We start from the raw sequence: 57524 nt of genomic DNA, 5'->3' as shown, positions 1-57524 counted from the left end.
CGGGGCCGCCATTTCCACACCCACCATCAAGGTGGCGGTTGTTGGCGCCCACCTCAGTGGCATGCCCCTGAACACGCAGCTCGGTGAGCGCAATGCGGTGCTGCTTGAGCAAACCACAACCTCGGCCCACTACCGGCTGTTCGCTCTGCCAAACACCACACCGCCGAAGCCCGGGCTGAAGCGCGCGGCCCCGGGCGAGGGGGAGGCAATCATTGTGGAAGTCTGGGAGATGCCCGCCTCCGCCTTCGGTTCCTTTGTGGATCTGATTCCCGCGCCCCTTGGTATTGGCAACGTTGAACTGGCAGATGGCCGATGGGTCAACGGTTTTATCTGCGAAGGCTATGGTTTTGAGGGTGCAGAGGATGTCACGGAATTCGGTGGCTGGCGCGCCTATATCGCCTCCAGATCCTGAGCATGGCGGGTAAATCTGGCGCCTGACGGGGGACAATCGGAGCCAATGGCAAACCAAAGAAGAAAAGAGTCCGTGGCAGACAGGGTGTATGAAGCCCTGAAAGAGGACATCTTCGAGTTCCGGCTACTTCCGGGCGACCGATTCAGCGAGGGAGATATCGGAACCCGCCTGAATGTGAGCCGGACGCCCGTCAGGGAGGCGCTTTACCGCTTGCAGCGTGAGGGCCATGTGGAGGTGCTGTTCCGCAGTGGCTGGCAGGTAAAACCGTTTGATTTCCGGCAGGTGGAAGAGCTCTATGACCTGCGCATCACCCTCGAGCGGGCGGCCGTGCACAAGATCTGTGGCCTGGCCGAGGAACCGGAAGCATTGCGCACACTCACCGCCCTCTGGAATCCGGATCATCCATCGGAGCGCGCGGTGGGCAGCACGGTCCGGATGCTGGACGAAAGCTTTCACTGCGATCTGGTCGCCGCCGCAGGGAATCGGGAAATGACGCGGATTCATCGGGAGATCACCGACCGGCTCCGGATTGTGAGGCGCCTGGACTTCAGCCGGGAGGAACGGGTGGATGCGACCTACGTTGAGCATGCGGCCATTCTGGAGGCCTTGAGGAGCGGCATGGCCAGCGAGGCCGCCGATCGGCTGACCCGCCATATCCGTGCCAGCCAGAAGGCGGTTCGGGCGATTACGATGGAGCGAATCCGCGAAGCCGCTGAAGCCCACCGCGGCGGGCAATAAATTGCCTCGGAGCCCCCGAAAATACTGAACTCTGGTTCATTTTGCTCGCCTCCGAAATGCTTACAAATCTGTAAGACATATCGCACAACCCCCGGAGCGATTCTCCGATAGGTAGGAATTCTAACCACAGTAGAATGGTCAGTGTCAGGGATGACAAGCCAGCAAGGAATGTTGGCCCAAGGACGAGAGCTTCAAGGATCGAAGCCGCAAGGATGAAAACTCCATGGATATGGAGTTGCCCAAAGGATCAGGGCTTACAGGGATGACCGCAGGGAAGACGCGCTCAGGATGAGTCGCACGCCTGAGGGAACAGGCAGGGGTCAGCCACGGAATCGGGGATCACAAGGAATGTGGTCCCGTCCGTGCACTCCCCATCCCCACAGACATTTCTGCTCTCTTCTTACATTTCGCTTCTGCTGCTTTGCGCCCTGGCACACAACCATAAATGCAAATCTCAGGAGCTTGAATTCATGAAGCGCACACCGCTTTTCGCAACCCTCATTCTGCTGTTCAGCCTGGTTACCGGTTTTGCTTACGCCCAGGAAGCCGCTATCAATATCAACACCGCCGACGTGGCCACCCTCGCCAGCCTGAACGGCATTGGCCAGAGCAAGGCTGAAGCCATCGTTGCCTATCGCGAAGCCAATGGCCCGTTTGCAGTGACTGCAGATCTGGCAAACGTGAAAGGCATTGGCGAGCGCACTATCGAGAAGAACGCCGCGCGCCTGACCGTCAAGTAATACCCCGGGCAGTGGCGCGCTGCCGCTGCCCATCTTCCCTTCCTGCATCGCTCCATTTTCGATTTCAGGCTGCCCATAAAGTCGTCTGGCAACACCGCGCTCGCCACCCTATTATTGCTAGATAACAATTCAAAAATGACGAGCGTCGGCCCATGGTTGATCCCATTAAGGTTTATCCATCCAAACCTTCAAAAGTGTATTTCTACGGCACCTGTCTGGTGGACATGTTCTACCCGGATGCGGGCATTGCTGGTGTGGAGCTGCTGGAGCGTGAAGGCATTGAGGTGCTGTTCCCACAGGACCAGACTTGCTGCGGCCAGCCGGCCTACACCTCCGGTTACCATGATCAGGCCCGATCGGTAGCCCGTGCCCAGCTCGACCTGTTTCCCGGCGACTGGCCCATTGTGGTGCCGTCCGGCTCCTGTGGCGGGATGATGCGCAAGCACTACCCGGATCTGTTCAAGGACACCCCGGATGAAGTCAAAGCCGCCGAGGTGGCTGGCCGGGTCTGGGAACTGACGGATTTTCTGCTGAACGTTTGCCATATCAAACTGGAAGACCTGGGTGAGCCCACCACGGTTGCCATGCACACCTCCTGCTCCGCCCGCCGTGAAATGGGCGTGGCCGAGGTAGGGCCAAAGCTCCTGGGCCAGTTGAAGAACGTGAATCTCGTGGAGCAGGTTCGGCCGGAGGAGTGCTGTGGTTTTGGCGGTACCTTTGCGGTTCGCCACCCGGAGATTTCCGGCGCCATGGTAAGCGAGAAAGTAGATGCACTGGTGGAGACCGGCACCAGACAGTTTGTCACCACCGATTGTGGCTGCCTGATGAACATTGCCGGGTACGCCGAGAAGAACCAGAAGCCTGTTGAAGGCCAGCACATTCTCAGTTTCCTGTGGTCGCGCACCCGGGGCAAAGGGGGGCAGCAGTCATGAGCGAGACAGCCGAGCACACTGGCCATCACATCGACGTAAAAGAGTTCCACCCGCGGGCTCAGGCGGCCATTCATAACCCCAAGATCCGCAAGAACTTCCGCAGCGCCATGGACGGATTGATGTCCAAGCGCAAGACGGCATTCGAGGGCTGGGATCTGGAAACCCTCCGGGAGCTGGGCGCCAATGTTCGCCTGCGTGCCCTGGCCAATCTCCCCGACTTGCTGGAGCAGCTTGAGAAAAAACTGACGGAAAACGGCATCAAGGTGCACTGGGCGGTGGACGGCGACGAAGCCTGCCGGATCGTGCGGGATATCTGCAAGGCCCGGGATGCGAAGACGGTGATCAAGGGCAAGTCCATGGTCTCCGAGGAAATGGAGCTGAACCATTACCTGAAAGCAGAGGGAATTGAAGCCCTGGAATCGGATCTTGGCGAGTACATCGTGCAGTTGGCGGATGAGACGCCCTCGCACATCATCATGCCCGCGATTCACAAGAATACCGGTGAGATCTCCAAGCTTATGCACGAGAAAACCGGCACGGATCTCTCCAACGATGTGGAATACCTCACCGCCAGCGCCCGCCAGCAGCTGCGGGAAAAGTTCATGAACGCGGATGTTGGCGTTTCCGGTGTGAACTTCGCGGTGGCAGAGACCGGCACGCTCTGTCTGGTGGAAAACGAGGGTAACGGCCGGATGACCACGACGGTGCCAAAGTGCCACATCGCCGTAACCGGCATCGAGAAGGTGGTGCCGAGCATGGAGGACGTCTCCGCCCTGCTCGCCCTGCTGACAAGGTCTGCCACCGGCCAGCACATCACCACTTACTTCAATATGATTTCCGGCCCGCGCAAGGCCGAAGAGCTGGACGGCCCCGAGGAAGTTCATCTGGTGCTGGTGGATAACGGCCGCTCGTCGATCTACCAGGACGATGAGTTGCTGGATACCCTGCGCTGCATCCGTTGCGGCGCCTGCATGAACCATTGCCCTGTGTACACGCGAGTGGGCGGCCATGCTTATGGCACCACCTACCCGGGCCCCATCGGCAAAATCCTGATGCCGCATCTGATTGGCCTGGACGAAGGCCGGCACCTGCCCAGCGCCTCCAGCCTGTGCGGCGCCTGTGGCGAAGTCTGCCCGGTCAAGATTCCCATACCGGATCTGCTGGTGCGCCTGCGACAGGAATCGGTGGATGGTGACAACCTGCACCCGGCCAAGGTCCGTGGCCATGGTGCCAAGCGAAGCTCAAAAGAGGCACTGATCTGGAAAGGCTGGGCCTGGATGCACGCAAGCCCGGGCATTTACCGCTTTGGCACCAGCGCCGCGACAAAATTCAGGGCATTGCAGCCCTCGAAAGCGGGCGCCTGGACCGACTACCGCACGGCCCCCAAACTGGCGGCCAAAACTCTGCACCAACGGATGAAGGAGCGTGGCCAATGAGTTCCCGGGAAACGATTCTTCAGCGTTTGCGCAATCGGACGGGTGGCGAACTGACGGTACCGGAATGCGACTTCTCGGTTCTGGTTCGGGACGACTGGTCCACGGCAGAACGCATCGAGCGGTTCGAGAAGATGATCGAATCTGTGCATGGGGAAGTTCACCACTGCACCGAAGACATGTGGATGGACAGACTGGCCGAGGTGCTGAGCACCCGTGGCGCCAGAAACCTGCTGATCCCGAAGCAGCACGAAATCGGCCAGGCCCTGCGCAATGCCGGTCGTGAGAACCTGCCGGAACTGCTGATCTACGACGAGCCGATCGAAAGCTGGCAGGCCCATCTGTTCAACGAGGTGGACGCCAGCATCACCTCCACCCGCGGCGGTATTGCCGAGACCGGCTCGCTGATCCTGTGGCCGAACACTGATGAGCCACGGCTGATGAGCCTGGTACCGCCGGTTCATATTGCCATCCTCAAGGCCTCGGAGCTTTACACCACCTTCCACGAAGCGATGAAGGCCCAGAACTGGGCCGCTGGCATGCCGACCAATGCCCTGCTAATCTCTGGCCCTTCCAAAACCGCCGACATCGAGCAAACCCTTGCCTACGGTGTTCACGGTCCCAAAGAGCTGATTGTGTTGATTATTGAATGATCCAAGGCGCCCTGTTGATCGCCCTGGCTGCCCTGCTATGGGCGACCACGGGCATTGTTGCGAAATTTCTGTTTACCGGTACCGAGCTGCAGGCCATTACGTTGGGCTTCCTGCGACTGGCGGTGGCCTTGCCTTTTTTCTGGCTGCTGATGCGGCGGGAGCAGACACGCCTTGAGCGCGCCAATCCGGGCGCCAGCGTGCCCGGTAGTTCGCTGCGAAGCCTTACGCGCAAGACCCTGATTCCGTTGGCGGCGCTTGGTCTGTTCCAGGCGTTTTACCAGGGCAGCTACCTTCTGGCCGTAGACCTCACCGGTGCGGGCATTGCCACCCTGATCGCGCTGTGTTTGCCTCCGGTGCTGGTGGCCATTCTGGCTGCGCCCCTGCTGGGAGAGAAGCCCAGCCTTTTAACCGTTCTGTCGTTGTTCGCGGCCATTGCAGGCACCGCCATGCTGGTTCTCAGCGATATGGACACCACCGGTACACTCCGGCTCGCCGGCATTCTGGTAGCGTTACTGGCCGCCTGCGTGTACACCGGGTTCACGCTCACCAGCCGTTACAGCTCTGCCGGTACACCGGTGTTCACCACGGCGTTTATCTGTTTCTTTACGGCAGCGCTGATTCTGTTGCCGGTGGTGGCGCTGACTGGCGGGTTCGGGGGGCTGGAAACCCTCAACTTCGGCCACTGGCTGATGGTGATCTATGTGGGCGTGGTGCCAACCTGCATCGGCTATGTGTGCTTTTTCACTGGCATGAAAACGACACCGGCCACGCTTTCCAGCATCATCGTGACTCTGGAACCGCTATTTGTGGCGCTGCTGGCCTGGGTATTTCTGGAGGAGATTCTGGGGCCGATTGGCATTGCGGGGGCGCTGATTCTGACCGCAGCGGTGGTGGTGGCCTCCCGCTACGGTCGTAAACCCGCAGCCGGCCAGGGGGCCGGTGCGGAGTAAGGAAGATCAGTCTTCCTTACGCTGTTTCTCGAGCATGTCCGGCTGCAGGATTTCGATCCAGTAGCCGTCCGGGTCTTTGATGAAGGCCAGGCCTTTCATCTTGCCGTCGTCCGGCTTTTTCACGAATTCCACACCGAGCTTTTCAAACCGGTCGCAGGCGGCATAGACGTCTGGCACGGCAACACCAATGTGGCCAAAGCCCTGGGGCTCGTCGTTGCCATTGTGGTAGCCAAAGTCGTTGTCGTCTTCGGTGCCCCAGTTGTGGGTCAGCTCAAGCATGGCTTCGCGGCCGAAGGTGTAGGTGGTCCGGTGGGCGTCGTCTTGGGGCACGAGGCCAGCCTGACGATCATCCAGGTAACCCAGGAAATACAGGGTGAACTTCATTTCGGGGAAGTCCAGTTTGCGAACCAGGCGCATGCCCATCACTCGGGTGTAAAAGTCCATGGAGCGCTCGGGTTCCTTGATGCGCATCATGGTCTGGTTGAATACGTAGCCTTCGGTTTCGGGAACGGGGTCTTCGTGCAGACCGGGGGCTTGTTCGAAATGCTTGGGCATTTTGGTTTTCCCTTCTTTTTCGCAGGATTTAACTATTATACCTGTGTGCGTTTCATGAAGATTTCAAGGGCATGAAAAAAGACCCCGGGGCCAGAGACGAACCGCCGGGGTCTTGAGGGCCGGTTTTTGGCCGGCGTTTCTTCAGAGACGCTCTGAAGCTTGGTGGCTGGCCGAGGCATGAGGGGTTTATTTCTTCCGGGAAGCCGAACTCGCTTCGCTCAGACAGTCGTTTCCCTGCAGAAATAAACCCCTCACACCCCGGCCGACCGAACTTTTGGGTCAGCCCGCCGTTTCTCGGGCTAGACCAACTGGTGTTCTTCGCCTTTGTAGTAAGCCTCAACTCTTGGGTTCATTACTCGCCGCCAGAGTGGGGGGAACATCGCCAGGACGATCATGGCAGAGTAGCCGGCCGGTAGTTGGGGGGCTACGTCGTGGTGGCGGAGGATCTGGTATCTGCGCTTGGCCCAGGCGTGGTGGTCGCTGTGGCGTTGGAGGTGGAACAGGAAGACGTTGGTGAGGAAATAGTTGCTGTTCCAGCTGTGTTCGGGGCCGGTGCGTTCGTAGCGGCCGTTTTCGAGTTTTCTGCGGTGCAAACCGTAGTGTTCTAGGTAGTTGACGATTTCCAGCAGGGTGAAGGCGATAAAGCTCTGCCCCAAAAAGAAGGCGGCGCCGAGCCAGCCGAAGGCGATGGTGAAGGCGGCCAGTACTAGGGCGCTGAGGCTGTACCACCAGATGAGTTCGTTGTGCCAGCTAACAGTCTTGTGGCCTTTGCGTTGGAGGCGTTCGGCTTCGAGCTTCCAGGCATTGAGGAAGTTGCGCACGTAGGCCTGGGGCAGAAAGTTGTAGAGGGACTGGTTGTAGCGTGAGGAGGACGCGTCTTCGGGTGTGGAGACGTGCACATGGTGGCCGCGCAGGTGTTCGACTTTGAAGCCGGCGTAGCAGACCAGTGACAGCAGGAAGCCGCCAGCCCGGGTTTCGAGTTTGTCGTCTTTGTGGATGAGTTCGTGGGCGACGTTGATGCCGAGGCCACCGACGATGCCGATGGAGACGATCCAGCCAATGCTTCCTATCAGGCTGAATGTACCGGAAGCCAGTTCCAGCATGCTCCAGACCAATAAGGCTGCGAAACCGGCGACCCAGCCCAGTGTGATCGCCTTGTAGAAGCGCTCGCCGACCATTCTTGGCTCGTCGGTTTCTTCATCCGGGTTCAGTGAATCCTTGCCGAGCAGCATGTCCAAAACCGGGATGATCCCGAAGACGACGACGGGGACGCCCCAGGAAAACAGGTTTACCAGATCAGTGGCGTGGCCGGCGGCCAGCAGCAGAGGGGGCAGCACCAGCGGCACCATGGCGATCAGGTAGCTGTACTTCTTGAGGGTCAGCAATATTCGCCGGCGGGTGGCCTCACGATTTACCGATAACTGCGTCGTGCTCATTGGGTTATCTCCATCAAATGCTTGTTGGTGAAACTCTGATCACCTGTTGTTTTATGCATTATTGTCCTACAATGCATCAGTCGTCAACTGATAGGCGGGAGTTTTTTGACAATTGCCAGGAACCCTCAGCGGATCAAGGCGTTGTGACTGTCAGATTCAGAGGCTGTGATAAACTCATGCGCACGCATCCCCACGCCGGCCGGCTTACCGCAGCAGCCGACCGGTTTTTAAGACCTGTTCAGAGAGCCTTTATGGATTTTCAGGTGCCCAACACTCTGGCCGAGCAGATTGCCAATTACCTGGCCGAGCGGATCATGACCGGGCAGATTCGCCCCGGTGAGCGGATTCAGGAGGCGACCCTGGCCGGTGAATTAAAGGTCAGTCGTGCCTCGGTGAAGGAAGCCCTGTACACCCTGGAACGCTGGCATCTGGTGGAGATCACGCCCCGCAAGGGTGCTTCTGCAACCCGGCTGGACGCGGCCCATGCCTCCGAGCTTTACGATGTATACATGCATTTGCTGATGATGATGGCGGTGCGTTTATGCGAGCGCTGGCAGGAGAACGATAAGCCTCTGGTGCTTGGGGCAGTGAGCAAGGCTGTTGAAAAGATCAACGAGGGCTCTGCCGACATCTCCGGGGTGGTTGAGGCGAGTTTTGATGTGATGGATGCCTGTTGTGAGGTGGTGGGGAATCCTTATCTCACGGAGGCTTTGTCGAATTTCAAGCCGGCGGTCAGTCGGGCCTATTATCTGAGCGCGGATCGGTATCGGCGGGATCTGGCGCAAACCAGTGAGTTTTTTGCCAATCTGCCACAGTCGGTGTTGGCGCGGGATTCGGATGAGGCGCAGGCTCTGATTCGGGAGTTTGCGGAGCACCAGAAGTCTCTTATTCAGCAGGCTTTGGCTTCTTAGTCCAGGTTTTGCCTGCCGGCTTGAGACGCATGCAAAGCGAGCAGGCAGGCCTCCCAAAACACGCTGTGAATACATCCGTGTACGCTTGGCTCCGCCATCCATGGCTCCGCACAGTTTTGGGAGGCCTGCCTGCCCGCTTCGCCCCATCCTCTGTGGTTACATATACATGTGACAGGGCTCACAGATCTTTGTCCCTCCCCCGCTTATCGTAACAGTCTGTAACAAACCAAAGTTCTGCTGCATAGGTTGTGCTGTCCCCCTGCGGCCCGGAAGCCCTGTTTGAGCTTCCTGAAAAACATCAAAAAAATGGATCCGGGGCGCCATGACTTTCATTTCCTTCTCAACGTTCTCCAAATCAAATTGCACCTTGCGATTGTTCCGAGCCACCACATCGTTGGTATTAGGTTTTGGTGTCGCCCTACCCGTAACAGCGGATTTCAGGCCGCTGGGCGATGCCGCCATGGCGAGCGTAACCGGTCAGGCGGGTGTCACAATTGAGATGGCAACGAAGATCAGCATTGGTCAGCTGACTTATCAGGATGAAGGACGATTGAATGTGGACAACATACGACTGTCCGGTCAGAACGATACGATGTTGGACAACATGAAGCTGACCATTGATATTGCCGGTCAGAATGAGGTGCTGGATTTCGGGTTTTCGGAGATTGCCCGTCGTGCAGATGCCGGGACGCTGAACCCGAATGATCCCGACGTAGCGGATGCACTTTCTGCCTACAAACAAGCCAATGGCGCGTTTGGCAAGCAGTTCAATGACGGCGATTTGGTGATGCACCTTGGGGCCATCGATTACGGTGATCCCTCCAGCCTTGCCGATCTCCGGGACGCGGTAGATTTCGAGTTGGCGATAGACAGCATTGCGTTGAGCAAGTCTGACGGCAGCGCACCGACCACGACGATGTTTTCGGATATTCTGCTGCAGGGAAACCTTGGGCCGACTGACCTGGTGATTCGCAACTCAGGCAGCAACCGCACGCTTTCAAACGGTAATGTAGTGTCCGAGTCGGAACTGCAGCTCGACAGCCATTTTGAGATCACCAACGGCAGGCTGAATTGGGATGTGGCCGATGTAATTCTGATCTTCAATCTCGCTGCCATCGGTATCGAGGATCTACAGATTCACAACCGCCGGGGCGACGACACTTTGGGGCATTTCGGGATGGCCAACGTCAGTGCCAAGCTGTCCAAAGGAACAAGCGCCGCAACCGGGGTGGAAGGATTATCCATCCATGATGTGGAGTTCAGAGCCGATATTGATATGCCTGTGTTCCGGGTTGGCGACAACAGCATCGGCGGCGTTTATTTCACCGACTTTGCCATCACCAATACCACCATGATGGTGTATGGCCACTAGCCCGACACTGGACACCCACCACACCCTACCCTGTAAACTGCCCGTCTCACTCTGACGGGCAGCCCATGACTCACTCCACGGACATCGACTATTCGAAACGCGCCTCCGGAAAAAAGCTGGCGATGTTCAGCCTGTTGTTTGTGGCTCTTACCGCTGCCGGACTGTATGCCGTTTACGACCTGTTTGCCGAACGCACCCTTACTTTTGATGCCAGGCTGATCGCTCCGGGGACCCTGTTATCGGTGGCTGGTCTGTTGCTGGTTTATTTCATCTCTGATGGCCTTCGGCTCTACTTTACCCTGCGGGCGCTGGGGCATCGGCTGCCCCTGCCAGCGATGTTCCGGCTGGTATTTATCAATCTGTTTTTCTCCAACATCACGCCAATGGCCACCGGGGGCGGTTTCGCCCAGATCTGGTTCCTTAGCCAACATGGCGTTCCGGTTGGCAGGGCCACTGCAGCCACAACGATTCGCACGGTACTGGCGGTATTGTTTATTTTCTCGCTCACGCCGGTATTCCTGCTAACACTCAAGTCCCTGGACGGCAATTCGATTGTCGGTGATATCGGCACCGCGCTGGCGTTTCTGATTGTTCTATACCTCGGTTTCTTCCTGGTGCTTTTGTTCCGGACCCGATGGCTGATCGGCCCGTTGACCCGACTGTTGAAAGCCGCGCGTCGGCTTCACCTGATCAGCGAACGCCGCCACCGACGCTGGCAGTTTAAGGCGCGCAGGGAGATGCTGCGGCTTTCCCGGAGTTTTGGTGATTACCTACGCGGCGCGCCAGTGTTCGTGTGGCTGTCGATTCTCTTCACTGCGGTATTTCTGCTCAGCCTGTTTAGCTTCCCAGCCCTGCTGATGCACAGCCTGGACTACAGTGTGGATTATGTGGTGTCGGTGGGGCTGCTGGTCGTCACCACGTTCGTTATGTATTTCTCGCCCACGCCGGGGGCTTCCGGTATTTCCGAAGGTGTTTTCGGAAGTTTCTTCCGGGATATCCTTTCGGGTAACCACTTGATACTGGTCATCGTCTGCTGGCGCCTGCTCACCATCTACCTGGGCATGATCATCGGGCTGGTGGTGCTGCAGAAGGAACTTGTCGCCAATCGCAGGAGAGCCGGATGATTTTCCGCAACCCCCTCAAGCTTCTGTTCTACCTCTGCCTGCTGGTGGTGTTTCTGCTGGTGGGCTACAAGACCTATCTGAACCTGTTCACAGAGGATTTCGAGGGGATCCATACCGAGCAGGTGGAGCGGATCTATCGTGAGCTTGACCCCGGTGAATCATTCAGCTTTGCGGTGGTGGGTAACATCAACAACTCGGTGGGGGTTTTCGAGGACCGCATCATTCCGGAGCTGAACCGTTCCGGGCTCGATTTTCTGGTCTCGGCGGGTAATGCAGTCAGCGGCGGTGGAGAAGACAAGTACCGTGCCCTCTACGGCACTCTGGGTCATCTGGAGATTCCCTACCTGCTGACCTTCGGCGCCCACGAGTTTGAGGATTTTGGCAGTTTCCGTTTCTACGATCACTTCGGCCCGCACTTCTTCAGCATAGAGGCAGGCGCCGCCCGGTTGATTTTCCTCGACAGCACCGGGAAAACCCCCTGGCGCTGGCAGATCCGCTGGCTGAAGGATCTGCTGGCCCAGGACAACTCAAAGGCCCGAATTCTGTTCATAGGGCATCCTCCCCTGCACCCGGACGAGAACGCTCCGTTCGATCAGAAGGATGATTACCTGGCGCCGCCCGAGTTTCGGGACGCACTGCTCCAGACAATCGAGGAGCATGATGTTGACCGGGTGTTTTCCTCCAACCTGTCGCTCTATTCCGAAAAGACGGTCGGAGACACCACGTTTGTTACCACGGGCGGTGCCGGTGGCCTGGTCATGAACAACGACACCAGTTTCTATCACTATGTGCGGGTGAATGTGGGCGCCGGTGGCGAGGTAAGCCACAGCCTGCAGCGCCTCGAAGTAGGCCAGCACCCGATTCTGAAGCGGCTGGAGAGTCTCTGGTTCTTTATTTACTCCCTGTTCTACACCGGCTACCTCAATTTCATTCTGATTGTCGCCGTGTTTGCGGCCATTGCTATAAAACTCTACGGAGCCATTTTCATCGGCAAGGATTATTACCCGGACTACGATCTGGACCCGGCCCCCTGGCTCGAGAAGCCGATGCGGGTGGCGATGTTTACCAACAACTACCTGCCCTTTATTGGCGGCGTGCCGATTTCCATCGAACGCCTGCGTCGGGGTCTGGAAGCCCTTGGCGATAAACTGCTGATAGTGGCGCCCCGTTACAAGGGACAGCCTGAGGCCGAACCCCACGTACTTCGGGTGCCCTCACTTCTGGCCATGGGAGAAAAGCGGGAATTCAGGTTGGCCAATATTTTCCTGAGCCGGATCCGCAAGCGAGTGCGGGCTTTCAAGCCGGATATTATCCATCTGCATCATCCGTTCTGGCTGGGGTCGCTGGGTCTGTTCGTGGCGCGTACCCTGAGTATACCGGCCATCTATACCTACCATACCCGGCTGGAGCACTATGCCCACTTTGTGCCACTTCCGGGCATGCTGTTCCGGAACCTGATCTCCCACGCCCTGATCAAGCGGTTTGCCAACAAGTGCGACGGCGTGATCGTGCCAACCTACTCGACCGAGGAATACCTGCGGATGATTGGGGTGAAAACGCCGACGTTCGTGCAGCCAACCGGCATCGAATACCACAAATTCCAGGACGTTCAGCAGGAAGACATCAAGAAGCTCCGTGACAGGCTGGAACTGAAAGACGAAAAAGTGTTCGTCAGCGTTTCCCGGCTCTCCAATGAGAAGAATATCGACTTCATGATCGAGGCCATTGATGCTCTCAGGCGGGAAACCGATGTGCCCTTCCGGTTCCTGATGATCGGCGATGGCCACCAGAAAGACCGGCTGCAGAGGAAGATTGAAGACCTCGGGCTCAAACAACACTTCACCCTCGTCGGCGCCGTTCCGCCGGACGAAATGGCCATCTGGTATCGGCTTGGCGATGCCTTCCTGTTTGCCTCGATATCCGAAACCCAGGGCATGGTCATTCTTGAGGCCATGGCCGCCGGCTTGCCGGTAGTCGCGGTTCGATCCAGCGGTATCGAGGACGTGGTTCGGCACGGGTTCAACGGATTCAAAACGCCGGAGAAACAGGACCAGTGGCGGGCGCAGGTGAAAAAACTGCTGGAGGACGACGAACTGCGCGAGAAGCTCTCCTCCCAGGCCCTGGAGTTTGCCGGCGATTATTCGGTAGAGCAGTTTGCCAGTGACGTTCGCACCATCTACGCCACCACCCTGGCCATGTACGACAAGAAGCGAAAAGGATCGGTGCTTCGACCCGAGTAAGTAGGGTTACGGTTTTCCTGGCGGAGCTGATCGGGCTAGACTCAATTCACGTATTATAAAGACAGTTTTCACCCTCGGACCGACCTGATGAATGGAGAGTAACGTGAGCGGTATCCCTGTCGGAATCAGCACCTGCCTGCTGGGAAAGGAAGTTCGCCATGACGGCGGCCATAAACATTCCCGTTACTGCACCCAGGTGCTTTCAAAGCATTTTGATTTCCGCTCCATCTGCCCTGAACTGGAAGCGGGCCTGGGCGTTCCACGCCCTGCCATCCACCTGCGCGAGTACAGTGACGGCCTGCGCCTGATCGAAACCAAGGGGGCTGCGGACCATACCGATGCCATGCAGGGCTTTATCGACCAGGTCATGCCCACCCTGGCTGACCTGCGCGGCTACATCCTGATGGCCAAGTCCCCGAGCTGCGGCATGGAGCGGATCAAGGTCCACAATGAGGATGGCAATGTCATCCGCCGCGATGGCCGGGGCATGTTCGCCGAGGCGCTGCTGAAGGCTTATCCGCTGATGCCGGTGGAGGAAGAAGGACGTCTCAATGACGACATGATCCGGGAAAACTTCATTGAGCGTGTATTTGCCTACGACGACTGGATGCAGAACGTGGCCGGCGACAAGCTTTCCGCTCAGGCGCTGATCGAGTTTCATACCCGCCACAAGTTTCAGCTTCTTGCCCACTCGGAGCGAATCTACCGCCAGCTCGGCCCCATGCTGGGGGACCTGAAATCCGAACCGCTGGCAGACATTGCAGAGCGCTATATCCACTTGTTCATGGAGGCCATGAGCAAGAAGGTGAGCCGGGGTTCACACATGAACGCCATGCAGCACCTGATGGGCTACCTGAGGGATTCCATGGGTGATGAAGACCGCAAGGTACTGATGGAGCAGATGGAGGCATACCGCCGTGGGGAAGTGCCGCTGGTGGTGCCGATGACCCTGCTGCGCATGGCTCAGCGCAGGGAGCCGGTGGACTACTTGCATGCCCAGCAGTATCTGACGCCATACCCGGATGAGCTGGGCCTCAGAAACAACGTTTGATGCTGCAGATGGGGTCAGATGAACACGTCATCTGACCCGGATTTCACGTCCTCAGAAACCATAGATAAGCGAAAGCGACGTTTCCGTGTCGGTGTCTTCGGAGCCTGCGGGCGGATCCGACAGGTGCTTGACCCGGAACGCAGCCTTCATGGAGAGGTTTCCCACCACATTCGCCTGCAGTGACGTTTCCGACTCGGTGACCGTGTTGTTCTCATCCAGTCCGATTTCAGTACTCAGCTTCTGACGGAACAGTGAGTTCTCCGACAGCGCATAATCAAACTGGCCTGCCAGGCGGGCGATCGCCTCTTCTTCGGCATCCTCGCCCTGGGCATTCACCGTTTCCAGTTTGTTGTAGCGATAACCGCCACCGACAGAGAGATCCAGGAAGGAACGCTCGCCGGATGTCCACACACGGTGTCCATAACCCGTCGTCACTGAAGATTCGAAGTCGTAGCCAGAGAAACGGTCGTCCTCGTAGGAGCCCCGAAGGAACCAGTACTGGTTCTCTGCAAACTTGTAGTCAGTTTCCAGGGCGGCCAGATACTTCTCGGCTGTGGTTTCGTCGTCGGTCTCGGAATAATTGGTCCGAAACTCACCCGTGTTGCGCCAGGTTTCGACTTCATGGATCAGCCCCAGGCGCCCCTTGATGTTGGTCTCTTCGGTATTGCCCGAGGTGATCAACACACCCAGCTCGGTTTCGCCCTTCCAGTTGTCTGCCTCCTGCGCACTGGCAAAGGGCGCGATAACAACTGCGGTAATAGCTACGGTCTGTCGTAAATCCATGAAGTCTCCTTTCCGGGTTGGTCAGGCCCTCTCGGTGCTGCTCGCCCTTTCGCCCTCCAGGCTTTTGCGGGCCTGACGTTCTCTTTCAGCCTTTTTCCGGGCCTTGCGCTCGGCGATGATGCGCGCCGCTTCGCCGCCAACGTGGGCCTCACCTCGCTCCTCCGCCAGACGCATCTGGCGTTCACGCTCGGCAAACCGGGCCTTCTGCTCTTCGGTCAGCGAATCGATGCACTGGTGGCAGCTCACACCCTGCTCATACTCGGGACGCTGCTTGTCTTCCTCGGTGATCGGCCGGCGGCAGGCATGGCACTGGTCGTATTCTCCGCGCTCCAGCCGATGGTTGACCGTAACCCGGTCATCAAATACAAAGCACTCTCCGTGCCACAGGCTCTGCTCCTCGGACACTTCCTCGAGGTATTTCAGGATGCCACCCTTGAGGTGATAAACCTCCTCGAAACCCTGCTCCTTCAGATACGCGGTGGATTTCTCGCATCGAATACCGCCAGTGCAGAACATGGCCACCTTCTTGTGTTTCGAAGGATCCAGGTTCTGCTTCACGTATTCCGGGAACTCCCGGAAGGTATCGGTGGCCGGATTGACGGCATTTTTGAAGGTGCCGATTTCCACTTCGTACTGGTTGCGGGTATCAACCAACACAACCTCAGGATCGGAAATCAGATCATTCCATTCCTTTGGATCAACATACGTGCCGACAATCCGCTTCGGATCGATACCCTCCACACCCATGGTGACAATCTCTTTCTTGAGCTTCACTTTGGTGCGTTTGAACGGCTGGATGTCCACAAAGGACTCTTTGTAATCAATGCCGTCGAACCGCTCGTCGCTGGCGATCCAGGCTTTCACGGCATCAATGCCCTCTCGGCTGCCGGCAATGGTGCCGTTGATACCTTCCCGCGCCAGCAGCAGAGTGCCATGCACATCTTTCTCAAGCATCAGGTCCAGCAGGGGCTGGCGGAGGGATTTGAAATCATTCAGAACTGCGAACTTGTACAGTGCGCAGACAACAACGTTGTTGCTCATCATTTTCTCCTGCGGGCCGGATCGTAAATCCGGAGCATGGTTTGGTAACTGTTTGAAAGTCTCGGAGGCCGGAGCCTGAGAGGGCGCAAATTTTAACCAACTCAGGCTCACGATCAAGTGCGGGGTTACCCTTGGAGCAAAGCGTCAGTCCGCCTCATTGGCCAGTTCACGCTCAACCACGGCAGAAAGTTGACCCCAGCCGGGACGAGTCAGGCGGATGTTATCCACCAGAACCGTTGGTGTGCTGGTGACTCTTAGTTGCATGGCCACCTGGCGGCTCTGCTCGACAGCTTCACGGTGCAACTCGGTAGTCATGCACCGGCGGAAGCGCCGTTCTTCCAGGCCCAGATCACCGGCGTAGCGAGAAAAGGTGGCAACCGGATCGTTTGAGCCGCTCCATTCGGTCTGGGAATCGTATAGGCGATCGTGCATGGCCCAGTAAGCGTCCTGATCCCCGGCACACCGGGCAGCCTGGGCCGCTGGCATGGCATTTTGATGCTGCTGCAATGGCAGATCAAAGTAGACGAAGCGAACCTTGCCCGCCTCCACATACTCTTCCTTCAACTGCTTGCTGGCAGAGGAAAAGTTTCCGCAGGCGGGGCACTGGTAGTCGGCAAATTCACGCACCACTACGGGGGCATCCTCGGGGCCAACAGAGACGCCGTACTGGTCCAGCTGGGCCGGGAAATCATCGGCATTGGGGGCGGCGACGGGCAGTTCGTCAGAGGTCGGCTCGGGTGCGGCGGTCAGGAAAAAGACACCGAGGAGCACGGCGGCCAGAACTAGCAGACCAATACCGGAATACAGCGGCTTATTGGATTTTGCTTTTCGGGGAGGCGGTGCGCCGGTTTCCTTGCGACGTTTTGCTTCACCCATGGAAGGACTCCTTATTCTGTTTATGGTTTCCGGAATTAATTAGCTCGCGACCGTTTTCAGATCGGGCGAGGCACGCTAAGATCCTTTATATCCTACAAAAGTTCCAACAAAAATTAAGGAATCCTCATGCCGTTGCCCGCGTCCCTGAAAGACTCGCTCTCACTGCCCCTGGTGGCCGCCCCCATGTTTCTGATCTCTGGCCCGGAACTGGCGCTTGCCTGCTGCAAGCAGGGCATTGTTGGCAGTTTTCCGGCATTGAACCAACGCTCCAGCGAAGGCTTTGAAGACTGGCTCATCCAGATGAATGAGGAGCTGGATGCTTTTCGAAGCACGAATCCGGATGTAACAACTGCCCCCTATGCCGTAAACCTGATCGTGCACCGGACCAACCCCCGTTGGCAGGCGGACCTTGAGCTATGCGTAAAACATAAGGTGCCCATCATCATTACCTCCCTGGGTGCCGCCAGCCAGGTGGTGGAGGCGGTCCACAGCTATGGTGGCGCGGTGTTCCACGACGTGACCAACCAGAAGCATGCCCGCAAGGCTGCAGAAGCGGGCGTCGACGGCATCATCGCCGTGGCAGCGGGTGCCGGTGGCCATGCGGGCACCATCAACCCGTTCGTGCTGGTGCATGAAATCCGGGAAGTCTTTGATGGCACGATTCTGCTGGCTGGGGGGCTATCACATGGTGAGGACCTGCTGGCGGCCCAGGCCCTGGGGGCGGACCTGGCCTATCTGGGCACCCGCTTTATCAACACCTTCGAATCTCAGGCCGACGAGGCCTACCGGAACATGATCATCGAGGCGGTATCTGGCGACATCATTCATACACCGGCAGTATCCGGTGTACCCGCCAGCTTCATGCGCCAGAGTCTGGAGGCGGCTGGCTTCCCCATGGACAAGCTGAACCAGGCCGGCGAGATCAACTACGGGGAAAAGCTGAAGCCCATTGATGATGAAGCCAAGGCCTGGAAAACCGTCTGGTCTGCCGGCCAGGGTGTCAGCCAGATCCACGATGTGCTCACCGTCCCGGACCTGGTGAGCCGCCTGGCCGACGAATACAGAAGCGCCCGGGAACGCCTGCTTTCTTCAGGCACCTAAACCTGGAACTGCGAGGCTTTGTCCTTCAGCGAGGTCAGTGTCCGGGCAATCTGGCCGCTGGCCTCGTCGGAGCGCTCGATGGCTTCGACCGTCTGACGGGAAGAGCCGGCAATATCGCTCACGCTCACACTGACTTCACTGGCGTGCCGGCCCTGTTCTTCCGCAACAGATGAAATGGCCATGGCCCGATCCTGGAGGCTGCTGAGCAACTGGTTGATGCGATCAAAATGCTCATCCGCCCGACGGAACTCTGACGAAGACTCCGCAACCTGCCCCGACACCTCGCCAATGGCGCTCACCGCCTGCCGGCTGCCCTGCTGAAGGCGCTCGATGATGGACTGGATCTCGGTTGTGGATTCCTGGGTGCGGCTCGCCAGGGTGCGGACCTCATCGGCCACCACGGCAAAGCCCCGGCCGGATTCACCGGCGCGCGCGGCCTCAATAGCGGCGTTCAGAGCCAGCAAGTTGGTTTGCTCCGCGATGGCACCGATCACTGACAGCACCGATCCGATTTCCTTGCTCTGGTGGTCCAGCTGATTGACCGCTTCCACGGCCTGCTCAACGTTACGAACCACCTGATCCAGCCGGTTCCGCACCTCCCGGGAAATGCCAGCGGTGGCCTCGCTCTCGGCACTGACGTTGCTGACCGAGCCGGCGATATCCTGAATGTTTTCAGCCACCTCGGAAATACTCCGGGACATGGCATCCATGGTGCCGGACACCTCGGCCACCTCCTGCTCCTGACGATTCACGGCGGAGACCGCACTGCGACTGATATCCCCCTGAGCCTGGGCCTGGCCAGCGGCCGATTCGGCCGACTCCTTGACGTCGGAAACCAGCTCCTGGATACGGGCAATGAACCGGTTTACACCCTGGGCCATTTCGGTGAGCTCATCCTTGCCTTTCATGGATACGCGGCGGGTAAGATCTGCCTCACCATCGGCAATTCCCCAGATCGCCGAGCTCAAACGGAAGACCCGTGGCAGCAATCCGCCACCCAGGACCAATGCAACGAGCAGGATAAGAATCACCACAGAGCCGATTGCGAGCATGCTGAGGTTGGCCGAAAGGCTTGAGGCTTCGGCATTCAGCGCTTCCACAGTGCTCTGGATTCTGGAGCGGGTATCGGAGTCCATGCCCGCCAGCTGCTGCTGAAGGCGCTGGTTCACCTGTTCGGTTTCCGCCTCCAGGGTGTCGCGAAGAGCGTCTATGCTGCCGGTAATCGTGGCACTGAATTCTTCTTCCAGGGCGGCCAGATCCCGGTTGATGCCTTCCAGGGACAAACCCAGCTTAAGCTGACCAATGGCCGACCCCTGGGGAGCAATATCAGCGGTAATGATGACGACGTTGGGGTCACGGCTTGCCGCATCGAGGACCCGATTTGCCGCACCACGACCTTCCCCCTGCTCCATTAAGGTGCGTACCCGATCATCGGTGCGATCCACGTAGCGGGTCAGTCGCTCACCGTACTGGTCGTAATACACGGCGAACAAAACCGATTCACGAGCGTCGGCCAGCTCCACCAGATCAGTCAGGCGCGGGACATCCCGATCCCAGATCAGCGGAGCGGCGACCGCAGCCAGCACATCGGCCAGGCCCTGGGCTTCAGCCATAACAGCGGTTCGAACGTTGCCTGCAACGCGTTCCTGTTGAGCAGTTTGCTGGCGGGTGAGTTCGGCGGAGAGTTCTTCGGTGGTCTTCTGCCGCATGGTCTCCAGGCGGGTCCGAACATCCTCGCGGGTATCCCCAAACGAGGCGCTGACCTGCTTACTGCTCGCCTCAAGGGCTGACCCTGCGGTGTCGACCAGGCGCTCCACCTGACTGGAAATCAACCACTGGCTGACCAGAACCTGGACAAGACCGGCAACGACCAGAACTATAAATACCGGCCGCAGAAGGCGGCTTGAGATCAGCCGCCTGATAAAACTGAGTGACATACGGACTCCGCTAGCATGTGTACTTCATGCATCCTGCACAGTCGGCAACAGCGTCCCTGCCTGGCTTGTCCGTATGTATAGCAAAACCCGGGCCTGAATAGCGCGCTTTTATGTACGGGTTTTGTAGTTAATCGTCATCTTCGCTCTCGAGTTCAACTTCATCTGCAACAAAGCCAGAAGAGGTGTTGGAGTATTCAACTTCGAGGAACACCGGCTCTGGTCTCGCAAATGCGTCAACGATTTCCTGTCTGGCCGTGCTCTCGTTGTCTCCATCGTAATCTGCACCAAGATCACTAATGGTTATTCCGAGGATGGACAGCCCATTCGCCGAAGGATTCAAAGAGATAAACCGCAACCGGCCTTCCAACTCGAAACTGCTGGCGTCGTCTTCCTCGCTCTCGACCTCGACTTTGAGAGCCTCAACATAAATGCTGTCTGGAGCTCCCCTCTCAATGCCCTCGACTTCAACCTCAGTTCCAAAGGCGGTTAGTTCGGCAAAATCGATTTCGCCATCGTCATCGCGGATCAGAATCGTCAGAGGTGTGACCTGTACCCTAACGCCGCCAACTTCGAAGCGACGGCTTGAAGGGTCAACCGAATTCACATCAATCGGACCCTTCACCTTGGAATCGGGCTCCCGTAACTCAATCTCCTCCGCTTCCACCACATCATCACCGGTGAATTTCCCCTCAACCTGGATCAGGAGGCCTGGCTGCAGATCGTCGAGCGTGAGGCCATCTTCGAGTTCAGTATTGTTGACAATTCTGATCGTAAGTCCGCCCAGAATTAGCTCTCCTGGGCGTGCACTACCAGCGTCTGCCACATAGCCAGTCTGGACTGTTCCAGTGAGCTCAATATCGTCTCCTTCTCCTCGCTGATAACGGCGGAAATCGTCCCTGTCGATACTGGTGGCATTAATCTCATCTGGTGCTAACAACTTTCCTTCGATCTCGAAGAATCCACCCGCTTCAAGGTCAGCCTCTGTCAGGCCATCCGCAAAGACATTGTCGGCATAGGTAATGTTAAAACCATTGCTCAGAATTTGATTGGTGCCTGCATCAAAATCCGCGTTCGACAGATCAACCTCAAGCTCAATATCGCTTTCGTTGCGAGTAGCGGTTCCAACAAAGCTCGCACGATAACGCCCATCCGGCCCCCGGTAGGCACTTACTCGAACAAAATCATCGTTAGTCAGATTTGCCAATGTGGTGCCTCGGAACACAGTTTGGGTAGTGGCGAACAGTTCTTGCCCATATATTGTGAAGGTTACCTGTTCATTGTTTTGGCTCAACGTCACATCCGACACCGTACCCCGGAATGTGTCGTCGTATTCAAGACTCTCAGCGACTCCCTCGCCGTCATCACTCCATTCACCATCAACGCGTAGAATCATGCCTTCACTAAGCTGGGTTTCGAGCTCAATGCCATCATTGCTTTCTACAGCTCCATTGAGATCTCTTGTGTCAAACCGCACACCATTAACAAACACACTCCCGAATCCGGAAACCGGCCCGACACTGGACCCGGTGCCCCTTATACCGCCATCGGCAACATCCAGGCCTCCCCCGCCCGCGCCACCACAGGCGGAAATCACCCCGAAGGCCACTGTGCCGGCGGCCAGCTTGAAAACACGATTGCGGAGTTGCCGTTTCATAACTTTTCTCTCCCTGTCCGGCGTTCCTGGCCGGCCTTGATTTCAAAGCATCATCAGAACACCTGCTGGAGATGCCACTAGTCTCCTTTCGGCAATTTCCCGGCGGGCTCTTCAAAGAAGAAGATGCTGACGCCGGTGCGGACCGGATCCCCGGATTCACTGCCAGATTTTTGCCCCGAGATATCGCGATCATGGGGACCAAGCCATTTGTCCAGCTGTTCCAGCAGTGCCTGGGACTGGGCAGCGGCATGCTTGCGCCAGCGCTCCATCACTTCCGGAGGAATGTTGTTGTAGGTCAGGGTTCTCTGGAACAGCGGCGGCTTTCCGGACTCATCACTGACCAGGTTATGATCAATGGTCGCGATGAGGTCGGACACATCCTCGCCAAAAATCTGCAACATTTCCTCACTGTCTCCAGCCGGTACATAGGCCCTTTGCTGCAGGATCAGCCGGCCCGATTCGCCGTCTATCGACACCACGCCGACCCGAAGCAGTTCATCCAGCACGGCGCGGGGCGGCATATCACCGCTGTAGCGCTTGACCAGTTCACTGAAACTGCCCGATCCGTCGAAAGACAGCATGGCTGGCTCTCCGTCTTCGGTCTGGAAACCAGCATCGTGGACCCAACCTGAAACCACCCGGGACGCCCGGTTGGCATGAATGACATCGCGGCTCCCGGCATCTTCCCCTGCCAGGATTTCCCGTTGGCGTTTTACTTCCTTACGGGTCAGCCCGGTCATAACCGCAGCCCGCGAATCCGTGGGCTTTCGGCGACCGTCGGCAAAGTCCTCAAGGGCGGCTTCCACGTAGGCACGTTTCACCAGCTCCGAGAACTCACCGAAGGGGATGCCGTTCCGCAAGAGCAACCTCGCCAGAGGGCGCAGAATGCGGAACAGCGCTTGATGCAGGGGGTTGGTCTTTTTCATGTTTGGGATTGTATTCCCATAGCGACTTCGAAAGCCAGGAGTCGGGCCGACAACTGCCTGGCCCGCACCCTCGGCTCACTGGTCAATCATCATCACTGTCGTCGTCACTGTCGTCGTCGACTTCAACATTGTCGGTCAGTTCATACTGACCACCGCTGGTCTGGCGGTACTCGATTTCCACTTCATCACCAACCTGGGCGCCTGAAAAGCTGTAGCCGTTCCGGAGCACCTCAAGATTCATGATGGTGATCGACTCGGCGCCGATCGCAGTCACCCGTGCTTCGAGTTCAAAATCGTCATCATCGTCGTCATCCTCACGCTCGATGCTGAGGGCTTCGAGGAATCCGCCCTCACTGCTGCGCTGGCGGCCTTCAATTTCGAGATAGTCACCCACCTGCAGGCTCTGGACGTCCTGAACTCGACTGCGACGGTCATCGTCATCATCATCGTCGTCATCGATCAGGGTATTGCTGGTGAGTTGAACCCGAACGCCACTGACGAGCATGGATTCATCGGCCAGATCAATGGACTCGATGCGGCCATCCAGTTCAGCATCGGATTCCCGGCCTTCGATTTCTTCAGCCACCAGGACGCCTTCGCGGAAATCCCCTTCCACTTTCAAAAACAGGCCATCGGCGAGGCTGCTCTCTCGGAGATCGTCGAACTCGGTGCCACCGTTAATCTGAACTCGTACCCCATTTATCGAGAACTGACGGCTGGCAGGGTCATAGTCGTAAATGCTTCCGGAGATTTCGACGTCGTCATCATCGTCGAAGAGGTCATCCTCATCGTCGATTTCCTCGGCCATGATGGTATTGCCGTCCAGGTAGCCTTCCACTTCCACCACGATTCCATCTGCCAGATCATCCAGGGAGAAGTCGTCATCGCCGACAGCACTGGTGTAATCGATCAGGAAACCGTTGATGGTGAAAGTTTCGGCGCTTGTATCCAGGTTCGCGACAACGCCTTCAATTTCCACTTCGTTGTCATCCTCGAAATCGAGGCCGATGGCACGAGCGCCAACAAAGCTGGCCCGGAAGCTGCCATCCTCCAGGCGCCAGGCGCTGACCCTTACCCGATATCCCTGGGGATTGTCGGCGAGAGCCGTCGGGGTGGCGCCGCGGAAGACCGTTTTGCCGTCCAATGAGACAGTCTGGCCCAGCATCGTCAGGCTTCCGGTGCGAGTCACCTCGTCCCAGCTCATTCCGGAAATCGGGCCGCGCAGGGTATCGTCATAACTGACCCTGTCGGCCCGGCCTTCGCCACGGTCATCCCAGTCGCCCTCAACTTTAAGGATCATCCCCTTTTCAAGCTGATCCTCACGTTCGAGACCGTCGTCGCTGCTAACGCTCCCACTGGTTTCAAAGCGAGTACCGTTAACGTAAACACTGCCGAAGCCGGAAACCGCCCCGACACTGGTGCCCGATGAGGTGCCACTGGTAGAGGTGTCTCCCGAGCCACCGCCACCACAAGCGGCGAGGGCACCGGCCAGAGCCCCTGTCATGGCCAACTTCACTGCGATTGCTAAAGGTTTGCGATTCATCGTTCTTCTCCAGGCTTGTTATTGCGTCCGCGGGCAGTCACCGAGAACCACCCAAACCATAATTGGGATTATTTTCCCAAACATTTATTTGGGAATTTAATCCCACATTTTCGAGCTGTCCAGTTTTTGATCATGAAAATTTTGTGAACTTTATGGGGCAGAGAGCGTAAAGCTCTGAACAGTCAGCCAAAACAGGGTCATCACCATGCTGGGATTTTTGAAAGGCGATCCGAAGAAAAAACTGCAGAAGGAATACGAGGCCAAACTCGCCAAAGCACTGGATGCCCAGCGCAACGGCGATTTGAGAACTCACGGTACGCTTATGGAAGAGGCGGAAAAAATCTACGCCGAGATTCAGGCGCTGGAAGAAAAGAAGTAAGCGGGGGAGCGTTTACTCCCCCATCAATTGCCGAATGCGATGATTGAGACGGCCCACTTCCCGACGCATCTCCTCCACCTCGTCGAGCAACTCCAGTGACATGGCCAGACCGGGCAGATTCATTTTCAGGTCCCGCTGCAGCCTCTGGGCCTTGCGCAACCGGCTCAGGGCGACGACATCGAACTCCCATTGCCGTGCTTCCGGTGACTCCCCAACCGGGGCAATGATGCCGTAGTCCACCAGCTTGATGACAAACTCTGCATGGCACTCGCCGCGCTCGCAGATTTCACGCAGGGTGAAGGTGCTGCCATCCTGATCGAGCACCTCGACCGTCAGAATATGATCTTGCTTGCTCATACCTTACTCCCGCTCACACGTGAAGCTTGCTGCGTGGATTGAAGTTCTTCTCGGCCTCCGCAAGTTGCTCATAGAGCTTCTCCGCTTCAGCGCTGTGTTTCTCGGGCATGGCGATCTGCAGGATAACAATCTGATCGCCCGGATGTTTGCCCGGAAAGCCCTTGCCTTTGAGCCGAAGCTTACGGCCACTGGTGGAACCTTTGGGCACTTGCACATTCACCTTCGAGCCAACAGTCGGCACCGTCACCGTTGCCCCCAGAGCCGCTTCCCACGGCGCTATCGGCACAGTCACCATGACATCGCGGCCCTCCACGGAAAAATGGGGATGCGGCGCAAACTCGACTTCGATGAACAGATCACCCGGCTCTCCGCCGCCAATACCCGGCGAGCCCTGGCCCTTGAGGCGGATGTTCTGGCCCTCGCGCATACCGGCGGGAATCTTCACTTTCAGGGTCTTTTGCCGGGGAATCACCCGGCCATGCTCATCAGTCTCATGGACCGCGAAAGACACCTGTTTTTCACAGCCATGAAACGCCTCTTCCAGGAACAGCGCAATCCTGGCGTGCACGTCCTCACCACGCATTCTCATATTCTGGCGGAAACCGCCACCACCGAAGCCACCGGAAAAGCCGCCGCGACGGCCACCACCAAAGATTTCCTCAAAGAAGTCGCTGAACTGGCGGGCGTCGGCCTCGGTGTAACCACCGCCACCGAAGCCGGATGCACTCTGCCAGCCCGGTGGTGGCTCGAAGGAGCCATCCGCCCGGGCGCCGTATTTGCGCAGCTGGTCGTATTCCGCCCGTTTCTCGGGATCTTTCAGTACTTCGTAAGCTTCACCAACATCCTTGAACTTGGTGTCCGCATCTTCCTCCTTGCTGACATCCGGATGGTACTTCCGCGCCAGCTTCCGGTAGGCCTTTTTAATCTCCTCGGCGGAGGCAGACTCACTCACACCGAGTACGGCGTAATAGTCTTTGAAGTCCATGGCACTCCTCGTTACTGATCATCATGGTGATCAACAATTGATCTCTGTTACCTATAGTTGACGCTGGCAGCGAAATTACAAGCACCCGGTGCTGCGCAGTTGCGGTAGATCAAACACGTGAGAGCTTGTGACCCACCCCACTGTGATAATTCGTATGGCATCTCGTTCCGGTAGAGGTGAGAATTACCGGTTTTACTCTTTAAACCAGCGCCAGGGAGAGCTTTTTGAGTAGCGAACCAGCCACACGACTCCGGATTTTCCTGATCGAATTCGCATTGGCACTGGGTGGATTTGCCATCGGTACCGGTGAATTCGCCATCATGGGTCTGATGCCAAATGTGTCGCAGGATCTCGGCGTCACGGAGCCACAGGTGGGACATCTGATCAGCGCCTATGCGTTGGGGGTTGTCGTGGGCGCGCCGCTGCTGGCCGTGATCGGAGCCCGCTTTTTCCGGCGCCAGCTGCTGATCTGGCTGATGGCCTTTTATGCGGCAGGGAATCTGGCAAGCGCCCTGGCAGAAGACTACACCGGGGTCATGATTGCCCGATTTGTCGCCGGCCTCCCTCACGGGGCGTATTTCGGCGTTGCCTGCCTTGTAGCAGCGTCCCTGGTGCCAGTCCATCAACGGGCAAAAGCGGTCAGCCGCGTCATGATGGGGCTGACCCTGGCGCTGCTGCTGGGCAACCCCATGGCGGCCTGGATGGGGCAGTCTCTGGACTGGCGTTACGTGTACATGTTTGTGGGGCTCATTTCCGTGCTCACGCTGACCATGGTGATTTCGGTGTTGCCAACTGATCCGCAGGAACAACGGAAGGGAGCATTCAGCGAGATTCGCGCGTTCAACCGGGCCGGCATCTGGTTCGCCCTGGCCATCGGCGCCATTGGTTTCTCAGGTATGTTTGCCGTGTTCAGCTACCTGGCACCGACACTGCTGGAAGTCACACAGGTTGAAGAGTACTGGATTCCCCTGGCATTGGCCGTGTTCGGGCTCGGCGGCTTCACCGGCAACCTGCTGGGCGGCTGGTTGTTCGATCGCCTGGGGTTCCGGGCGGTCGGCGTCATCCTGTTGTTGAGCGCCTGCATCCTGGTGGTATTCCCCTCCACCACCGGCACACTTCCGATACTGCTGGTTGCCTGTTTCCTGATCGCCATGATGGGCGCCCTGGGCCCGGCGCTGCAGACCCATCTGATGGATGTGGCGCACGGCGCCCAGAACCTGGCAGCCGCCTCTCACCATGCTGCCTTCAATGTTGCCAACGCCCTTGGGCCCTGGCTGGCGGGCATGGCTATCACCGCTGGTTTCGGCTGGTCTTCGACAGGCTATGTCGGGGCCACGACGGCAACCATCGGTCTGCTTATTTTCCTGGCGGCCTGGCGCCACAAACAAAAAGGCCCCCGCAATGCGGAGGCCGATTCGGTTCCGGTCTCTTAAGCTTACTTGACCTTGGGGTCCAGCTCGCCAGAGGCGTAACGCTCGAACATGCGCTCGAGGTTAACCGGCTTGATCTTGCTGGCGTTGCCGGCACAACCGAAGGCTTCGTAGCGTGCGATGCACACGTCGGTCATGGCCTTCATGGTTTCCTTGAGGAATTTGCGCGGGTCGAACTCGGCCGGGTTCTCAGCCAGGAAGCGACGGACAGCACCGGTGCTGGCCAGGCGCAGGTCGGTATCGATGTTGACCTTGCGCACGCCGTGCTTGATGCCTTCCACGATTTCTTCAACAGGTACACCGTAGGTTTCCGGAATCTCACCACCGTATTCGTTGATGATCTTCAGCCACTCCTGGGGTACGGAGCTGGAGCCGTGCATGACCAGGTGAGTGTCCGGGATGCGGGCGTGGATGGCTTTGATCTGGTCGATGGCCAGGATGTCACCTGTGGGCGGACGGGTGAACTTGTAAGCGCCATGGCTGGTGCCGATGGCGATGGCCAGGGCATCAACGTGGGTTTTCTTGACGAAGTCGGCGGCTTCTTCCGGGTCGGTCAGCATCTGGCTGTGGTCCAGGGTGCCTTCGGCACCGATGCCGTCTTCTTCACCGGCCTGACCGGTTTCGAGGGAGCCCAGGCAGCCCAGCTCGCCTTCTACGGAAACACCACAGGCGTGGGCCATTTCAACGGTGCGACGGGTAACGTCAACGTTGTATTCGTAGTCGGTGGGGGTTTTGCCATCTTCACCGAGGGAACCGTCCATCATAACGGAGCTGAAGCCCAGCTGGATGGAGCGCTGGCACACGGAGGGGCTGGTGCCATGGTCCTGGTGCATGACCACCGGGATATGCGGGAATTCTTCGATGGCCGCCAGGATCAGGTGGCGCAGGAAGGGGGCGCCAGCGTACTTACGAGCACCGGCGGAGGCTTGGACAATCACCGGGGAATCGGTTTTGTCGGCGGCTTCCATGATGGCGCGCATCTGTTCCAGGTTGTTGACGTTAAAGGCTGGCACACCGTAACCATGCTCGGCGGCGTGATCCAGCATTTGCCGCATCGAAATCAGGGCCATGGGTCGTCTCCTTCATTTGGACTTTGGATGTTTGAATTCTGTTCGTTTCTTGCTTGGGAGTCTGCTGCGGCAGGTGGAGGATCGCTTCCCGGGACACGCTGTGAATACATCCATGTAGGCTTGACTGCAGCATCCATGCTGCAGACAGTCCCGGGAAGCGATCCTCCACCTGCCTTGCGATTCTGGTCTTGTTGTAGGGCCCGATCAGAACCGCTTCTGTTTGTTTACTCGCCGCGTTCTTCCAATACCGCTACTGCCGGGAGTGTCTTGCCTTCTACGAATTCCAGGAAAGCGCCACCACCGGTGGAGATATACGAGATTTTGTCAGCAACGCCGTACTTGTCAACGGCGGCGACGGTGTCACCACCGCCGGCGAGGGAGAAGGCGTCACTTTCGGCGATGGCTTCGGCCAGGGCTTTGGTGCCGTTGCCGAACTGGTCGAATTCGAAGACGCCAACCGGGCCATTCCACAGGATGGTTTTGGCGTTTTTCAGCAACTGGGCGAATTCGCCAGCGGTTTCCGGGCCGACGTCGAGGATCATGTCGTCGTCGGTGACGTCGGAGATGTTCTTGACGGTGGCGGTGGCGGTCTCGGCGAATTCGCTGGCAACAACCACGTCGACCGGCAGCGGGATTTCAACGCGGCTGGCGATGTCTTTGGCGGTGTCGATCAGATCGTGCTCACACAGGGATTTACCGACCGGGTGACCGGCCGCGGCCAGGAAGGTGTTGGCGATGCCGCCGCCCACGATGATGGAGTCGCAGACTTTCTCAAGGGCGTTGAGCACGTCCAGTTTGGTAGAGACCTTGGAGCCGCCCACAATGGCAACCACCGGTTTGGCCGGGTTATCCAGGGCTTTGCCCAGGGCTTCCAGTTCCGCCGCCAGCAGGGGGCCGGCGCAGGCTTCGGGGGCGAATTTGGCAACGCCGTGGGTGGAGGCCTGGGCGCGGTGGGCGGTGCCGAAGGCGTCCATCACGTAGACGTCGCACAGGGCCGCGTATTTCTTGGCGAGGTCTTCGTTGTCTTTCTTTTCGCCCTTGTTGAAGCGGACGTTTTCGAACAGGACGACTTCGCCATCGGCCACTTCAACGCCGTCCAGATAGTCCTTGATCAGGCGAACTTCCTGACCCAGTACTTTGGTCAGGTGATCGGCAACAGGCTTCATGGATGAAGCTTCGTCGTACACGCCTTCTTCCGGGCGGCCCAGGTGGGACATCAGCATGACTTTGGCGCCGGCGTCTTTGGCGGCCTTGATGGTGGGCAGTGACGCGCGGATGCGGGCGTCGCTGGAGACTTTGCCGTCCTTGACCGGCACGTTCAGGTCTTCACGGATCAGCACTCGCTTGCCGGCGAGCTTAAGGTCGGTCATTTTCTTGATGGCCATAACGTTCTTCCCTTGATCGAATCTTGAAAGCTTGAAATCTGCTCTGGCTGTCGGATTGTCACTTCGTTCAATCCGACCTACGGTAGGTCGGTTCGAGCACAGCGATAACCGACAATCAGGTTCTGTGTTTCGTCAGCCAGCTTTTGCTGACATCGAGCATCCGGTTCGCGAACCCCCACTCATTATCGAACCAGCACAGTACTTTCACCATGGTGCCCCCGGTTACCCGGGTCTGGCCGCCGTCCACCACGCCGGAATGGGCGTCGTGGTTGAAATCGGAGCTTGCCAGCAGTTCGTCGGTGTAGCCGAGTATGCTCTTCAACGGGCCATTGGCGGCCTCTTTTAGCAGGCTGTTCACCGTTGCCACATCGGTGCTCTTGCGCACATTCACCACCATGTCGATGGCGGACACGTTCATGGTCGGCACCCGCATGGCCACCGAGCTGAACTTGCCTTCCATCTGGGGCAACAAGCGCTCAATGCCTTTCGCAAGACCGGTCTCCACCGGGACTATGTTGTGCAGGGCACTTCGAGTGCGCCGCAGATCCTGATGGTGGTAGGCATCGATGACAGGCTGGTCGTTCATGGCGGCATGGATGGTTGTGGTGCTGCCCTGCTCCACACCAAACGCGTCGTCCAGCACTTTGATCACCGGAACGAGGCAGTTGGTTGTGCATGAGGCGGCGGCCACGATCACATCATCAGCTGTGAGATCGGCGTGGTTCACACCGTAGACCACGGTGCGGTCTACATCGGACTCGGCCGGCTGCGAGAACAGCAGCTGTTTGGCGCCAGAATCGATGTGTTTCTGAGCCGTGGCGCGATCAGAGAAAGCGCCGGAGCACTCCAGCACCAGATCAACATCCAGCAACCGCCAGGGCAGTTCTGCCGGATCAGCATGACTCAACACGCGGATCGCATCGCCATTGACCATGAGATCCTGGCCCGACACCGAAATATCACCCTGGAAACGCCCGTGGGTGGAGTCATATCGGGTCAGGTGGGCAATGGTGTCGATATCCGACAACTCATTAATCGCGACCACCTGCAGGTGGTCGCGAAAGCCATTTTCATAAAGCGCACGCAACACGCACTGGCCAATTCGGCCGTACCCGTTGATGGCGACACGAAAAGGCGCAGAGTCTGTCATCAGGCGTCCAGCAGCTCGGCTGCCACTTCCAGGACGTTGTCGACGGTGAAGCCGAATTCCTTGAACAGTTCGCCGGCCGGCGCGGACTCACCGAAGGTGGTCATGCCGATGATGCGGCCGTCGAGGCCAACGTACTTGTACCAGTAGTCGGCAATGCCGGCTTCGATGGCGATGCGGTTGGTCACGTCCAGCGGCAGAACCTGCTGCTTGTACTCGGCGCTCTGGGCGTCGAACACGTCAGTGGACGGCATGGAGACCACGCGCACCTTCTTGCCCTGCTCCCGCAGCTTGGCAGCGGCGTCCTGGGCCAGGGCCACTTCGGAACCGGTGGCGATCAGGATCAGATCCGGAGTGCCCTCGCTGTCGGAGAGGATGTAGGCGCCTTTCGCCACGTCAGCCAGTTGCTGGGCGTCGCGATCCTGAGCCGGCAGGCCCTGACGGGAAAACACCATGGCCGTCGGGCCATCTTTGCGCTCCAGTGCGGCTTTCCAGGCCACCGCAGATTCAACGGTGTCAGCCGGACGCCACATGCTCATGTTGGGCGTGGTGCGCAGGCTGGCCATCTGCTCGATCGGCTGGTGTGTCGGGCCGTCTTCGCCCAGGCCGATGGAATCGTGAGTGAACACGAAGATGGAACGCTGCTTCATGAGCGCGGCCATGCGCACGGCGTTACGGCAGTATTCCATGAAGATCAGGAAGGTAGCGCCGTAGGGCACGAAACCGCCGTGCAGGGCGATGCCGTTCATGATGGCGGCCATGCCGAACTCACGAACGCCGTAGTAAATGTAGTTACCGCTGGCGTCTTCCTTGGTCAGGCCCTTGGTGTCGGACCAGATGGTCAGGTTGGAACCAGCCAGGTCGGCAGAGCCGCCCATCAGTTCCGGCAGCAGCGGGCCGTAGGCATTCAGGGTGTTCTGGGAAGCCTTGCGGGAAGCCACGGTCTCGGCCTTGTCCTGGCATTCCTGGATGTAGGCCTGGGCCTTCTCGGCAAAATCGGCAGGCAGGTCGCCGGCCATGCGGCGCTTGAATTCTGCGGCAAGCTCCGGCTCGGCCTTCTCGTAGGCGGCGAACTTCTGCTCCCACTCGGACTGGGCTGCGGCGCCTTTCTCACGCGCATTCCAGGCACTGGCAATGTCGGCCGGGATTTCGAACGGGCCGTGCTGCCAGCCCAGTTGCTCGCGGGTCAGGGTGATTTCGTCGTCACCCAGTGGAGCACCGTGACAGCTTTCCTTGCCCTGCTTGTTCGGGGAACCAAAGCCGATGATGGTCTTGCAGCAAATCAGGGTGGGCTGATCGGTGTTGGCCCGGGCCGCTTCGATAGCAGCTCGGATGGCATCGGCGTCGTGGCCGTCGACTGCGGGAATCACCTGCCAGCCGTAGGACTCGAAACGCTGCGGGGTGTTATCGGTGAACCAGCCCTCAACCTCGCCATCGATGGAGATGCCGTTGTCGTCATAGAAGAACACAAGCTTGCCGAGGCCCAGAGTGCCGGCCAGGGACGCCACTTCGTGGGAGATGCCTTCCATCAGGCAGCCGTCGCCGAGGAACGCGTAGGTGTAGTGATCAACGATCTCATGACCCGGGCGATTGAACTGCGCTGCCAGAGACTTTTCGGCAATGGCAAAGCCAACGGCGTTGGCAATGCCCTGACCGAGGGGGCCGGTGGTGGTTTCAATGCCCGGAGTGTAGCCGTACTCGGGATGGCCCGGCGTCTTAGAATGCAGTTGACGGAAATTCTTGATGTCGTCGATGGAAACGTCGTAACCGCTCAGGTGCAGCAGGGAGTACTGCAGCATGGAGCCATGACCGTTGGACAGCACAAAGCGGTCACGGTTGGCCCACTGAGGGTTGGCCGGGTTGTGGCTCAGGTAATCGTTCCACAGAACCTCGGCGATATCCGCCATACCCATGGGCGCACCCGGGTGGCCGGACTTGGCTTTCTGAACCGCATCCATGCTCAGCGCGCGAATGGCGTTGGCGAGATCTTTACGAGACGGCATTGACGTTTCTCCAGTGTTTTGCAGGAAAAGAATTCGTAGTGATCAAAGGGCGATCAAAATGAGGCGCGTATTTTCGCCGATTAGTGTGTGCCGGGGCAAATCGGCATACGCCTGTTTCACGATTGTTTGCCTGTGGATTTCCGAAAGGGTCTGATTTCAAAGAATGATAAATCTATATCAAAATTTTTTGATATGCCTATTGATTGACCACCCGAAGCACCCTACACTTCGTTGCCATGACATCCATGAACGCACACGCCGATAACCTGTCCTCCGTGGACGCACTGGCCCCGATCTTCAAAGCGAGCGGGGATCCTTTGCGCCTGGAGATTTTGCGTGTGTTGAGAAGGGATACCTTCGGGGTACTGGAACTCAGCCAGCTGTTCGATATGCGCCAGTCCGGCATGAGCCACCACCTGAAAGTGATGAACAAGGCCGGTCTGCTGGAGCCACAGCGCGAAGGCAATGCGATCTTCTATCGCCGCCCGCTGCATCTGGACAGCGACAAGCCAACCGACCAGACCATTCGCCAGATATTTGAGGTGGTCGACCGGGTGCCGCTGCCGCCGCACCTGCAGGAACGGATTGAAGCCATTCGCACACAGCGTGCCGATCAGTCCCAGGCCTTTTTTGCCCGCCATGCAGAGCAGTTCCGGGAACAGCAGGAGCTGATCGCGGCCTTTGACCTTTATGCGGAGCCGGTAGCGGAGATGATTCGCAAGCGGTCCCGCAAGCACCAGTGGCAGTCGGCCCTGGAAATCGGCCCCGGTGAAGGCGCCTTTCTGCCTGTTCTGGCTGAGCTTTGCGGACATGTGGTTGCCCTTGATAACAGCCGGGACATGCTGGCCAAGGCAACCCGCACGTGTATTGAAGAACGGTTGAACAACATCGATCTGATTGAGGGCGTAACCGACACCCTGCTGGCCCGGGGCGATGCCTTCGACCTGGTGGTTGCCAACATGGTGCTGCACCACGTGCCCAGCCCCGCTGACATCTTCCTGGATGCCGCGGCACTGATGAACAACGGCGGCTGCTTTGTGATCAGCGACCTGTGCAGTCACGACCAGGACTGGGCCAAAGAAAACTGCGGTGATCTCTGGCTCGGTTTTGAGCCTGAAGAGCTTACAAGCTGGGCAGCGGACGCTGGCCTGGTAGCCGGGGAACAGCTGTTCATCGGCTTGCGAAACGGTTTCCAGATCCAGGTTCGCGAATTCTGGAAACACAGCGGCCAGATTTGACGACCTGAATCGCAATATCAACAAATTTTGATATACGGATACGTAGTTTTACGTATCCTTACACAGACCACCAAACCGGATACCGGAAAGCGCTTTAAGAAAGCCACTTACCGGCCTGAATTTGAATCGCTCACAGAGGAGCATGCGTTATGGCTGACTACAATATCTTCACTTCCGAATCGGTCTCTGAAGGCCACCCGGACAAACTGGCAGACCAGATCTCTGATGCCGTGCTGGACGCCATTCTGACCGACGATCCCCACGCCCGCGTTGCCTGCGAAACCATGGTAAAAACCGGTGTGGCCATCGTTGGCGGTGAAATCACCACCAGCGCCTGGGTCGACCTGGAAGACCTGGTGCGCGGTGTGATCAAGGACATCGGCTACACCTCCTCGAAAGTGGGCTACGACGGCGACACCTGCGGCATCATCAACATCATCGGCAAGCAGTCGGTGGATATCGCCCAGGGCGTTGACCGCCAGAAGCCGGAAGACCAGGGTGCCGGCGACCAGGGCCTGATGTTCGGCTACGCCAGCAACGAAACCGACGTGCTGATGCCGGCACCGATCACCTTCTCCCACCGTCTGGTGCAGCGCCAGGCCGAGGCCCGCAAGAGCGGCCTGCTGCCGTGGCTGCGTCCGGACGCCAAGAGCCAGGTAACCTGCCGCTACGAGAATGGCCGTGTTGCCGGTATCGACGCGGTGGTTCTGTCCACCCAGCACGATGAAGACGTGACCCAGGAAGACCTGAAAGAAGCGGTGATGGAGCTGATTGTGAAGCATGCGCTGCCCGCTGAACTGCTCCACAAGGACACCCAGTTCCACATCAACCCGACCGGCAAGTTTGTGATCGGCGGCCCGGTGGGCGACTGCGGCCTGACTGGCCGGAAGATCATTGTCGACACCTATGGCGGCATGGCTCGCCACGGTGGTGGAGCCTTCTCCGGCAAGGATCCGTCCAAGGTAGACCGTTCCGCCGCTTACGCCGGCCGCTACGTAGCCAAGAACATTGTTGCCGCCGGCCTGGCCGACAAGTGCGAGATCCAGGTGTCCTACGCCATCGGCGTTGCCCAGCCAACGTCGATTTCCCTGAACACCTTCGGCACCGGCAAGATCAGCGACGACAAGATCATCCAGCTGGTTCGCGAAAACTTCGACCTGCGCCCGTATGCGATCACCAACATGCTCGATCTGCTGCATCCGATGTACCGGGCCACGGCAGCCTACGGCCACTTTGGCCGCGATCCGTACGAGATGACCGTGGGTGGCAAGACCTTTACTGCCTTCCCATGGGAGAAGACCGATCGCGCCGCCGCTCTCAAGGATGCTGCTGGTATCTAAACCGATTTGGGGCGTATGTCACCAGACATATGCCCAAGCCAAACTGACTGACAGGAGAACACCATGAGCACTCCCGCAGAAAAACTGAACAGCTTTGACGACTACAAGGTTCGCGATATTTCCCTGGCCGGCTGGGGCCGGAAGGAAATCAACATCGCCGAAGGCGAAATGCCGGCCCTGATCAAGCTCCGTGAGAAGTACAAAGCCGAGCAGCCGCTGAAAGGCGCCAACATCATGGGCTGTATCCACATGACCATACAGACCGCCGTGCTGATCGAGACCCTGGTGGAACTGGGCGCTAACGTGCGCTGGTCTTCGTGCAACATCTTCTCAACCCAGGATCAAGCTGCAGCGGCCATCGCGGCGCAGGGCATTCCCGTGTTTGCCTGGAAAGGCGAGACCGACGAAGAGTACGACTGGTGCCTTGAGCGCACCGTGGGTGCCGACGTTGACGGCTGGGAGCCGAATATGATCCTGGACGACGGCGGCGACCTGACTGCCCTGCTCCATGAAAAATACCCGGAGATTCTGGCCAAGTGCCACGGCGTGACCGAAGAGACCACCACCGGCGTGCACCGCCTGCAGGAAATGCTGCGCGAAGGCACCCTGAAGGTTCCGGCCATCAACGTGAACGACGCGGTCACCAAATCCAAGAACGACAACAAGTACGGTTGTCGCCACAGCCTGAACGACGCCATCAAGCGCGCGACCGACCACCTGCTTTCCGGCAAGAAGGCCCTGGTCATCGGTTACGGCGACGTGGGCAAGGGCTCTGCCGCTTCGCTGCGTCAGGAAGGCATGATCGTGAAAGTCACCGAAGCCGATCCGATCTGCGCCATGCAGGCATGCATGGACGGTTTTGAAGTGGTGTCCCCGTACATCGACGGCGTTAACACCGGCACCGAGGCGGGCGTGGACCGTGACCTGCTGCAGAACACCGATCTGCTGGTCACCACCACCGGCAACATGAATGTGTGCGATGCACACATGCTCAAGGCGCTGAAGAGCGGAGCCGTAGTGTGCAACATCGGCCACTTCGATAACGAGATCGATACCGCCTACATGCGCAAGAACTGGGAATGGGACGAGGTGAAGCCACAGGTGCACGTTGTGTACCGCGACAAGGCCACCAACGACCACCTGATCCTGCTCTCCGAAGGCCGCCTGGTGAACCTGGGTAACGCCACCGGTCACCCGTCACGAATCATGGACGGCTCCTTCGCCAACCAGGTTCTGGCCCAGATGTACCTGTTCGAGCGCAAGTTCGCCGACTTGCCGGAAGATGCGCGTGAGAAAGGCGTATATGTTCAGGTTCTGCCCAAGCACCTGGACGAGGAAGTGGCCCGGGCCATGGTGGAAGGCTTTGGTGGCGTGATCACCAAGATGACGCCGGAGCAGGCCAAATACATCGGTGTACCGGTCGAAGGCCCGTACAAGCCAGAAAGCTACAAGTACTGATCGGGTAAACAGATGCAATCCCAGAAACAGTTCAAGCGCCGTTTCAGCTTTGAGTTTTTCCCGCCCAAGACCGACCAGGGCAAGGAAAAGCTGCAGAACGTGCGCAACCAGCTGGCCGAGGTGAATCCCGACTTTTTCTCGGTCACCTTCGGCGCCGGTGGTTCCACCCGGGACCGCACCATCGAGACCGTGCTCAACCTGCATAGCCAGGGCATTTCCACGGCTCCGCACCTTTCCTGCGTCGGGGGCACCCGCCAGGAAATCGGCGAGCTGCTGGATCTTTACCGGGAGCATGGAATCAACCGGATTGTCGCCCTGCGGGGCGACATGCCCTCTGGTATGGGGGCAGCCGGTGAGCTGCGCTACGCCAACGAGCTGGTGGAGTTTATCCGCGAGCACAGCGGCGACACCTTCAACCTGGAAGTGGCAGCGTACCCTGAGTTTCATCCCCAGGCCCGCAACGCCGAAGAAGATCTGAAGAACTTTGCCCGCAAGGTTCAGGCTGGCGCCAACAGTGCCATCACCCAGTACTTCTTCAACGCAGACAGCTACTTCTATTTTATCGACCGTCTGGAGAAGATGGGCGTTACCATTCCGGTGGTGCCGGGCATCATGCCCATCGTCAATTTCTCCAATCTGGTTCGCTTCTCCGACATGTGCGGCGCGGAAATTCCCCGCTGGATTCGCAAGCAGCTCGAGGCCTACGGCGACGACAGTGATTCCATCCGCAAATTCGGTGAGGAAGTGGTCACCGAGATGTGCGAAAAGCTGTTGAAGGCCGGCGCGCCGGGCTTGCATTTCTATACCCTGAACCAGGTGGAACCCAGCATCAGCATCTGGAAGAACCTGGGCATCAGTGAGCGGGAGAAGATTGCTTTCTGATGCGCGTAACCGGTGTCGGATTACGGCCCGTTGGGCCTAATCCGACCTACCTTTCTTCCGAAAATTTAAGCCACTCATCGTGAGTTGGATTCGGTCCAAAGGAACGTAATCCAACAAGCTCCACCAGCCGCACCTCCCCGCCAAGCATTTGATTTCCTGTGTCCATCTGCGTAATAGTCTAGAGTGTATGTGATGCAGTTCCATCAACGCTCCCCGGAGATCGCAGTCAACAGCAGTGATTGGTCCGGCTTGCCTTACCGGGCAAATGGAGCCTCATAAGAAAGAAAAGGAGAATGTATGAGCACGAAGTGGCTAAAGACCGTAAGCGCCAGCCTGGCACTCACCGTTGCCGCAGGAACCGTCAGCGCAGAGACCCTGCGCGTCGTCACTGACCCCAGTTTCGTTCCGTTTGAAATGATGGATCAGGAAACCGGCGAGATGATCGGTTTTGACATGGAAATCATCCGCGAGGTGGCCGACCGTGCCGGTTTCGAGATTGATCTGAACACCATGGATTTCAACGGTATCATCCCGGCGCTGCAAACCGGTAACGTCGACATTGCCATTGCCGGCATCACCATTACCGAAGAACGTGAAGAAATCGTCGACTTCTCCGACCCGTACTACGATTCCGGCCTGCGCATTCTTGTTCGCGAGAGCAACGGCGATGTCAGCGAATTCGACGACCTCGAAGGCAAGAAAATCGGCACCAAGATTGGCAGCACCAGTTACGACTACCTGGTCAAGAATCTGGAAGCCGATGACGGCGTAACCCCCTACCCGGGCAGCTCGGACATGTACATGGCGCTGATGTCCCGCTCCATTGATGCTGTCTTCTACGATGCGCCGAACGTTGGCTACTTCGCCCGCACCAAAGGTGAAGGCAAGGTGAAAACCGTTGGCCCGCTGTATGAAGGCCAGCAGTATGGTATCGCCCTGAAGAGTGGCAGTGAGTGGGTTGATGACGTTAACGAGGCCCTGGCCGCCATGAAAGAAGATGGTACCTACAAGACCATCTACGAGAAGTGGTTTGGCCCCATGCCCGAAGACATGTAAGGCCTCCCGGACCCTATTGGTCTGATTCCCTGTGCCGGGGCATCACTGCCCCGGCAATCCGTGACTCCAAAACTCTGCGGAGACTATCACTGTGGAATTCCAGTTTCAGTTCGACTGGCAGGCAGCCATCGACTCCATCCCTTTTCTGATCAAAGGGATCCCCTACACCCTGCTGATTTCTTTTGGCGGTCTTCTGATCGGTTTTGCGCTGGGCATTGTCTTTGGCCTGCTGAGCATCAACAAGAAGTGGTTCCTACGGTGGCCGGCAACCGCCTACATTGAAATCTTTCGCGGCACGCCGATCCTGGTTCAGGTGCTGTTCATCTTCTACGGTCTGCCCGACCTTATCGGCGGCCCGATTGATCCCCTGACGGCCGGCATCGCGGCGATCGCATTGAACTCCGGCGCCTATATATCCGAGGTGGTCCGTGGTGGCGTGCAGTCCATCGACAAGGGCCAGACCGAAGCCGGGCTTTCCCTGGGCCTGTCCCGCACCCAGACCTTCTGGTCTGTGGTCTGGCCCCAGGCGTTCCGTCGGATGATTCCGCCGCTGGGCAACCAGGCCATTGTCAGCATCAAGGACACATCGCTGTTCTCGGTGATTGGCGTGGGTGAGCTGGTACGCCAGGGTCAGATCTATATTGCCAACACTTTTACCGCGTTTGAGGTGTACTTTGTGGTCGCGATCCTCTACCTGGCCATTACCCTCTCATTGTCACTGATTCTCCGCTTCGTTGAGCGGCGCGGTCTGGCTTCTGTCTGAAGGAACGTTACCCATGACTCAGATTGTAAAAATGAAGGGCATGAACAAGTACTTCGGCAAACTGCATGTCCTGAAAGATATTGATCTTACTGTCGAGAAAGGCGAAGTGGTGGTAATCATCGGTGCCAGTGGCTCCGGTAAATCCACCCTGATCCGCTGTGTAAACGGTCTTGAAGAGTTCGAGTCCGGCACCCTGGAGGTGGATGGCCACCCGCTGGCGCCCAAGAGCGGCAACCCGAAATCCCTCGCGGAAATCCGCAAGGAAGTGGGCATGGTATTCCAGCAGTTCAACCTGTTCCCGCACCTCACGGTCAAGAAGAACATCATGCTGGCACCCCAGAAGGTGAAGAGCACGTCTCAAACCGTAGCCAACGCGACCGCCGAACGACTGCTGAACAGGGTGGGCATTGGCAACCAGGCCGACAAATACCCAAGCCAGCTGTCCGGCGGCCAGCAGCAGCGGGTCGCGATCGCCCGGGCCCTGGCCATGGAACCGCGCCTGATGCTATTCGACGAGCCAACCTCAGCACTGGACCCGGAAATGATCGGCGAAGTGCTGGACGTTATGCGCGAGCTGGCCAAGGAAGGCATGACCATGATGGTCGTGACTCACGAAATGGGCTTCGCTCGTGAAGTGGCCGACCGTGTGATCTACATTCACGAAGGCCAGATTGTGGAACAGGGCAAACCGGACGATGTGTTCGACAACCCGCAGAATGAGCGCACCCAGGCGTTTCTTTCGCGGGTTCTTGCGCACTGAAGTAACCGCGCCATAAGCCCCCGCTTCGGGGGCTTTTCCTTGAACGTTTCCCGTCTCGCAACGGAATTTCAGGCTATGCTATCCAATTGGGCCTGTAATTGATGATCAACCCGACGCACCTCCCTCACGAGATTAACGCCCATACTCACTCCGGCCACGTCCATCAAATCAGTCGGGATCGCTCTTCTCTGCGTTTCGGAGAACCAGGTCAGCACATCTACCAGATGCCATAGCGCACTCGCGCCCTCATGGACCGGCAACGGGAAACTGGCCAGATGAGTTTGAATGAGTTTACGCATGTTCTGGCGGGAGAAGTTCAACAAGCTGGCCATATCGGAAATACCAACAAGGTCCGGGCCTGCCTCCACCAAACGAGCTTCAGGAACGGCTTTCTTCACTTGCTGGAGTGCACTCAGCATGGCTTTTTCTGCCGACTCCGCCTCGCGGGTGAAATTCAAAGCCAGCCGGCCTTTCTGGCCAAGGCCAATGATGGCATCGTCGCACCCCGACTCGAACAACGCGGATTCCAGAGCCTCTTGTTCAAGACCAGTTGGAACTGAAAATTTGAGCGTGAAGTCATATTCACGATTCATGGTCTTTACCTCCAGCACTTCGATATCCGGTGCAGTTATCAACGATGCGACGAATCTGCTTTGCGTGGTTCTGCGTGTTTTTGGGTGTACTCCAGATACTGGCAACACAGAACTCTCCGCAGCGGCAATCCTTAGTATTGAACGGGCAATACATCCGCCCCCAGGCGTGGCCCTTTCTAATCTCTATCCGCCAGCCGTGCAATTCGGCGTAAGCCACGGCCTCTTCAATATCTTTGTTCGCGTGTCTCTTGCGGGGCATTCTTGCCATTCCTTGGGCAAATAATATACATAAGGTTGTCATATGACAACATTATGTATCTCATCTCATAGACTGGATCACCAAATTGGTGACCAGGGTGGTAATGACGGCCAGATACATAAAAAGCATTGGCGTTATGCCCCAGTCTTGCCAGAGCTGTGGCAGCGGACCATCTGGGTCGCCCAACGTAGATGCTCGCTTGTGGCAGAAACGGGACGAACGATTTCAGAAAACGAGGAACGCAAAGACATGGCTGCACCTGACGAGACGACCGATAAGCGCTTCTGACCAGATCTGACTGATACCGGAAAGACTGCCGGAACGTGTCGAGACTCGTTGTTCTATTTTTTTGGCATAGCGAAAGCCCGTGGTCACGATCACAAAGACGAACAACAGACTCAGCAGAATGCCCCCGGCCACCACATACGCTGCGAAGATTCGCCATTCCTCACTCACGGTCGCGCGCCTCATAGCTCAGCTGTGCAAGAGAAAAGGGGTTGTTCACAGCAGGCGACTATTCACTCAACAATGACCAAAAAAATGGCCGACACTGCAAATATCATTGCGCAGGCAAAAGTAAAGCTGACCGGAATAAGCGCCCACAGCTTTAAATGCCTCGGAGTCACCCCTTCCTCTTTACCCATTCGCGACGCAACTCTGCTGCCGATCACGGGAAGATTCCTGTAGGTGAAAAACGACCAGACGTTCATGGCACGAATCCACCTTCCCCAGGGTCCATCGCCCCACAGAGTCTTTGTCATATCCAGATAGGCACCGGGCGCGGCAATCCTAGCCTCCACCATGCGTATTCTCGGAAATGCCACAGTCACTGTGAACAGAATTCCCAATAAGCCGCCTATCATGGAGGCAATCCCCAAGAATGCTGAAATAACTGAGAGTTTCTCAATCACCAATCACCACAGTTCCCGACCCAATAGTCACCCCACCACATGAAATCGAACCGCCTGTCACCGCTGCCGGCCTGCCATTGATCAGGACAGTCGACGAACCTCCTGTGATGGTCCTCGGATGAGGCGGATGCTTAGGTTTGGAGTGGGGTGCCAGCGGATCGCCCACGCGGGCAACGGGCTTGCCATCGATCAGTACATCGGGGGAACCGGCAATCACCGGGGTGGGCGGGAAACCTTCGTGATCGGAGCCGAGGTCTCCGAGCAGAACAATCGCTTTACTCATGTCGCGTCCTTTGCGTTTTTGCAGAGCCATCCTGGCTCTTTAGCGGGAAACCGGCAGTTTACACTGACGCACTCTGCCAGCCAAACCCTTCGATCTCACAGTGTGATGGAATCAAGGGGTAGGAAACGTCAGGCAATTCCGGGCCAGGTCGACCCGAAATCCGGGTGGCCGATATCCGCTGTTAACTGTAATATCCGCACAGGTTAACAGCGACAACCCAGAATCAGACCGTCTGACGGAGAATTATCATGCGCAATGCTGACCTCGTCACCCGTGGCCTCAAGTCCGTGTGGCACCCCTGCACCCAGATGAAAGACCACGAAGGCGCCGTGCCCCTGGTGCCCATCAAGCGGGGTGAAGGTGTCTGGCTGGAAGATTTTGAAGGCAATCGCTTTATCGATGCCGTCAGCTCGTGGTGGGTCAATCTGTTTGGCCACGCCAATCCGAGAATCAACGCGGCGATCCAGAAGCAGATTGGCGAACTTGAGCACGTTATCCTTGCCGGTTTTACCCACGAGCCGGTCGTCAATCTGTCCGAGCGTCTTATCGAAGTTACTCCACCGGGCCTGAATAAGGTCTTTTACGCCGACAACGGCTCCTCGGCCATCGAAGCCGCCCTGAAGATGAGCTTCCACTACTGGAAGAACCATGGCAAACCGGGCAAGAAAAACTTTGTGAACCTGAGCAACAGCTACCACGGTGAAACCCTTGGCGCTCTGGCCCTCGGCGATGTGTCGCTCTACAAGGACACCTACCAGCCATTGCTGATGGAGGTACTGACAGCCCCTTCCCCAGACGCCTTCAACAAAGAGCCGGGTGAGACCGATGAGGCCTACGCACTGCGCCAGTTTGAAGCCATGGACAAGCTCCTCGCCGAAAAGCACGACGAAATCTGCGCCGTGGTGTTGGAGCCGCTGATCCAGTGTGCCGGCGGCATGCGAATGCATCACCCCATCTACCACACCAAACTTCGGGAAGCCTGCGACCGCTATGGCGTGCACCTGATTGCGGATGAGATCGCCGTTGGTTTTGGCCGTACCGGCACCCTGTTTGCCTGTGAACAGTCCGGCATCACTCCGGATTTCATGTGCCTGTCCAAAGGACTTACCGCCGGCTACCTGCCACTGTCCGTGGTATTGACCACCGATGATGTCTATAACGCCTTCTACGACGACTACGAAACCCTGAAGGCCTTCCTCCACAGCCACAGCTATACCGGCAACCCCATTGGTTGCGCCGTGGCGTTGGCGACCCTGGACATCTTCCGTGATGACAATGTCATCGAGAGCAACCACCGGCTATCTGCCTGCATGGCCGAATCCGTCGCCCATCTTGTGGACCACCCCAATGTCGGCGACATCCGCCAGCATGGCATGACCCTAGCGGTGGAAATGGTGAAAGATAAAGCCTCGAAAACGCCCTTCCCCTGGCAGGAACGCCGTGGCATTCGTGTTTACCAGCATGCATTGACTCGCCAGGCCTTGCTTCGCCCCCTGGGTAATGTGGTTTACTTCATGCCGCCTTACGTGATCACCGAAGAACAGATCCGCCATCTGGGCCAGGTTGCAACGGAAGGCATTGAGATCGCAGTTCGCGACTGACAGCCGCCCGGACCTGAGAGACCAGCCCATGCGTATACCCCGCATCTACACCGATTCCGCCCTCACGGAGGGCGGCACCGCAGCACTTGATGACAACGCGGCGCAACACGTCGGGCGGGTATTGCGCATGCAACCGGGGCAGGATCTGCTGCTTTTCAACGGCGATGGCAACGACTACCCCGCTACCATCACCAGCGCCAGCAAGAAGAACGTGGAAGTCCAGGTGGGCACTCCACAGGCCAACGCCACAGAATCCCCCCTCGAAATCGTCCTCGGCCAGACTCTCTCCAAGGGCGACCGCATGGACTACGCGGTGCAGAAAGCCGTGGAAATGGGTGTTACCCGTATCGTGCCGCTGACCACCGAACGATGCGACGTAAAACTGAAGGGCGACCGGGAAGACAAACGCCTGCGCCACTGGCAATCCGTTGCCATCAGCGCCGCCGAACAGTGCGGGCGCGCCCGGGTACCGGAGATACTGCCGGTGATGACGGTTTCCGAGTGGCTGGAACACAGCCGCGATTGCGAAGTCCGCCTTGTATTGCATCACCGCACCGAGCACGCTCTGAAGTCCATTATTCCCCCGGGGCGAGTTGCGCTGATGATCGGCCCGGAAGGCGGCCTTTCGCCCGAGGAAATTGCCCGGGCGGAAAAAGAGGGCTTTCTGCCGGTAGCCCTTGGCCCCCGGGTGCTGCGCACCGAAACCGCACCGGTTGCGGCCATGGCGCTTTGCCAATGGCTGTGGGGTGATATCGGCAGCTGATCGATTCCGACCGTGCCGCCGTCTCATGTCGGCACGCAAGTCATTGACATGGAGGGGTGCCAACAACATTATCCCTGTCGACTCCGAAAGCAAAAAAACGATCACACGCGAGTAACGGGATGACAAGCCTGCTAAGCACCCAAGAATTCTGGCAATACCTCAGTATCCCGGTTATTGCCGCCCTGATCGGCTGGACCACCAACTGGCTGGCCATCAAAATGACTTTCTATCCCCTGGAATTCATTGGCAAACCACCGCTGCTCGGCTGGCAGGGCATCATCCCCTCGAAGGCCCGGAAAATGGCCGCTATCAGTGTCGACGCCACCATCTCGAAGATCGGCACCGTTCGGGAAATCTTCCAGCAGATTGACCCCAAGGTTCTGGCCACCCATATCGTTCACTCTGTCGACCCGCGAATCGAGGAGTACGTGGACGAGATGATGCTCAAGGAATACCCCACCTTCTGGGAAAACCTGCCCGCCTCAGCTCGCAAGATGGTTTACGACCGCGTCCGCAAATCAACGCCTCAGCTGGTGGACAACCTGGTTGAGGACGTCTCCGATAACATCGAAGACCTGCTGGATATCAAAGGCATGGTCATTGACCGCCTGGCCAGCGACAAGGAATTGCTGAACCGGATCTTTATTGAATGTGGTGAGGTGGAATTCCGGTTCATCATCAACTCGGGGCTCTACTTCGGCTTCCTGTTCGGCCTGATCCAGATGGCGGTCTGGTATGTCTACCCGAGCTGGTGGGTACTGCCCTTCTTCGGCCTGCTGGTGGGCTGGGCGACCAACTGGATTGCCCTGAACGTTATTTTCCGGCCGCTGCACGCCAAAAAAGTCGGGCCATTCCGCATTCAGGGCCTGTTCCTGAAGCGCCAGCCGGCCGTGGCAGAATCCTTCTGCCACATCGTGACCCACGAGATTCTTACCGTCGGCAACATCATTAACGCCATTCTCGATGGGCCCAAGGGTGATCGCGCCCGCAACATGGTCAAGAAGCACATCAAACCGCTGGTGGATGAAACCGCCGGCATGGGCAAGGCGCTGACCCAGATGGCCTTCGGCCCCACCGGCTTTGCCACCCTCAAGAACAAGGTGGGCGAAAAAGCCATCGAAATATCGCAGACATCGTTCAACAACCCGGTGTTCGAGAAGGACCGGGCCCGGGCGGTGGAATCGATCATGGTCGAGCGGATGATCGCCCTGTCTTCTGAAGAATTCCAGGACCTTCTCCGGCCCTGTTTCCAGGAGGACGAAATCAAACTGATACTTGTGGGCGCTTTCCTGGGCTTTGGCGCTGGCATCTGCCAACTGGTGTTCGTGTTCGGGGAATCGTTCCTGTAAATTCCCGCAGTAATTCACGGGCTTGAAACCTGTGCAAGGATGCGTCGTACATCTATACTCTCAGAAACGGAGGTTCATTACTTCGAACAGGTTCGACCCGGAGGCAACGGATGCCAGGTTTTCTCTCCTGGATTTCAGGATTATTCACCACTAAACAACCTGCACCGCCAGCTTCAGAGGCGAGGCTGTTCAATCCATCCCCGCAGATCCCGCCCAACGAAACCCCGGACACAGGCCCTGAACTGGCCCAACAGTTGGAGGAGCACCTGTTCTGCTGGCTACTGGACGCCGAACCCGCGGCTTTGCGGGCTGATCTTTCGTCTTACGACGAGGTGCTGGCGGAACTCGATCAGCGCCTGTCCAAGAACAAAATGGAAGAACTTCCACGGCAACCCATGAGTCTGCCCATGCTCATGCGGGCTCTCTCTGATGAATCGACCGACCGCCACCGGCTGACAGAGATCATTCTTGGAGATCCGTCGCTGACCGATCAATTGTTGCAGATTGCCAACAGTCCCTACTTCCGCACCAGCGACCATGCCATTGAGTCGGTGGACCAGGCGGTGTTCATACTCGGGGTGGATGGCATCAGGAACGTTATTTCCGCCGCGGTAATGCGCCCCATGATGGCCGCGAGGAACAGCCGAGAAGCGCTTTTCGGGCAACGCGTCTGGCGCTGGGGCCTGACCTGCGCACGATCGGCGGAATTGATTGCGAGGACTCAGGGAGAAGACACTAGCGCACACTTCATGGTGGGTTTGCTGCCTTCACTTGGCTACATCACCATCCGCCGGGAACTGCAACGTATCTGCCGGTCACTTTCTGCATCCGGAGAACCGGAGCCTGCACTTATCCGCCACGCACTGGCGAGGTACCAGTGGGCCACCTGCCAGTTACTGGCGAACGAATGGAACCTTCCCCCCAAGTATCACGCCTACCTTCTGGCGGCCGAACGACCGGCGCCAAGACAGAAGCACACGCCCCTGACCGATGGCATGGTCATTGGTACCAGGGAGGTACTCAGGCACGCGCACCAGCGGAATCTTGCCGAAGAGCAGTTGCCAAAACTGGTACGTTTAACCCCGGACCAAATCAGCAACGTCCGCAACGCGGTGCAGAAGATGCTCCGGGAAGGCGGTCGATCAACGGTCAGGAGCTGACACAGGCACAGGTTCGGCCAATGATCCGGCCCTCTCCTGATGATCATCAGCTCGCAACAACTCGGCGAATGTTCGCGTCTCCTCCACCTTTCGCGAACCCAGCAATTCAGCCGGAATGACCTTTGGCAGCCGGTCAACTATCCGGTCCTCGTCGTGGCGAACAGCCCTGAGTACCTCACCCACGGTAATAAGATCCAGTGCCCGTCCGGGCACAAGTCTATCGCCCTGGCTTCCGGCCAGGCTGAGCAAACCCGCCCGGATCAACTTGTCACTGAGCGCACGGGTCACCTCACCCGGCACTCTCAACTGGTGCTCCAATACTTCCTGCTGAGGCGCCGGCTCCCCCTCACTGAACGGTTTGGCCACCAGCCACATAGTCGCGAGCGCCACATTCTCCTGGAGCTCCGGTGCCAATTGTACCTGGCGCCGCTTGGCCACTGACCCGGGATTCTGCAGATAAAACGCCAGGCTGGCACCGAGTAGCAGGATCATCCAGTTCAAGTAGATCCAGATCAGCAGGATGATGCCGATGGCGAAACTGGAATAGATTGCGGCGTACTTGGCCGAACCCGCCACAAAGGAGGCAAACAGCATACCGCCAGCTTGCCAGGAAACCCCGGCCACGAGACCGCCGATGGCGGCATACCGCAACTTGACCCGGGTGTTGGGCATGAACACGTAAACAAAGGTGAACGCGCCAACCACCAGAAAAAACGGCGTAAAGCGGCTGGCAACCAGAATGACCGAACCGAACGGCTCGATTTCAATCAGCTTCTGGACAATGGTTGAGGAGAAAATGGTCGCGCTCACACCAATAGCTGAAACCATCAGCAACGGTCCCACCATGATGACGCTCAGGTAGTTGCTGAAGCGCTGTGCCATGGAGCGCATGTCTGGTACGCGCCAGATCATGTTGAAGGAGCGTTCGATTTTCTGCAGCAGGGAAACCACCGTGTAGACCAGCAACGCCAGGCCGACAGAGCCGAGCACCCCAACCTTCATGTTATCCACGAACCCGAGGATCTGCTCGGCGAGTTGTATCCCCTGGGGCCCCAGCGGCTCAAAGAACTGGAACAGGAATGGTTCCATCCGCTGATGCACACCCAGCGCCTTGAGAACCGAAAAGCTCAAGGCAAGAAGCGGCACGATACTCAGCAGCGTGGTGTAGACCAGGCTCATGGCATGAAGTGTGAGCTGCCCGCTGACTACGTCCCGGGCCATGGCGTACGCCGTGCGTCCGACCTTGTACAACCAGGTCCAGGGCCAACTCTGGGGAGGGTTCGAGTTGGACAGAATCCAGCTTTCAGCAGCCTGGAGTCTTTCTCTCATCTGAATGGAAGCCACGCAAAGTCCTGCATGCAAGTGTTTTCCTAAGCTTATCAGGCAACTGTCAGTAGACAACCCGGCTGGCGCTTATTTGCGTATTCAGTACCGGAACTGACGAATGTTGCTGGTCAGGATCTCACTCAGCGAGGCCACACGGTCAGTCATGGATTCGGCATTTCGGGCGTTGTCTGATATCTCCTCTATCTGCTCGGTCAGATTGATCAGGTTTTCGTCAATACTGCTCACAGCGTCCCTCTGTTCTGCGGCCGCCTGGGCGACCTCCTGATTAAGTGAACGCATTGCCAGGGCCTTGTCGTCAATGGCCTGGAGGCTCTGGCTGCACTCCTGGATCAGCGCCACCGTGCGTCGGCTTTCCTCTCGACTGGTCTCGGCAGAATCTACCGCACTCCGGGCCCCCTTCTGCAGGGCCGTTACCAGCTCGTCAATCTCCTCGGTAGATCCGGCGGTCTGCTGGGCCAGGCCACGAACTTCGTCGGCAACAATGGAAAATCCCCGCCCCGCGTCACCCGCCCGGGCTGCTTCAATGGCCGCATTGAGCGCCAGCAGATTGGTTTTCTCGGAAATAACCCGGATAACCTCCACCGCACGCCCGATGGATTCACTCTGTCCAGCCAGCGAGCGAATAGACACAGCCACTTCTTCAATGCGCTCTTCAAGTTGGCTCATTGCTGTGACCGACGCCTGAGCGGCGGCGCCTCCGGAGGACGTCAGCTCACTGACCTCCCGGGACAGGCGTTCGGCGTTCCGGGCATTATCTAATACACCTTCAGCTGTGACCGTCACCTGGTTGGCGGCGGTCGCAACGAGGCTGGTTTCGTGTTTCTGACGCCCCACATACTCATTCAGGCTCTGGGAGCTGGCCCGGCCCCGCGCCGCCACATCCCCCAGATCTCCGGTGGTGCCAGCCACCTGGCCAATCAGTCTGGCAAACCGTTCAAGCATCTGGTCAAAGGCACTGGCAATAACCCGAAGCTCGTCCTTTCGTTGATAATGCAGGGTGCCAGCGAGATTATTGGTTTCCTGGATGTCGGAAATTTGCCGCCCGAGACGATTTATGGGCCGCGTCAGTGACATCAGGAACAGGCCGCCAAGCACCAGGGCCGCAACCACCAGGGTAACCGCCATGACCAGACCGGTCTGCCGGGCGCCATTAATATCCTGCTGGACAGCTTCGGCGCTGCCCACGACCTCATCCGAGGCGGTCAGCAGGTCGGCACCGGCGGCCAGCACACCTTCTGAAAGAGCGCTCGCCTGTTGTTGGTAGTCCACGCGAATGGCACCCAGATGGTTGGTCAGCTTTACCGCCTCTTCTCGGGCAACCTCCGCCATTGAGCGCCCCATGAGCATCATGGACTTTTCGAAGAATTCGAACATCCGTGCACCAACAGTCCGATAGGTATCCACAGATTCCTTCATGTCGGCAACCCTATCACCTAGAGCCGCATCGGCTATGGCCATGTAATCCAGCTCTGCCAGCAACAGCGCCAGAGCCGCCTCGGCCTTCTCAAGAGATTCCAGATCTGCGTTCAGCGCTGCGTGGAAATACCAGTACTGCATCGCATCCAGGTGCTGCTGCGCAGTGGTCACCCGGCCGGCCAACACACCGATTGCCTGCTGACGGTCAATCAGTTCCGACTGCTGCTCGGTCGCGGCGCGCTGGCCGGCAATGATGGTTGCCTGGTCGTCCACTCTTGCCCCGATAACATCAATGCGGGACTGCATCAGCCAGGATGACAGGACCGAAAGCCCGATCAGTACCGAGAACAGAGCCACGATCCGGGCACGAATACTGAAACTGGAGAAGCGTAGCGTCATTGTCTGGGCACCTGCCGGGCGTCAATTGATGAGTGGTTAGTTGGAGGCTTCGGTCGTCACATAATGGCGGCGGGTCCAGCCGCGCATTTCGTCCAGGCGTTGCAACCGGGTTGAGGCCTCGGTCAGGGTGGCGCGAATAGGCTCCTCACCTTCCAGCATGCTGGTGAACCGAATTGTCATCAGGTCCCAGAAGCGCTTCATCTCTGGAATATTGGGCATGATCTCGCCCCGACTGGCGGATCGGAAGGTATGGTCAATGAACGGGTCTTCTCGGAGCGTGTTCACAACATCCAGATGGGCTACGGCACCAAGGGGTTTATCATCGTTGACCGAATGAAGCCCCTGCTCGGTAAGCAAATACTCCTCCAGGAATTCCCGGGCTACCTCCTGATTGGTGGACACCGCACTGATGCCGGCCGCCAGGACCCCCACGAAGGGTCGTCCAGGATCCCCGGTTGTTGTCGGCACATCCGCAATGCCGACATCAATGCCGGCTCCACGCAGCTCGCTCCAGGCCCAGGGCCCGTTGATGATCATGGCCACTTCCCCGGCCTTGAAGCCTTCCATCATGGAGCCGTAGTCGGCGCCGGCGGCCAGCACGCCCTGCTTGAGCAGGTTGCGGATGCCGATCACCGCATTCACGGCACCGTCAGTGGCAACGCCTACGTCGGAAAGGTCGTAGACAAAACCCTCCGCCCCAAAACTGTATCCGCCGGAACCGGCAAAGATTGGCCAGGAAAAGTATACGTTTCGGTAGTCCCAGGAAATTGCACTGACACCTTTACTGGCCAGCTTCCGGTCCAGTTCGGCCACCTGGTCCAGAGTCCGCGGCGGTTGCTTGACCAGATCCTTGTTATAGAGAAGGCTCACAACTTCCATAGCGATGGGATACCCATAAACGCGATCACCCACCGACACTGCCTGCCAGGCGAAGGGTGCAATCGATTCACGGAAGGTGTCTGAGGGTTTGATTGGTGTCAGGTGGCCCTCGTTGATCCAACTGCCGAAGCGGTCGTGGGGCCATATAACGATGTCTGGAGCCTTGGCAGTATATCCGTAGTGGTCGTACTGGGAGGTCAGATCGTCTGGAGTTTCAACCGTGACGGGAACCCCCGTCTCCTGCTCGAAGCGCGTGCCGACCTTGGCCAGGCCGTTGAAGCCTTTGTCAGAATTGATCCAGATAAGCAACTCGCCCCGCTCGAACGCCAGTGCTGTCTGGGAGCAAAGCAGAGCACAACACAGTGCTGCCAGTGTTTTCCCGATCATGATGTATCGCCCTTTTGTTTTTGTTTGAGCGTGGGCAGTTTAGGCAGGAAGCGACAACAACTACGTCATACAGCTGTCATCTTTTCGGGGATGAAGCGGGGGGCGTACGAATATCCGGACCAAAAACTCAGATCACGATATAACCATATCAATATTTGTTTCTTTCTCTTATAACGAAAAGCATGTAAAAAGACGGCTATTCATGATATGTCGATTACCTGAACGGGTATTTTCTCATGCGAATCAAGCTTGCTCTGGGAGTGGCCGCACTCACGGCGCTCTCTCCGTTGACCGCCCAGGCCACCAACGGCTACTTCAGCCATGGTTATGGCACCATCAGCAAAGGCATGGCCGGTGCTGGTACCGCCCTGTCCCAGGACAGCATTGCAGCGGCGACCAACCCGGCGGGCATGGCGTTTGTTGGCAATCGCATTGATGGCGGTCTCGAATTGTTTTCACCCCGGCGGGAGTACACCGTAGAAGGGCCACTCTCTCCTCCTCCCGCGTTCTCGCTGCAGCCAGGCACGTATAAAAGCAGCCGCAACGGTTTCGTGATCCCGCACCTGGGTTTTAATAGGGAACTGTCAGACACCACCAGCTTTGGCGTGTCGATTTTCGCCAACGGCGGCATGAACACCGACTACTCCGGTGAAAGCGGAGGGCCTTTCTACGCTGGCCGAACCGGTGTAAACCTTGAGCAGCTATTCATTGCGCCTACCTGGTCCTGGGAGTTCTCAGATAACCAGGCCATCGGCATTTCGCCCGTTATTGCCTATCAGCGTTTTGAGGCAGAAGGCCTGCAAAGCTTCGCACCCTTTTCCTCAGACGCCAGTGCCCTTTCCAACAATGGCACTGATGACGCCTGGGGTTACGGTTATCAAATCGGCTGGCAGGGCGAAATCACCAACACCCTCCGCGGCGGCGTTAGCTGGCGCAACATTCTGAAGATGAACGAGTTCGACAAATACCGCGGTCTGTTCGCCGAGCAAGGCGACTTCGACATTCCACAGATGTTCAACGCGGGCATTGCCTGGTCCGGGCTCGAAGACCACTGGTTCCTGTTGGATATCCAGCACATCCGTTACAGCGAGATCAACAGCGTGGGCAACGCGCTGCTGCCTAATCTACAGACCGCCCAGCTGGGCGATGATAACGGCGCAGGCTTTGGCTGGGACGACATGACCATCGTCAAACTTGGCTGGCAGTGGCAGCAAACACCAGCTCACGCGTGGCGGGCAGGCGTAAGCTACGGAGAAAATCCTATTTCCGACGAAGATGTGCTGTTCAACATATTGGCACCGGGCGTCCAGGAATGGCACTTCACCGGCGGCTTTACCCACAACTTCACCGAAACCCTCGATCTGTCGGGTATGGCGTTTTACTCCCCGGCCAAGACAGTGACCGGACCCAACCCGCTGGCACCGAACCAGACCATTGATCTGGAAATGTACCAACTTGGCGCCTCGGTCAGCGTCGGCTGGAAGTACTGAACCAGCCTGATACAGTCTCGAAAGCCCCGGTTCGCCCGGGGCTTTTCTTTTAGAGCACAGAATTCAGATTCGCTGCGGTGATACCCACAATCCGCTGCCTCGCCTCGCGGCTGGCCCAGGCAGAGTGTGGGGTAATAATCAGATTCGGAATATCGTCCGCCAGCAGTGGATTGCCGTTGCGGGGCGGCTCCTCGGTCAGCACATCGAAACCGGCACCGCCGATCTCGCCCGCGCGCAGCGCGTCCGCCAGCGCCTGTTCGTTTACCAGACCACCGCGGCTGGTGTTGATCAGCAAGGAGTCGGGTTTCATCATTTTCAGTTCACGGGCACCGATCAGATCCCGGGTCTCATCCGTGAGCAGGCAGTGCAATGACAGCACATCTGCTTTAGGCAGCAGTTCGTCCAGGGGAATTCGGGAATACCCGTCCACCACACCTGGTTCCTGCCCGGGACGGGCCCCAAGCAGAACCTTCATGCCAAAAGCCGCGGCCCGCTCCGCCACGCCCTGACCAAGATCGCCGTAGCCGACAATACCGAGCGTGCGCCCTTCCAGCTCCATAATCGGATGGTCCATCAGGCAGAACATGTCGCTCTTGCCCCAGCGCCCGGCCCGAACATCCCGATCGTAATCCAGCAGCCGGGTGGCCAATGCCAGCATCAGTGCCATCGTATGCTGCGCCACTGTTGAGCGACCGTAGTTGGTCACGTTCATCACCTTGATGCCGTGATCCTTGGCTGCCGCCTGGTCAATATTGTTCAAGCCGGTCGCCACCACGGCAATGGTCTTGAGCTCCGGACAGGCCTCGAAATGCTCACGGGTGAGCACGACTTTATTGACCAGCACGGTATCGAACCCCCGGATGCGCTCCAGAACCTCATCCGGCGCCGTTCGCTCATACTTTTCAAGCCCGCCAGTCACCGATTCGATGGGCGAAAGATCCACATCATCGCCGAGGGTTTTGGCGTCTAGAAACACCGCTTTCATACTTTTCTCCTGAATCCAGATGGCATCAGATTAGGGTAGACTGAAATAAACGTCCAAGACTCAAAATGTCCAAGCAATAACAGGGTGTGAACCATGGAACATGAATTCTGGCATGAACGCTGGGCTAAAAAGGAAATCGGATTCCACGAAGGCACGGTCAACCAGTACCTCCACGACCACTGGCCGGAACTGGCCGGCAAAGGCACCGACGCCGTCTTCGTACCCCTCTGCGGCAAAGCCCACGACATGTGGTGGCTCCACGACCGCGGCCACCCCATCATCGGTGTGGAACTGAGCGAACTGGCCTGCAAGGACTTCTTTGAAGAAGCCGGCGAAAAAGCCAAGGTCCACCCGGGCGAGCCCTTCATCACCTTCAAACACGACAACCTGCAACTCTGGTGCGGCGACTTCTTCCAGCTGGTTCCCGACGACCTCAAACACGTGCGACTGGTCTACGACCGCGCTGCCCTGATCGCCCTGCCGCCCCACATGCGCAAAGACTATGTAAACCACCTCACCGCCATCATCCCCGACGGCACAAAAATCCTGCTGATCACCCTGGACTACGACACAGAGATCAAAGGCCCCCCGTTTAACGTCAGCGACGAAGAGGTGCGGGAGCTCTACCAGGACGACTACAAAATCGAACATATCCTGACCAACACCCTGGCCAAGGATCATCCGTTTACAAAACGGAAAGGCCTGGAAAATGCCTCGGAAAGCGTGTTCCGTCTAACCAAAATCTAAGATGCCTTCAAGCGGTCGCATCATTAGTCTGATCGGAGTGTACCGGGGGTCTTCCTGAAAGCGAATTTGATGTCTGAGCGCAGCGAGTTGCCAATTCGCTTTCAGGAAGACCCCTGGTGCGCTCCAGCCCCCAAAGCGACATGCCAGCCCACCAGAGCTACAAAAACCCCACACCGCTCTAACATAATTTAATGAACCTTAACCACTCACACACTGTCCAACTCCCGAACCGTGAACTAAGCTCAAAGTAACCAAGCCGGCCACGAGTTGATCGTTCACAGGCTTGTAAGTATCCATTCCTTCCACCCATAACTAAACGAACCGCCCGGATGGGCGGAGCCGACTGCAACGGGGAAATTGCGTGAATTGAAAGCTGAAGATACAGCGAGCGAGGGCAATCTATGAGCATACTGCAGCACTTCAAAGACCGGTATGAGAGTACCCAGGAAGAAGAATACAGCCTGGAGGAATACCTGGAGATCTGCAAAAAGGACCCAACGGCCTATGCCACGGCCGCTGAGAGAATGTTAATTGCCATTGGCGAACCAGAGCTCGTCGATACTTCCAAAGATCCGAGGCTTTCAAGGATATTTTCCAACAAGGTCATCAAGCGGTACCCCGAGTTTTCCGAGTTCTATGGCATGGAAGACGCCGTGGAAAACATCGTTTCCTTCTTCCGCCACGCCGCCCAGGGCCTGGAAGAAAAGAAACAGATCCTCTACCTGCTGGGCCCAGTGGGCGGTGGTAAATCGTCCCTGGCGGAAAAACTCAAGTCACTGATGCAGAAAGTGCCCTTCTACGCCATCAAGGGCTCGCCAGTGAACGAATCACCCCTGGGCCTGTTCGATCCCGCCGAAGATGCCCAGATACTGCAAGAAGAATACGGCATCCCCGCTCGCTACCTGAAAAACATCATGTCCCCCTGGGCCGTTAAACGGCTGCATGAATTCGGCGGCGACATTAGCCAGTTCCGGGTTGTGAAAATGTACCCATCGGTACTTGATCAGGTTGCTGTATCAAAGACCGAACCGGGAGACGACAACAACCAGGACATTTCCGCCCTCGTCGGGAAGGTCAACATCCGCATGCTGGAGGATTTCTCCCAGGACGATCCGGATGCCTACAGCTTCAGCGGTGGCCTGTGCAAGGCCAACCAGGGGCTGATGGAATTCGTGGAGATGTTCAAGGCACCCATCAAAGTGCTGCACCCATTGCTGACCGCGACCCAGGAAGGCAACTACAACACCACCGAAGGCATGGGCTCTGTCCCGTTCGACGGTGTGATCCTGGCCCACTCCAACGAATCGGAGTGGCAGACCTTCCGCAATAACAAGCACAACGAGGCGTTCCTTGACCGGGTCTATATCGTCAAGGTGCCCTACTGTGTGCGGGTGACCGAAGAAATCGAGATCTACAAGAAACTGCTCAGCAACAGTTCGCTCGAAGGCGCTCCCTGCGCGCCAGACACCCTGGACATGCTGGCCCAGTTCTCGGTGCTCTCGCGCATCAAGGAGCCGGAAAACTCCAGCATCTTCTCCAAGATGCGGGTTTATGACGGCCAGAACATCAAGGATACCGACCCGAAAGCCAAATCCATCCAGGAGTACCGTGACGCCGCTGGCGTGATGGAAGGCATGGACGGGCTCTCTACCCGCTTCGCCTTCAAAATCCTGTCCAAGGTCTTCAACTTCGACACCACCGAAGTGGCGGCGAACCCGGTACATCTGCTCTACGTTCTGGAAAAACAGATCGAACAGGAGCAGTTCCCGCCGGAGACCCATGAGAAATACCTGAGGTTCATCAAGGAATTCCTGGCGCCGCACTACGTGCAGTTCATCGGCAAGGAAATCCAGACTGCGTATCTGGAAAGCTACAGCGAATACGGCCAGAACCTGTTCGACCGCTATGTCACCTATGCCGACTTCTGGATCCAGGATCAGGAATACCGGGATCCGGACACCGGCGAAATCCTCGATCGCTCTTCCATCAACGAAGAGCTGGAAAAAATCGAGAAGCCCGCGGGCATTTCCAACCCGAAGGATTTCCGGAACGAGGTGGTCAACTTTGTGCTGCGGGCCCGGGCCAACAACGGTGGCAAGAACCCGTCCTGGCTCAGCTACGAAAAGCTGCGCAGCGTGATCGAGAAGAAGATGTTCTCGAACACCGAGGATCTGTTGCCGGTGATTTCGTTCAACCCGAAAGCAAGTCAGGAAGACCAGAACAAGCACAAGCAGTTCGTCGAGCGTATGGTCGATCGAGGCTACACGGAGAAGCAGGTCCGGCTGTTGGCCGAA

General features: G+C 57.8%; 54 protein-coding genes (2 of these 54 cut by a window edge). 29 read left to right on the top strand and 25 right to left on the bottom strand.

All coding sequences use genetic code 11. The features are described 5' to 3' along the window. From atzF to WA411_RS09480, 7 genes are all read left to right on the top strand, one after another. Window positions 1–412, top strand: the end of a protein-coding gene (gene atzF, locus WA411_RS09510; protein ID WP_291906681.1) for an allophanate hydrolase. Its footprint begins 1403 nt before the window's first position; the window shows 412 of its 1815 coding nt (coding positions 1404–1815); its start codon lies off the left edge, out of view; its stop codon occupies window positions 410–412. Window positions 413–457: 45 nt separating this feature from the next. Then, window positions 458–1150, top strand: coding sequence for a GntR family transcriptional regulator (locus tag WA411_RS09505; RefSeq protein ID WP_291906426.1), 693 nt, complete (start codon window positions 458–460; stop codon window positions 1148–1150). 470 nt (window positions 1151–1620) lie between these two features. Further along, window positions 1621–1890 carry a ComEA family DNA-binding protein gene (locus tag WA411_RS09500; protein ID WP_069184402.1) on the top strand — a complete coding sequence of 90 codons (270 nt, stop codon included), beginning with the start codon at window positions 1621–1623 and terminating at the stop codon, window positions 1888–1890. 152 nt (window positions 1891–2042) lie between these two features. Further along, window positions 2043–2822, top strand: a complete 780-nt coding sequence (locus WA411_RS09495) for a (Fe-S)-binding protein (protein ID WP_136630142.1) — start codon at window positions 2043–2045, stop codon at window positions 2820–2822. After that, window positions 2819–4258 carry a LutB/LldF family L-lactate oxidation iron-sulfur protein gene (locus tag WA411_RS09490; protein ID WP_291906431.1) on the top strand — a complete coding sequence of 480 codons (1440 nt, stop codon included), beginning with the start codon at window positions 2819–2821 and terminating at the stop codon, window positions 4256–4258. The genes WA411_RS09495 and WA411_RS09490 overlap by 4 nt, the downstream gene beginning before the upstream one ends. Continuing rightward, on the top strand, window positions 4255–4908 hold the full coding sequence (locus tag WA411_RS09485) for a LutC/YkgG family protein (protein WP_069184405.1): 654 nt from the start codon (window positions 4255–4257) through the stop codon (window positions 4906–4908). Before WA411_RS09490 ends, WA411_RS09485 begins: the two co-directional genes overlap by 4 nt. Continuing rightward, on the top strand, window positions 4905–5858 hold the full coding sequence (locus WA411_RS09480) for a DMT family transporter (protein ID WP_291906434.1): 954 nt from the start codon (window positions 4905–4907) through the stop codon (window positions 5856–5858). The genes WA411_RS09485 and WA411_RS09480 overlap by 4 nt, the downstream gene beginning before the upstream one ends. Before the next feature lie 6 nt (window positions 5859–5864). Here the strand turns inward: WA411_RS09480 and gloA are convergent, their stop codons facing one another. Together gloA and WA411_RS09470 are read right to left on the bottom strand one after the other, a co-directional pair. Next, window positions 5865–6413, bottom strand: coding sequence for a lactoylglutathione lyase (gloA, locus tag WA411_RS09475; RefSeq protein WP_136630144.1), 549 nt, complete (start codon window positions 6411–6413; stop codon window positions 5865–5867). 299 nt (window positions 6414–6712) lie between these two features. Next, the gene (locus WA411_RS09470) at window positions 6713–7849 is read right to left on the bottom strand and encodes an alkane 1-monooxygenase (RefSeq protein WP_291906436.1); all 1137 of its coding nucleotides are present in this window, start codon (window positions 7847–7849) and stop codon (window positions 6713–6715) included. A gap of 251 nt (window positions 7850–8100) precedes the next feature. On the opposite strand from WA411_RS09470, the gene WA411_RS09465 reads away from it, so the two are divergent. Then, the gene (locus WA411_RS09465; protein WP_291906438.1) at window positions 8101–8760 is read left to right on the top strand and encodes a GntR family transcriptional regulator; all 660 of its coding nucleotides are present in this window, start codon (window positions 8101–8103) and stop codon (window positions 8758–8760) included. A gap of 156 nt (window positions 8761–8916) precedes the next feature. Here WA411_RS09465 and WA411_RS09460 read toward each other — a convergent pair whose 3' ends face one another. Next, on the bottom strand, window positions 8917–9222 hold the full coding sequence (locus tag WA411_RS09460) for a hypothetical protein (protein WP_291906440.1): 306 nt from the start codon (window positions 9220–9222) through the stop codon (window positions 8917–8919). Here WA411_RS09460 and WA411_RS09455 point away from each other — a divergent pair. The 4 genes from WA411_RS09455 (at window position 9221) to WA411_RS09440 (ending at window position 14547) form a co-directional block, all read left to right on the top strand. Next, entirely contained in the window at window positions 9221–10132 is a 912-nt protein-coding gene (locus WA411_RS09455) for a DUF6160 family protein (RefSeq protein WP_291906442.1), read from the top strand. The two genes, WA411_RS09460 and WA411_RS09455, sit on opposite strands and share 2 nt — an antisense overlap. A 65-nt stretch (window positions 10133–10197) precedes the next feature. Then, window positions 10198–11256: a lysylphosphatidylglycerol synthase transmembrane domain-containing protein gene (locus WA411_RS09450; protein ID WP_291906444.1), complete on the top strand. Its 1059-nt coding sequence runs from the start codon at window positions 10198–10200 to the stop codon at window positions 11254–11256. Continuing rightward, window positions 11253–13496, top strand: a complete 2244-nt coding sequence (locus tag WA411_RS09445) for a glycosyltransferase (protein ID WP_291906445.1) — start codon at window positions 11253–11255, stop codon at window positions 13494–13496. Before WA411_RS09450 ends, WA411_RS09445 begins: the two co-directional genes overlap by 4 nt. Window positions 13497–13599: 103 nt before the next feature. After that, window positions 13600–14547, top strand: coding sequence for a YbgA family protein (locus WA411_RS09440; RefSeq protein WP_291906447.1), 948 nt, complete (start codon window positions 13600–13602; stop codon window positions 14545–14547). A 51-nt stretch (window positions 14548–14598) separates the two neighbouring features. Here the strand turns inward: WA411_RS09440 and WA411_RS09435 are convergent, their stop codons facing one another. The 3 genes from WA411_RS09435 to WA411_RS09425 all read right to left on the bottom strand — a co-directional run bounded on the left by WA411_RS09435 (window position 14599) and on the right by WA411_RS09425 (window position 17247). Beyond that, complete coding sequence (locus WA411_RS09435; RefSeq protein WP_291906449.1) at window positions 14599–15330, bottom strand: DUF481 domain-containing protein; 732 nt, start codon at window positions 15328–15330, stop codon at window positions 14599–14601. 21 nt (window positions 15331–15351) lie between these two features. After that, window positions 15352–16371 carry an oxygen-dependent tRNA uridine(34) hydroxylase TrhO gene (gene trhO / locus WA411_RS09430; protein ID WP_291906450.1) on the bottom strand — a complete coding sequence of 340 codons (1020 nt, stop codon included), beginning with the start codon at window positions 16369–16371 and terminating at the stop codon, window positions 15352–15354. Between the two features lie 144 nt (window positions 16372–16515). Continuing rightward, window positions 16516–17247, bottom strand: coding sequence for a DsbA family protein (locus WA411_RS09425; protein ID WP_291906453.1), 732 nt, complete (start codon window positions 17245–17247; stop codon window positions 16516–16518). A gap of 126 nt (window positions 17248–17373) precedes the next feature. Here WA411_RS09425 and WA411_RS09420 point away from each other — a divergent pair, with 126 nt between their 5' ends. Then, window positions 17374–18348 carry an NAD(P)H-dependent flavin oxidoreductase gene (locus WA411_RS09420; RefSeq protein WP_291906455.1) on the top strand — a complete coding sequence of 325 codons (975 nt, stop codon included), beginning with the start codon at window positions 17374–17376 and terminating at the stop codon, window positions 18346–18348. On the opposite strand, the gene WA411_RS09415 is transcribed toward WA411_RS09420, so the two are convergent. The 4 genes from WA411_RS09415 to WA411_RS09400 form a co-directional block, all read right to left on the bottom strand. Next, window positions 18345–20285, bottom strand: coding sequence for a methyl-accepting chemotaxis protein (locus tag WA411_RS09415; protein WP_291906457.1), 1941 nt, complete (start codon window positions 20283–20285; stop codon window positions 18345–18347). The genes WA411_RS09420 and WA411_RS09415 overlap by 4 nt on opposite strands. 127 nt (window positions 20286–20412) lie before the next feature. Further along, entirely contained in the window at window positions 20413–21939 is a 1527-nt protein-coding gene (locus WA411_RS09410) for a DUF5666 domain-containing protein (RefSeq protein ID WP_291906459.1), read from the bottom strand. 77 nt (window positions 21940–22016) lie between these two features. After that, the gene (locus tag WA411_RS09405) at window positions 22017–22865 is read right to left on the bottom strand and encodes a DUF6502 family protein (protein WP_291906461.1); all 849 of its coding nucleotides are present in this window, start codon (window positions 22863–22865) and stop codon (window positions 22017–22019) included. Window positions 22866–22947: 82 nt separating this feature from the next. Then, the gene (locus WA411_RS09400; protein ID WP_291906463.1) at window positions 22948–24408 is read right to left on the bottom strand and encodes a DUF5666 domain-containing protein; all 1461 of its coding nucleotides are present in this window, start codon (window positions 24406–24408) and stop codon (window positions 22948–22950) included. A 205-nt stretch (window positions 24409–24613) separates the two neighbouring features. Here WA411_RS09400 and WA411_RS09395 point away from each other — a divergent pair, with 205 nt between their 5' ends. Further along, window positions 24614–24787 (top strand): DUF6435 family protein, encoded by a 174-nt coding sequence (locus tag WA411_RS09395; protein WP_104321698.1) that lies wholly within the window; start codon window positions 24614–24616, stop codon window positions 24785–24787. Between the two features lie 12 nt (window positions 24788–24799). Here WA411_RS09395 and WA411_RS09390 read toward each other — a convergent pair whose 3' ends face one another. Next, complete coding sequence (locus tag WA411_RS09390) at window positions 24800–25144, bottom strand: chaperone modulator CbpM (RefSeq protein WP_291906466.1); 345 nt, start codon at window positions 25142–25144, stop codon at window positions 24800–24802. Between the two features lie 13 nt (window positions 25145–25157). After that, entirely contained in the window at window positions 25158–26129 is a 972-nt protein-coding gene (locus WA411_RS09385) for a DnaJ C-terminal domain-containing protein (protein ID WP_291906468.1), read from the bottom strand. A 224-nt stretch (window positions 26130–26353) separates the two neighbouring features. On the opposite strand from WA411_RS09385, the gene WA411_RS09380 reads away from it, so the two are divergent. Further along, window positions 26354–27562, top strand: coding sequence for an MFS transporter (locus WA411_RS09380; RefSeq protein WP_291906470.1), 1209 nt, complete (start codon window positions 26354–26356; stop codon window positions 27560–27562). 2 nt (window positions 27563–27564) lie between these two features. On the opposite strand, the gene fba is transcribed toward WA411_RS09380, so the two are convergent. From fba to tkt, 4 genes are all read right to left on the bottom strand, one after another. Beyond that, window positions 27565–28629: a class II fructose-bisphosphate aldolase gene (fba, locus tag WA411_RS09375; protein WP_008175283.1), complete on the bottom strand. Its 1065-nt coding sequence runs from the start codon at window positions 28627–28629 to the stop codon at window positions 27565–27567. Window positions 28630–28853: 224 nt separating this feature from the next. After that, window positions 28854–30014 (bottom strand): phosphoglycerate kinase, encoded by a 1161-nt coding sequence (locus WA411_RS09370; protein ID WP_291906473.1) that lies wholly within the window; start codon window positions 30012–30014, stop codon window positions 28854–28856. Between the two features lie 115 nt (window positions 30015–30129). Then, the gene (gene gap / locus WA411_RS09365; RefSeq protein WP_291906474.1) at window positions 30130–31164 is read right to left on the bottom strand and encodes a type I glyceraldehyde-3-phosphate dehydrogenase; all 1035 of its coding nucleotides are present in this window, start codon (window positions 31162–31164) and stop codon (window positions 30130–30132) included. Beyond that, window positions 31164–33164, bottom strand: a complete 2001-nt coding sequence (gene tkt / locus WA411_RS09360) for a transketolase (RefSeq protein WP_136630155.1) — start codon at window positions 33162–33164, stop codon at window positions 31164–31166. The genes gap and tkt overlap by 1 nt, the downstream gene beginning before the upstream one ends. A gap of 236 nt (window positions 33165–33400) precedes the next feature. Here tkt and WA411_RS09355 point away from each other — a divergent pair, with 236 nt between their 5' ends. The 7 genes from WA411_RS09355 to WA411_RS09325 all read left to right on the top strand — a co-directional run bounded on the left by WA411_RS09355 (window position 33401) and on the right by WA411_RS09325 (window position 40661). Further along, window positions 33401–34402: a metalloregulator ArsR/SmtB family transcription factor gene (locus WA411_RS09355; RefSeq protein ID WP_069184428.1), complete on the top strand. Its 1002-nt coding sequence runs from the start codon at window positions 33401–33403 to the stop codon at window positions 34400–34402. A 149-nt stretch (window positions 34403–34551) separates the two neighbouring features. Continuing rightward, window positions 34552–35742, top strand: a complete 1191-nt coding sequence (gene metK / locus WA411_RS09350; protein WP_069184429.1) for a methionine adenosyltransferase — start codon at window positions 34552–34554, stop codon at window positions 35740–35742. A gap of 63 nt (window positions 35743–35805) precedes the next feature. Beyond that, window positions 35806–37200: an adenosylhomocysteinase gene (gene ahcY / locus WA411_RS09345; protein ID WP_069184430.1), complete on the top strand. Its 1395-nt coding sequence runs from the start codon at window positions 35806–35808 to the stop codon at window positions 37198–37200. 12 nt (window positions 37201–37212) lie between these two features. Then, window positions 37213–38082: a methylenetetrahydrofolate reductase [NAD(P)H] gene (gene metF, locus WA411_RS09340; protein WP_053112927.1), complete on the top strand. Its 870-nt coding sequence runs from the start codon at window positions 37213–37215 to the stop codon at window positions 38080–38082. Between the two features lie 297 nt (window positions 38083–38379). Next, on the top strand, window positions 38380–39138 hold the full coding sequence (locus tag WA411_RS09335) for a transporter substrate-binding domain-containing protein (protein ID WP_136630158.1): 759 nt from the start codon (window positions 38380–38382) through the stop codon (window positions 39136–39138). Between the two features lie 91 nt (window positions 39139–39229). Next, entirely contained in the window at window positions 39230–39901 is a 672-nt protein-coding gene (locus WA411_RS09330; protein WP_069184433.1) for an amino acid ABC transporter permease, read from the top strand. A 13-nt stretch (window positions 39902–39914) separates the two neighbouring features. Next, window positions 39915–40661 (top strand): amino acid ABC transporter ATP-binding protein, encoded by a 747-nt coding sequence (locus WA411_RS09325; protein WP_069184434.1) that lies wholly within the window; start codon window positions 39915–39917, stop codon window positions 40659–40661. A 68-nt stretch (window positions 40662–40729) separates the two neighbouring features. Here the strand turns inward: WA411_RS09325 and WA411_RS09320 are convergent, their stop codons facing one another. The 5 genes from WA411_RS09320 to WA411_RS09300 all read right to left on the bottom strand — a co-directional run bounded on the left by WA411_RS09320 (window position 40730) and on the right by WA411_RS09300 (window position 42707). Continuing rightward, window positions 40730–41254: a DNA-binding protein gene (locus WA411_RS09320; protein WP_291906485.1), complete on the bottom strand. Its 525-nt coding sequence runs from the start codon at window positions 41252–41254 to the stop codon at window positions 40730–40732. Then, entirely contained in the window at window positions 41244–41513 is a 270-nt protein-coding gene (locus tag WA411_RS09315) for a hypothetical protein (protein WP_418766804.1), read from the bottom strand. The genes WA411_RS09320 and WA411_RS09315 overlap by 11 nt, the downstream gene beginning before the upstream one ends. Window positions 41514–41738: 225 nt before the next feature. Further along, window positions 41739–41969 (bottom strand): hypothetical protein, encoded by a 231-nt coding sequence (locus WA411_RS09310; RefSeq protein ID WP_291906487.1) that lies wholly within the window; start codon window positions 41967–41969, stop codon window positions 41739–41741. A 62-nt stretch (window positions 41970–42031) separates the two neighbouring features. Next, window positions 42032–42427: a hypothetical protein gene (locus WA411_RS09305; RefSeq protein ID WP_291906489.1), complete on the bottom strand. Its 396-nt coding sequence runs from the start codon at window positions 42425–42427 to the stop codon at window positions 42032–42034. Further along, complete coding sequence (locus WA411_RS09300; protein ID WP_069184498.1) at window positions 42417–42707, bottom strand: type VI secretion system PAAR protein; 291 nt, start codon at window positions 42705–42707, stop codon at window positions 42417–42419. Before WA411_RS09300 ends, WA411_RS09305 begins: the two co-directional genes overlap by 11 nt. Before the next feature lie 248 nt (window positions 42708–42955). On the opposite strand from WA411_RS09300, the gene WA411_RS09295 reads away from it, so the two are divergent. From WA411_RS09295 to WA411_RS09280, 4 genes are all read left to right on the top strand, one after another. Further along, window positions 42956–44308 (top strand): adenosylmethionine--8-amino-7-oxononanoate transaminase, encoded by a 1353-nt coding sequence (locus WA411_RS09295; RefSeq protein ID WP_291906492.1) that lies wholly within the window; start codon window positions 42956–42958, stop codon window positions 44306–44308. Between the two features lie 28 nt (window positions 44309–44336). Further along, window positions 44337–45071 (top strand): 16S rRNA (uracil(1498)-N(3))-methyltransferase, encoded by a 735-nt coding sequence (locus WA411_RS09290; RefSeq protein ID WP_153633908.1) that lies wholly within the window; start codon window positions 44337–44339, stop codon window positions 45069–45071. A 119-nt stretch (window positions 45072–45190) separates the two neighbouring features. After that, window positions 45191–46420, top strand: coding sequence for a DUF445 domain-containing protein (locus tag WA411_RS09285; protein ID WP_291906495.1), 1230 nt, complete (start codon window positions 45191–45193; stop codon window positions 46418–46420). 110 nt (window positions 46421–46530) lie between these two features. Then, window positions 46531–47580, top strand: a complete 1050-nt coding sequence (locus WA411_RS09280; protein ID WP_069184442.1) for an HDOD domain-containing protein — start codon at window positions 46531–46533, stop codon at window positions 47578–47580. Here the strand turns inward: WA411_RS09280 and WA411_RS09275 are convergent. The 3 genes from WA411_RS09275 to malE form a co-directional block, all read right to left on the bottom strand. Continuing rightward, window positions 47563–48924, bottom strand: coding sequence for a YihY/virulence factor BrkB family protein (locus tag WA411_RS09275; protein WP_153633910.1), 1362 nt, complete (start codon window positions 48922–48924; stop codon window positions 47563–47565). The genes WA411_RS09280 and WA411_RS09275 overlap by 18 nt on opposite strands. A gap of 81 nt (window positions 48925–49005) precedes the next feature. Next, window positions 49006–50742 carry a methyl-accepting chemotaxis protein gene (locus tag WA411_RS09270; RefSeq protein ID WP_291906498.1) on the bottom strand — a complete coding sequence of 579 codons (1737 nt, stop codon included), beginning with the start codon at window positions 50740–50742 and terminating at the stop codon, window positions 49006–49008. 36 nt (window positions 50743–50778) lie between these two features. Beyond that, window positions 50779–52008, bottom strand: coding sequence for a maltose/maltodextrin ABC transporter substrate-binding protein MalE (malE, locus tag WA411_RS09265; protein ID WP_291906500.1), 1230 nt, complete (start codon window positions 52006–52008; stop codon window positions 50779–50781). Window positions 52009–52244: 236 nt separating this feature from the next. Here malE and WA411_RS09260 point away from each other — a divergent pair, with 236 nt between their 5' ends. After that, complete coding sequence (locus WA411_RS09260) at window positions 52245–53498, top strand: OmpP1/FadL family transporter (protein ID WP_291906502.1); 1254 nt, start codon at window positions 52245–52247, stop codon at window positions 53496–53498. Window positions 53499–53547: 49 nt separating this feature from the next. Here the strand turns inward: WA411_RS09260 and WA411_RS09255 are convergent, their stop codons facing one another. Beyond that, window positions 53548–54483 carry a D-2-hydroxyacid dehydrogenase gene (locus WA411_RS09255; protein WP_291906504.1) on the bottom strand — a complete coding sequence of 312 codons (936 nt, stop codon included), beginning with the start codon at window positions 54481–54483 and terminating at the stop codon, window positions 53548–53550. Between the two features lie 93 nt (window positions 54484–54576). Here WA411_RS09255 and tmpT point away from each other — a divergent pair, with 93 nt between their 5' ends. Next, the gene (tmpT, locus tag WA411_RS09250; RefSeq protein WP_291906506.1) at window positions 54577–55230 is read left to right on the top strand and encodes a thiopurine S-methyltransferase; all 654 of its coding nucleotides are present in this window, start codon (window positions 54577–54579) and stop codon (window positions 55228–55230) included. 401 nt (window positions 55231–55631) lie between these two features. Continuing rightward, window positions 55632–57524 carry the 5' portion of a PrkA family serine protein kinase gene (locus WA411_RS09245; protein WP_291906508.1) on the top strand. It continues 30 nt past the right edge of the window, so only the first 1893 of its 1923 coding nucleotides appear in the window; it begins with the start codon at window positions 55632–55634; the stop codon falls past the right edge of the window.

Origin of the sequence: Marinobacter sp. CH_CUG1437-1 (assembly GCF_037029655.1) — a bacterium.
In the GTDB taxonomy this organism is placed as follows: Bacteria; Pseudomonadota; Gammaproteobacteria; order Pseudomonadales; family Oleiphilaceae; genus Marinobacter; species Marinobacter salsuginis.
Note: the sequence above shows the minus strand (reverse complement) of the source record. Positions and strands in the feature narration are given on the sequence as shown.

Bases quoted from the DNA above. Each gene is read 5' to 3' on its own strand.
- tkt (WP_136630155.1), bottom strand. From the start codon at position 33,164: ATGCCGTCTCGTAAAGATCTCGCCAACGCCATTCGCGCGCTGAGCATG.
- ahcY (WP_069184430.1), top strand. From the start codon at position 35,806: ATGAGCACTCCCGCAGAAAAACTGAACAGCTTTGACGACTACAAGGTT.
- malE (WP_291906500.1), bottom strand. From the start codon at position 52,008: ATGATCGGGAAAACACTGGCAGCACTGTGTTGTGCTCTGCTTTGCTCC.
- WA411_RS09455 (WP_291906442.1), top strand. From the start codon at position 9,221: ATGGCGAGCGTAACCGGTCAGGCGGGTGTCACAATTGAGATGGCAACG.
- WA411_RS09385 (WP_291906468.1), bottom strand. From the start codon at position 26,129: ATGGACTTCAAAGACTATTACGCCGTACTCGGTGTGAGTGAGTCTGCC.
- WA411_RS09335 (WP_136630158.1), top strand. From the start codon at position 38,380: ATGAGCACGAAGTGGCTAAAGACCGTAAGCGCCAGCCTGGCACTCACC.
- WA411_RS09270 (WP_291906498.1), bottom strand. From the start codon at position 50,742: ATGACGCTACGCTTCTCCAGTTTCAGTATTCGTGCCCGGATCGTGGCT.
- WA411_RS09290 (WP_153633908.1), top strand. From the start codon at position 44,337: ATGCGTATACCCCGCATCTACACCGATTCCGCCCTCACGGAGGGCGGC.
- WA411_RS09435 (WP_291906449.1), bottom strand. From the start codon at position 15,330: ATGGATTTACGACAGACCGTAGCTATTACCGCAGTTGTTATCGCGCCC.
- WA411_RS09280 (WP_069184442.1), top strand. From the start codon at position 46,531: ATGCCAGGTTTTCTCTCCTGGATTTCAGGATTATTCACCACTAAACAA.
- WA411_RS09295 (WP_291906492.1), top strand. From the start codon at position 42,956: ATGCGCAATGCTGACCTCGTCACCCGTGGCCTCAAGTCCGTGTGGCAC.
- fba (WP_008175283.1), bottom strand. From the start codon at position 28,629: ATGGCCCTGATTTCGATGCGGCAAATGCTGGATCACGCCGCCGAGCAT.
- WA411_RS09505 (WP_291906426.1), top strand. From the start codon at position 458: ATGGCAAACCAAAGAAGAAAAGAGTCCGTGGCAGACAGGGTGTATGAA.
- WA411_RS09255 (WP_291906504.1), bottom strand. From the start codon at position 54,483: ATGAAAGCGGTGTTTCTAGACGCCAAAACCCTCGGCGATGATGTGGAT.
- WA411_RS09465 (WP_291906438.1), top strand. From the start codon at position 8,101: ATGGATTTTCAGGTGCCCAACACTCTGGCCGAGCAGATTGCCAATTAC.
- WA411_RS09315 (WP_418766804.1), bottom strand. From the start codon at position 41,513: ATGCCCCGCAAGAGACACGCGAACAAAGATATTGAAGAGGCCGTGGCT.
- WA411_RS09425 (WP_291906453.1), bottom strand. From the start codon at position 17,247: ATGGGTGAAGCAAAACGTCGCAAGGAAACCGGCGCACCGCCTCCCCGA.
- WA411_RS09480 (WP_291906434.1), top strand. From the start codon at position 4,905: ATGATCCAAGGCGCCCTGTTGATCGCCCTGGCTGCCCTGCTATGGGCG.
- gloA (WP_136630144.1), bottom strand. From the start codon at position 6,413: ATGCCCAAGCATTTCGAACAAGCCCCCGGTCTGCACGAAGACCCCGTT.
- WA411_RS09390 (WP_291906466.1), bottom strand. From the start codon at position 25,144: ATGAGCAAGCAAGATCATATTCTGACGGTCGAGGTGCTCGATCAGGAT.
- WA411_RS09485 (WP_069184405.1), top strand. From the start codon at position 4,255: ATGAGTTCCCGGGAAACGATTCTTCAGCGTTTGCGCAATCGGACGGGT.
- tmpT (WP_291906506.1), top strand. From the start codon at position 54,577: ATGGAACATGAATTCTGGCATGAACGCTGGGCTAAAAAGGAAATCGGA.
- trhO (WP_291906450.1), bottom strand. From the start codon at position 16,371: ATGAGCAACAACGTTGTTGTCTGCGCACTGTACAAGTTCGCAGTTCTG.
- WA411_RS09400 (WP_291906463.1), bottom strand. From the start codon at position 24,408: ATGAATCGCAAACCTTTAGCAATCGCAGTGAAGTTGGCCATGACAGGG.
- metF (WP_053112927.1), top strand. From the start codon at position 37,213: ATGCAATCCCAGAAACAGTTCAAGCGCCGTTTCAGCTTTGAGTTTTTC.
- WA411_RS09500 (WP_069184402.1), top strand. From the start codon at position 1,621: ATGAAGCGCACACCGCTTTTCGCAACCCTCATTCTGCTGTTCAGCCTG.
- WA411_RS09260 (WP_291906502.1), top strand. From the start codon at position 52,245: ATGCGAATCAAGCTTGCTCTGGGAGTGGCCGCACTCACGGCGCTCTCT.
- WA411_RS09460 (WP_291906440.1), bottom strand. From the start codon at position 9,222: ATGGCGGCATCGCCCAGCGGCCTGAAATCCGCTGTTACGGGTAGGGCG.
- WA411_RS09405 (WP_291906461.1), bottom strand. From the start codon at position 22,865: ATGAAAAAGACCAACCCCCTGCATCAAGCGCTGTTCCGCATTCTGCGC.
- WA411_RS09395 (WP_104321698.1), top strand. From the start codon at position 24,614: ATGCTGGGATTTTTGAAAGGCGATCCGAAGAAAAAACTGCAGAAGGAA.
- WA411_RS09495 (WP_136630142.1), top strand. From the start codon at position 2,043: ATGGTTGATCCCATTAAGGTTTATCCATCCAAACCTTCAAAAGTGTAT.
- WA411_RS09355 (WP_069184428.1), top strand. From the start codon at position 33,401: ATGACATCCATGAACGCACACGCCGATAACCTGTCCTCCGTGGACGCA.
- WA411_RS09370 (WP_291906473.1), bottom strand. From the start codon at position 30,014: ATGGCCATCAAGAAAATGACCGACCTTAAGCTCGCCGGCAAGCGAGTG.
- WA411_RS09325 (WP_069184434.1), top strand. From the start codon at position 39,915: ATGACTCAGATTGTAAAAATGAAGGGCATGAACAAGTACTTCGGCAAA.
- WA411_RS09420 (WP_291906455.1), top strand. From the start codon at position 17,374: ATGCCGTTGCCCGCGTCCCTGAAAGACTCGCTCTCACTGCCCCTGGTG.
- gap (WP_291906474.1), bottom strand. From the start codon at position 31,164: ATGACAGACTCTGCGCCTTTTCGTGTCGCCATCAACGGGTACGGCCGA.
- WA411_RS09320 (WP_291906485.1), bottom strand. From the start codon at position 41,254: ATGAATCGTGAATATGACTTCACGCTCAAATTTTCAGTTCCAACTGGT.
- WA411_RS09410 (WP_291906459.1), bottom strand. From the start codon at position 21,939: ATGAAACGGCAACTCCGCAATCGTGTTTTCAAGCTGGCCGCCGGCACA.
- WA411_RS09450 (WP_291906444.1), top strand. From the start codon at position 10,198: ATGACTCACTCCACGGACATCGACTATTCGAAACGCGCCTCCGGAAAA.
- WA411_RS09490 (WP_291906431.1), top strand. From the start codon at position 2,819: ATGAGCGAGACAGCCGAGCACACTGGCCATCACATCGACGTAAAAGAG.
- WA411_RS09300 (WP_069184498.1), bottom strand. From the start codon at position 42,707: ATGAGTAAAGCGATTGTTCTGCTCGGAGACCTCGGCTCCGATCACGAA.
- WA411_RS09445 (WP_291906445.1), top strand. From the start codon at position 11,253: ATGATTTTCCGCAACCCCCTCAAGCTTCTGTTCTACCTCTGCCTGCTG.
- WA411_RS09285 (WP_291906495.1), top strand. From the start codon at position 45,191: ATGACAAGCCTGCTAAGCACCCAAGAATTCTGGCAATACCTCAGTATC.
- metK (WP_069184429.1), top strand. From the start codon at position 34,552: ATGGCTGACTACAATATCTTCACTTCCGAATCGGTCTCTGAAGGCCAC.
- WA411_RS09470 (WP_291906436.1), bottom strand. From the start codon at position 7,849: ATGAGCACGACGCAGTTATCGGTAAATCGTGAGGCCACCCGCCGGCGA.
- WA411_RS09415 (WP_291906457.1), bottom strand. From the start codon at position 20,285: ATGTCACTCAGTTTTATCAGGCGGCTGATCTCAAGCCGCCTTCTGCGG.